The 57671-nt window shown below is 68.6% G+C and carries 50 protein-coding genes, 1 tRNA gene and 1 pseudogene (2 of these 52 cut by a window edge); 32 read left to right on the forward strand and 20 right to left on the reverse strand.

The genetic code is table 11. The features are described from left to right. From MUB46_RS10770 to MUB46_RS10790, 6 genes and pseudogenes are all read right to left on the reverse strand, one after another. Positions 1–937 carry the 5' portion of an ABC transporter permease gene (locus MUB46_RS10770; RefSeq protein ID WP_261615898.1) on the reverse strand. 14 nt of this gene lie to the left of the window's left edge, so only the first 937 of its 951 coding nucleotides appear in the window; it begins with the start codon at positions 935–937; the stop codon falls past the left edge of the window. Then, entirely contained in the window at positions 937–1878 is a 942-nt protein-coding gene (locus tag MUB46_RS10775; RefSeq protein ID WP_261615899.1) for an ABC transporter permease, read from the reverse strand. Before MUB46_RS10775 ends, MUB46_RS10770 begins: the two co-directional genes overlap by 1 nt. Further along, entirely contained in the window at positions 1875–2723 is an 849-nt protein-coding gene (locus MUB46_RS24325) for an ATP-binding cassette domain-containing protein (protein WP_425256255.1), read from the reverse strand. Before MUB46_RS24325 ends, MUB46_RS10775 begins: the two co-directional genes overlap by 4 nt. Before the next feature lie 141 nt (positions 2724–2864). Beyond that, a pseudogene (locus MUB46_RS24330) lies at positions 2865–3317 on the reverse strand (ATP-binding cassette domain-containing protein); the annotation flags it as partial. Positions 3318–3443: 126 nt separating this feature from the next. Then, entirely contained in the window at positions 3444–4457 is a 1014-nt protein-coding gene (locus MUB46_RS10785; RefSeq protein ID WP_261615901.1) for an ABC transporter substrate-binding protein, read from the reverse strand. Positions 4458–4527: 70 nt separating this feature from the next. Beyond that, positions 4528–5271 (reverse strand): FadR/GntR family transcriptional regulator, encoded by a 744-nt coding sequence (locus tag MUB46_RS10790; RefSeq protein WP_261615902.1) that lies wholly within the window; start codon positions 5269–5271, stop codon positions 4528–4530. 111 nt (positions 5272–5382) lie between these two features. Here MUB46_RS10790 and MUB46_RS10795 point away from each other — a divergent pair, with 111 nt between their 5' ends. The 8 genes from MUB46_RS10795 to MUB46_RS10830 all read left to right on the forward strand — a co-directional run bounded on the left by MUB46_RS10795 (position 5383) and on the right by MUB46_RS10830 (position 14303). Beyond that, positions 5383–6300, forward strand: coding sequence for a 2-dehydro-3-deoxygalactonokinase (locus tag MUB46_RS10795; protein WP_261615903.1), 918 nt, complete (start codon positions 5383–5385; stop codon positions 6298–6300). Positions 6301–6432: 132 nt separating this feature from the next. Then, complete coding sequence (locus MUB46_RS10800; protein WP_261615904.1) at positions 6433–8802, forward strand: bifunctional salicylyl-CoA 5-hydroxylase/oxidoreductase; 2370 nt, start codon at positions 6433–6435, stop codon at positions 8800–8802. A 7-nt stretch (positions 8803–8809) separates the two neighbouring features. Continuing rightward, complete coding sequence (locus tag MUB46_RS10805; RefSeq protein ID WP_261615905.1) at positions 8810–9574, forward strand: SDR family NAD(P)-dependent oxidoreductase; 765 nt, start codon at positions 8810–8812, stop codon at positions 9572–9574. 8 nt (positions 9575–9582) lie between these two features. Next, entirely contained in the window at positions 9583–10083 is a 501-nt protein-coding gene (locus MUB46_RS10810) for a MarR family winged helix-turn-helix transcriptional regulator (protein ID WP_261616061.1), read from the forward strand. Continuing rightward, a complete protein-coding gene (locus MUB46_RS10815) occupies positions 10080–10916 on the forward strand; it encodes an enoyl-CoA hydratase family protein (RefSeq protein ID WP_261615906.1) in 837 nt (278 codons plus the stop codon). Before MUB46_RS10810 ends, MUB46_RS10815 begins: the two co-directional genes overlap by 4 nt. Positions 10917–10919: 3 nt before the next feature. Beyond that, positions 10920–12107, forward strand: a complete 1188-nt coding sequence (locus MUB46_RS10820; RefSeq protein WP_261615907.1) for an acyl-CoA dehydrogenase family protein — start codon at positions 10920–10922, stop codon at positions 12105–12107. Positions 12108–12173: 66 nt separating this feature from the next. Next, complete coding sequence (locus tag MUB46_RS10825; protein WP_261615908.1) at positions 12174–13826, forward strand: benzoate-CoA ligase family protein; 1653 nt, start codon at positions 12174–12176, stop codon at positions 13824–13826. Between the two features lie 36 nt (positions 13827–13862). Then, positions 13863–14303: a RidA family protein gene (locus tag MUB46_RS10830; RefSeq protein WP_261615909.1), complete on the forward strand. Its 441-nt coding sequence runs from the start codon at positions 13863–13865 to the stop codon at positions 14301–14303. Position 14304: 1 nt separating this feature from the next. Here MUB46_RS10830 and MUB46_RS10835 read toward each other — a convergent pair whose 3' ends face one another. Then, positions 14305–15762 carry an SLC13 family permease gene (locus MUB46_RS10835; protein WP_261615910.1) on the reverse strand — a complete coding sequence of 486 codons (1458 nt, stop codon included), beginning with the start codon at positions 15760–15762 and terminating at the stop codon, positions 14305–14307. Positions 15763–15940: 178 nt separating this feature from the next. Here MUB46_RS10835 and MUB46_RS10840 point away from each other — a divergent pair, with 178 nt between their 5' ends. Beyond that, positions 15941–18436, forward strand: coding sequence for a cation:proton antiporter (locus MUB46_RS10840; protein ID WP_261615911.1), 2496 nt, complete (start codon positions 15941–15943; stop codon positions 18434–18436). Between the two features lie 27 nt (positions 18437–18463). On the opposite strand, the gene MUB46_RS10845 is transcribed toward MUB46_RS10840, so the two are convergent. Further along, positions 18464–20179, reverse strand: coding sequence for a thiamine pyrophosphate-dependent enzyme (locus tag MUB46_RS10845; RefSeq protein WP_261615912.1), 1716 nt, complete (start codon positions 20177–20179; stop codon positions 18464–18466). A 144-nt stretch (positions 20180–20323) separates the two neighbouring features. Then, on the reverse strand, positions 20324–21310 hold the full coding sequence (locus MUB46_RS10850) for an AraC family transcriptional regulator (RefSeq protein WP_261615913.1): 987 nt from the start codon (positions 21308–21310) through the stop codon (positions 20324–20326). 198 nt (positions 21311–21508) lie between these two features. Here MUB46_RS10850 and MUB46_RS10855 point away from each other — a divergent pair, with 198 nt between their 5' ends. After that, positions 21509–22294, forward strand: a complete 786-nt coding sequence (locus tag MUB46_RS10855; protein WP_261615914.1) for an SDR family oxidoreductase — start codon at positions 21509–21511, stop codon at positions 22292–22294. Between the two features lie 23 nt (positions 22295–22317). After that, positions 22318–23556: a styrene monooxygenase/indole monooxygenase family protein gene (locus tag MUB46_RS10860; protein WP_261615915.1), complete on the forward strand. Its 1239-nt coding sequence runs from the start codon at positions 22318–22320 to the stop codon at positions 23554–23556. Between the two features lie 116 nt (positions 23557–23672). On the opposite strand, the gene MUB46_RS10865 is transcribed toward MUB46_RS10860, so the two are convergent. Next, positions 23673–24335: a CPBP family intramembrane glutamic endopeptidase gene (locus MUB46_RS10865; RefSeq protein ID WP_261615916.1), complete on the reverse strand. Its 663-nt coding sequence runs from the start codon at positions 24333–24335 to the stop codon at positions 23673–23675. Positions 24336–24639: 304 nt separating this feature from the next. Between MUB46_RS10865 and MUB46_RS10870 the strand changes: the two genes are divergently transcribed. Beyond that, positions 24640–25305: a hypothetical protein gene (locus tag MUB46_RS10870; RefSeq protein WP_261615917.1), complete on the forward strand. Its 666-nt coding sequence runs from the start codon at positions 24640–24642 to the stop codon at positions 25303–25305. 132 nt (positions 25306–25437) lie between these two features. On the opposite strand, the gene MUB46_RS10875 is transcribed toward MUB46_RS10870, so the two are convergent. The 5 genes from MUB46_RS10875 to hemC form a co-directional block, all read right to left on the reverse strand. After that, a tRNA-Thr gene (locus MUB46_RS10875) sits at positions 25438–25513 on the reverse strand. 53 nt (positions 25514–25566) lie between these two features. After that, complete coding sequence (locus MUB46_RS10880) at positions 25567–27342, reverse strand: heme biosynthesis protein HemY (protein WP_261615918.1); 1776 nt, start codon at positions 27340–27342, stop codon at positions 25567–25569. A 21-nt stretch (positions 27343–27363) separates the two neighbouring features. Then, positions 27364–29091, reverse strand: coding sequence for a COG4223 family protein (locus tag MUB46_RS10885; protein WP_261615919.1), 1728 nt, complete (start codon positions 29089–29091; stop codon positions 27364–27366). Between the two features lie 109 nt (positions 29092–29200). Further along, positions 29201–29962: a uroporphyrinogen-III synthase gene (locus MUB46_RS10890; RefSeq protein ID WP_261615920.1), complete on the reverse strand. Its 762-nt coding sequence runs from the start codon at positions 29960–29962 to the stop codon at positions 29201–29203. Positions 29963–29972: 10 nt separating this feature from the next. After that, positions 29973–30911 (reverse strand): hydroxymethylbilane synthase, encoded by a 939-nt coding sequence (gene hemC / locus MUB46_RS10895; protein WP_261615921.1) that lies wholly within the window; start codon positions 30909–30911, stop codon positions 29973–29975. 90 nt (positions 30912–31001) lie between these two features. On the opposite strand from hemC, the gene tsaD reads away from it, so the two are divergent. The 9 genes from tsaD to MUB46_RS10940 all read left to right on the forward strand — a co-directional run bounded on the left by tsaD (position 31002) and on the right by MUB46_RS10940 (position 38866). Then, the gene (gene tsaD / locus MUB46_RS10900; protein WP_261615922.1) at positions 31002–32063 is read left to right on the forward strand and encodes a tRNA (adenosine(37)-N6)-threonylcarbamoyltransferase complex transferase subunit TsaD; all 1062 of its coding nucleotides are present in this window, start codon (positions 31002–31004) and stop codon (positions 32061–32063) included. Next, complete coding sequence (locus MUB46_RS10905) at positions 32060–33058, forward strand: NAD(P)H-dependent glycerol-3-phosphate dehydrogenase (RefSeq protein WP_261615923.1); 999 nt, start codon at positions 32060–32062, stop codon at positions 33056–33058. The genes tsaD and MUB46_RS10905 overlap by 4 nt, the downstream gene beginning before the upstream one ends. Before the next feature lie 51 nt (positions 33059–33109). Further along, on the forward strand, positions 33110–33526 hold the full coding sequence (locus MUB46_RS10910) for an EVE domain-containing protein (RefSeq protein WP_261615924.1): 417 nt from the start codon (positions 33110–33112) through the stop codon (positions 33524–33526). Then, positions 33523–34239, forward strand: coding sequence for a class I SAM-dependent methyltransferase (locus MUB46_RS10915; RefSeq protein WP_261615925.1), 717 nt, complete (start codon positions 33523–33525; stop codon positions 34237–34239). Before MUB46_RS10910 ends, MUB46_RS10915 begins: the two co-directional genes overlap by 4 nt. A gap of 145 nt (positions 34240–34384) precedes the next feature. Beyond that, positions 34385–34786, forward strand: a complete 402-nt coding sequence (locus MUB46_RS10920; RefSeq protein ID WP_261615926.1) for a DUF1761 domain-containing protein — start codon at positions 34385–34387, stop codon at positions 34784–34786. A 185-nt stretch (positions 34787–34971) separates the two neighbouring features. Further along, entirely contained in the window at positions 34972–36921 is a 1950-nt protein-coding gene (gene acs / locus MUB46_RS10925) for an acetate--CoA ligase (protein ID WP_261615927.1), read from the forward strand. A gap of 355 nt (positions 36922–37276) precedes the next feature. Then, complete coding sequence (locus MUB46_RS10930) at positions 37277–37729, forward strand: hypothetical protein (protein WP_261615928.1); 453 nt, start codon at positions 37277–37279, stop codon at positions 37727–37729. 15 nt (positions 37730–37744) lie between these two features. Further along, on the forward strand, positions 37745–38506 hold the full coding sequence (locus MUB46_RS10935; RefSeq protein WP_261615929.1) for a helix-turn-helix domain-containing protein: 762 nt from the start codon (positions 37745–37747) through the stop codon (positions 38504–38506). A gap of 27 nt (positions 38507–38533) precedes the next feature. Next, positions 38534–38866, forward strand: coding sequence for a hypothetical protein (locus tag MUB46_RS10940; RefSeq protein WP_261615930.1), 333 nt, complete (start codon positions 38534–38536; stop codon positions 38864–38866). Between the two features lie 111 nt (positions 38867–38977). Here the strand turns inward: MUB46_RS10940 and MUB46_RS10945 are convergent, their stop codons facing one another. Continuing rightward, positions 38978–39370: a thermonuclease family protein gene (locus MUB46_RS10945; RefSeq protein ID WP_261615931.1), complete on the reverse strand. Its 393-nt coding sequence runs from the start codon at positions 39368–39370 to the stop codon at positions 38978–38980. Positions 39371–39749: 379 nt separating this feature from the next. Here MUB46_RS10945 and MUB46_RS10950 point away from each other — a divergent pair, with 379 nt between their 5' ends. After that, positions 39750–40199, forward strand: a complete 450-nt coding sequence (locus tag MUB46_RS10950; RefSeq protein ID WP_261615932.1) for a hypothetical protein — start codon at positions 39750–39752, stop codon at positions 40197–40199. 18 nt (positions 40200–40217) lie between these two features. On the opposite strand, the gene MUB46_RS10955 is transcribed toward MUB46_RS10950, so the two are convergent. Further along, positions 40218–41156, reverse strand: a complete 939-nt coding sequence (locus MUB46_RS10955) for an amidohydrolase family protein (protein ID WP_261615933.1) — start codon at positions 41154–41156, stop codon at positions 40218–40220. Positions 41157–41242: 86 nt separating this feature from the next. Between MUB46_RS10955 and MUB46_RS10960 the strand changes: the two genes are divergently transcribed. Beyond that, positions 41243–42130 (forward strand): NAD(P)-dependent oxidoreductase, encoded by an 888-nt coding sequence (locus MUB46_RS10960; protein ID WP_261615934.1) that lies wholly within the window; start codon positions 41243–41245, stop codon positions 42128–42130. Between the two features lie 97 nt (positions 42131–42227). On the opposite strand, the gene MUB46_RS10965 is transcribed toward MUB46_RS10960, so the two are convergent. Next, positions 42228–42434 (reverse strand): DUF1674 domain-containing protein, encoded by a 207-nt coding sequence (locus MUB46_RS10965; RefSeq protein ID WP_261615935.1) that lies wholly within the window; start codon positions 42432–42434, stop codon positions 42228–42230. A 173-nt stretch (positions 42435–42607) separates the two neighbouring features. Between MUB46_RS10965 and htpX the strand changes: the two genes are divergently transcribed. The 7 genes from htpX (at position 42608) to MUB46_RS11000 (ending at position 51371) form a co-directional block, all read left to right on the forward strand. Further along, on the forward strand, positions 42608–43612 hold the full coding sequence (htpX, locus tag MUB46_RS10970) for a zinc metalloprotease HtpX (protein WP_261615936.1): 1005 nt from the start codon (positions 42608–42610) through the stop codon (positions 43610–43612). Positions 43613–43621: 9 nt separating this feature from the next. Beyond that, on the forward strand, positions 43622–44983 hold the full coding sequence (locus tag MUB46_RS10975) for an RsmB/NOP family class I SAM-dependent RNA methyltransferase (RefSeq protein WP_261615937.1): 1362 nt from the start codon (positions 43622–43624) through the stop codon (positions 44981–44983). Positions 44984–45139: 156 nt separating this feature from the next. Then, on the forward strand, positions 45140–47035 hold the full coding sequence (locus tag MUB46_RS10980) for a heparinase II/III family protein (protein ID WP_261615938.1): 1896 nt from the start codon (positions 45140–45142) through the stop codon (positions 47033–47035). 56 nt (positions 47036–47091) lie between these two features. Next, a complete protein-coding gene (locus MUB46_RS10985) occupies positions 47092–48057 on the forward strand; it encodes an aldo/keto reductase (protein WP_425256245.1) in 966 nt (321 codons plus the stop codon). Continuing rightward, positions 48057–48767 (forward strand): DUF6064 family protein, encoded by a 711-nt coding sequence (locus MUB46_RS10990; RefSeq protein ID WP_261615940.1) that lies wholly within the window; start codon positions 48057–48059, stop codon positions 48765–48767. Before MUB46_RS10985 ends, MUB46_RS10990 begins: the two co-directional genes overlap by 1 nt. Before the next feature lie 94 nt (positions 48768–48861). Continuing rightward, positions 48862–50463, forward strand: coding sequence for a bifunctional phosphoribosylaminoimidazolecarboxamide formyltransferase/IMP cyclohydrolase (purH, locus tag MUB46_RS10995; protein WP_261615941.1), 1602 nt, complete (start codon positions 48862–48864; stop codon positions 50461–50463). Between the two features lie 23 nt (positions 50464–50486). After that, the gene (locus MUB46_RS11000) at positions 50487–51371 is read left to right on the forward strand and encodes a dienelactone hydrolase family protein (RefSeq protein WP_261615942.1); all 885 of its coding nucleotides are present in this window, start codon (positions 50487–50489) and stop codon (positions 51369–51371) included. Here MUB46_RS11000 and MUB46_RS11005 read toward each other — a convergent pair whose 3' ends face one another. Beyond that, entirely contained in the window at positions 51372–56225 is a 4854-nt protein-coding gene (locus MUB46_RS11005; RefSeq protein ID WP_261615943.1) for an NAD-glutamate dehydrogenase, read from the reverse strand. It lies immediately after the preceding gene. Positions 56226–56395: 170 nt separating this feature from the next. Between MUB46_RS11005 and MUB46_RS11010 the strand changes: the two genes are divergently transcribed. Together MUB46_RS11010 and MUB46_RS11015 are read left to right on the forward strand one after the other, a co-directional pair. After that, positions 56396–56971 carry a peroxidase-related enzyme gene (locus MUB46_RS11010; protein ID WP_261615944.1) on the forward strand — a complete coding sequence of 192 codons (576 nt, stop codon included), beginning with the start codon at positions 56396–56398 and terminating at the stop codon, positions 56969–56971. 179 nt (positions 56972–57150) lie between these two features. Further along, complete coding sequence (locus tag MUB46_RS11015; protein ID WP_261615945.1) at positions 57151–57528, forward strand: hypothetical protein; 378 nt, start codon at positions 57151–57153, stop codon at positions 57526–57528. An 84-nt stretch (positions 57529–57612) separates the two neighbouring features. Here MUB46_RS11015 and MUB46_RS11020 read toward each other — a convergent pair whose 3' ends face one another. Continuing rightward, on the reverse strand, positions 57613–57671 hold the end of the coding sequence (locus MUB46_RS11020; protein WP_261615946.1) for a gamma-glutamylcyclotransferase. Its footprint extends 472 nt past the window's final position; only the last 59 of its 531 coding nucleotides appear in the window; its start codon lies off the right edge, out of view — the gene reads right to left on this strand; the stop codon is at positions 57613–57615.

Here is a 57671-nt window from a genome sequence, read left to right on the forward strand (position 1 = left end):
GCTGTCCGCCGGCGATGGTGATGACGCCGATGATGATGAGGCCGGTCATGACAAGCCGGACGCCGGCGCCCAGCCCGAACGTGTTCAGCATGGTGACCAGCAGGAACAGGAACAGCGCCGCCCCCCACAGCCCCGGCACGTTGGCGAAGCCGCCGGCGACCGAGGTGCCGCCGATCACCACCACGGCGATGGAGGAGAGCAGGTACTCCTGACCCATGTTGAGCGCGGCGCCGCCGGAGAAGGCGGAGAACAGGTAGCCGCATAGCGCGGCGAAGACGGCGCACATCACATAGGTCGCAAACCGCGTGGCATCGACCGAGACCCCGGCGAGCCAGGCCGCGCGCGGGTTCTGGCCGATGGCGATCACCGACCTGCCGTAGACGGTGCGGGTCAGGATCACGTGCATGACGACGGCGAGCAGCACGACGCAGATCGCCAATACGGGGATGCCCAGAACCACGGACGTCGAGAAATCGGCCAGCAGCGGCGGCGGCTTGATCCTCAGGCCCCGGTTGTACCAGATCGCCGCGGACTGGAAGACGAAGCTCGACGACAGGGTGGCGATGATCGGCGGAATGCGCAGAAGCCGGATCAAAGCGTAGTTGAAGATTCCGACGCCGATGCCGACGCCGATCGCCGCCGCCAGTCCGATCAGGATCATCGAATCCTGCGTGTCCATGATCTTGGTGGCGACGGTGCCGGCGAGTGTCATCGCCGCCGGAATCGACAGGTCGACATTGCCGGGACCGAGCGTGACGACGAACATCTGCCCGAGCGCGACGATCACGAAGAAGGTCGCGAAGGTGAAGGCCGCCGTCAGGACCTGTCCGGCGCCCTGGCCTTGGGTGAAGCCGATGGTGACGATCCACACCGCGATCGCCGCGGCGTAGGCCCAGATCCAGGGCTTCTCCAGAAAGCGTGCGATGACCGCTGGCATCAGTGTCTCGCCTCCGCCCGGTTGATGAGCGCGCGCAGCGCCAGGACGATGATCAGGATCGCGCCCTGCGCGCCGATCTGCCAGTCGGGACTGATCCTGAGGAAGGACAGGAACGAACCGGCGAGCGTCAGGGTGATGGCGCCGATCACCGCGCCGGCCGGCGAGACGCGGCCGCCGACGAACTCGCTGCCGCCGAGGATCGCGCCGGCGATGGATAACAGCGTGTAGCGCATCGCGATATTGGCGTCCGCCGAGGTGGTGAGGCCGACGAGCGCGATGCCCGAAAGCGCGCCGAAAAAGCCGGCGAACGCGAACATGGTCATCTTGACCTTGAGCATCGACCAGCCGGCGCGGGCGACCGAGCGCGGATTGCCGCCGGCGCCACGCAGGACCGCGCCATAGGCCGACCGCATCAGCCCGAAATGGACGATGAGCGCGATGGCGATCGCCGCCAGGACCGAGAACGGCACGTAGGGCGTCTTCAGCTTCATGAGCGCCTGAATCCAGTCCGGTGCCTTGCCGCCCGGCGTGGGCAGAAGCAGCACGGCAAGGCCGGCCCAGACGAAGGACATGCCGAGCGTGACGACGATGGAGGGCAGGTTGCGCAAGTGGATCAGCGCGCCCAGCGCCGCGTAGACGACGATGCAGGCGATGAGAACGGCGACACCCAGGAGCGGAACCTCGTTCAGCCAAGTCGCGGCGACGCAGGCGCAAAAGCTGACATAGGCGCCGATCGACAGGTCGAGATCGTTGACGCAGAGGATGAACATCTGCGCGATGGTCGCCAGCGCGATCGGCACCGCCAGGTTGAGCAGCAGGTTGAGCCCGAAATAGCTCATCGCGCGCGGCTGCAGATAGAAGATGGCGATCAGGATCACCGTCAGCGACATCGCCGGAAGGATCGAGCGCATCAGGCGCGGCGACATCAGGGCTGCGGTCATGCGTCCTCCGTGAACGAGGATTGCAGAACCTTCTCCTCGGTGAGCTGGTCGCGGGGCAGATCGGCGACGATGCGGCCGTTGCGGAAGACGTAGACGTGGTCGCAGTTCTTCAGTTCGTCGAGCTCGGTGGTGTACCAGACGAAGGTGCGGCCCTTGGCGGCCTCGTCGCGAATGATCCCGTAGACCTCCTGCTTGGTGCCGACGTCGACGCCGCGCATCGGATCGTCCATCAGCACGATCTCGGCATCGGAGCCGAGGGCGCGGGCGAACAGCGCCTTCTGCTGGTTGCCGCCGGACAGGGACAGGATGTTGTCGTGGATGTCTGGCGTGCGGATCTTGATGCGCGCGCGCCAGGATTCCGCCATCTCGTTTTCCTGGCGCGGGTCGATCAGCGGGCCCCGGCGCATGGCGCGGATCGAGCGGATGCCGATATTGCGGGCGATCGACCACAGGGGGAAGACGCCGTCAGTCTGGCGGTCGCCGGCGACCAGCGCCACGGGCGCGTCGACGGATGCGCCTCCGCCTGCCTGGCTGCCCGCCCGACTCCCCGCCCGCGCGCGGGTCCGGGGCTTCGCCGAATAGATCTGCAGCAGCATCGCGGTCTGTCCGTGGCCCTCGAGGCCGGCCAGTCCGACGACTTCGCCCCGGTGCGCCGAGAGCGCCATGGTGTCGGCCTGTGCCGGGGGGCGGGCGGTGACGCGCGGGGCTGCGCCGGTGCGCTTCGAGACGAAGTCGCCCGCCTTGGCGGCGTCCTCTTCCTTGGCCACCGAACCCATGGCGCCGACCAGCGAGGTGCGGGTGAAATCCCTGGCGGGGCGGGCGTCGACCACCTTGCCGTCGCGCATGACGATGACCCGGTCGCAGGTCGACAGGATCTCGCCGAGGAGATGGGAAATCAGTATGCAGGCGCCGCCGCCTTCGACGTAGCGGCGCACGAAGGAGAGCAACTGCTCGGCCACTACCGCGTCGAGCGAGGAGGTTGGCTCGTCCAGGATCACGAGCTTGACCCTGCCTTCGGTCTCGGAGAAGGCGCGGGCGATCTCGACCATCTGGCGACGGGCGATCGACAGGTCGCCGACGATGTCGTTGGCATCGACACCGTGGCCGGGAAAAATCTCGTCGAGCTTGGAGACGATCACCGCGCCCGCCCGTTTGCGCCAGCCGAAGCCGCGCAGGGCCGGGTGCATGATGCGGGCATTCTCCGCGACGGTCAGATTGGGGCAGAGCGAAAGCTCCTGGAAGACGCAGCGCAGGCCGGCGGCGTGCGCCTGGGACACGCCGTAGCGTCCCGTCACGTCGGCGGTTCCGACGCGGATCGTGCCGCGATCCGGCGAGAGCGTGCCGGACAGCACGTTCATCAGCGTCGACTTGCCGGCACCGTTGTGGCCGACGAGGCCGAGGCATTCGCCGGCGGTGATGACGAGGTCGACGCCGGCGAGCGCATGGACGGCGCCGAAATGCTTTTCGACGCCGTCCAGATGGAAGATGCGTTCAGGCCGTTCGGACATGCCCGTGCGCTTTCGATTCCCGTCGGTCAGCCGGAGCCCGTCCGAACCACCATGCTGTCATTTCGCCGCGTTGATGACCTCCTGGGCGTCCTCGAGCGTGTACTCGACATTGGCGACGCCGCCCTTCTCGGTGTTGGCCAGGTTCTCTTCCAGATTGTCCTGATCGATGCGCAGGAAGGGCACGACGAGATCCTTCGGCACGTCCTGGCCGTCGAGGATCTGCTGGGCGACCCAGAAGGCGAGGGTGGAGACGCCCGGAGCGATCGACACCGACATGGTCTCGTAGCCGTTGGCGTCCTTCTGTTCCTTCCACCACAGGAGCTCGTCCTCGCGGTTGCCCATGATGATCAGCGGGGTCGGCCGGTCCGCCGCCTTGAAGGCCTGCGCGGCACCGTATCCGTCGCCGCCCTGGGTCACGACCGCGTCGACATCGGGCAGGCTCGGCAGAATGCCGGCGACCGCCTTCTGGGAGACGTCCTGGGCCCAGTCGCCGTGCACGGAGCCGACGATCTTGAACTGCGGGTTCTCCGCGACGCCCTCGTGGATGCCCGCCGAAATCTCGTCGTCGACGAAGACGCCGGCCAGGCCGCGGATCTCGAGCAGGTTTCCGCCATCGGGCATCTTCTCGGCGAGATAGAGCACCTCGTCCTTGCCCATCTGCTTGAAGTCGACGGCGATGCGCCAGGCGCACGGTTCGGTGACGATGCCATCGAAGGAGACGACGGTGATCCCGGCGTCGCAGGCTTCTTTCACCGCGCCGTTGAGGGCGTCCGGCGAGGCCGCGTTGATGACGATCGCGTCATAGCCCTGCAGGATCAGGTTCTGGATCTGCGCGGCCTGCTCGGTCACCTGGTTCTCGGCGGTGGTGAACGGGTCGGCCGCTGCGACGGTGCCGTCCTCGACGGCCTTCTTGGTGACCTTGTCCCAGCTTCGCAGCATCGCCTGACGCCAGGAGTTGCCGGCGTAGTTGTTGGACAGGGCTATCTTCTTGTCAGAGGTGTCGGCCAGGGCACTGCCGGCCGCAAGTCCGAGTGACACCGCGGTCGCTACCATCAGGGGCTTTTTCAGCATTGGGGTTCCTCCAGTTATATTTTCGACCGCTTGCCGCGGTCCTTCAGAGCGCCGGCCAAGGCGCCGGCGATCATTCCTTCGATCCGGTTCTGCCGCCTCCCCAGATCATCTCCTCGAGGTCGACCAGCGCCTCGTCGAGCAGGTGCGTCATCGCCGCCCGGGCCGCGTCCGGCTTGCGCCTCTCGATCGCCGCGTAGACGGCGCGGTGCAGCGGCACGGAGGCCTGGCGTTTCGCAGGCTCCACGTTGACGATCGAGAAGCTGCGGGTCAGCGCCGGCTCGAGCAGATGGCCGAGCGATACGAGCAGCTCGTTGCGCGTCGCGATCAGCACGGCACGGTGAAACGCGAGATCCGGTGCAATCCAGCCTTCCAGCGACGTGGCGCTGGCCATGCCCTCGAGGCTGCGGTGCATGATGTCGAGGTCGTCCACGTCGCGGCGCGCGGCGGCCAGCGCGGCCGCGGCCGGCTCTATGATGTGGCGGAACTCGAAGAATGCCTGCGCGTAGGTGCGATCGGGCGCGGTGCCGAACGCCCAGGTGGTGACGTCGGGATCGAGCATGTTCCATTCGCTGCGCTGGCGCACGCGGGTGCCGGTCTTCGGCCGGGATTCGACCAGGCCCTTGCCGGCGAGCATCTTGATGGCTTCGCGAAAGGAGGTGCGGCTGACCGCCAGGCGGGCACTGTAGTCGCCTTCGGTCGGAAGCACGGAGCCGGGCGCGAACTCGCCGGCGACGATGCGGCGGCCGAGCTCGTCGACGATCTGGCCATGAACGCTACGCCGGGCCGTCGAAAGGGCCCGAGCCGGCTTGTTCACGTGTATCCTCCCTCGCCGCCGGTTATGACGTATCCGTTGTTCGGATTGGCGGCTTCATTTGTCGTACAATAACACCAATGACCGGGAAGACGGCAAGAGGGGAGATGTGACGTGACTCGAATCGAAGCGGTGCTGATCGACTGGGGGACGACCAACGTCCGCGCCTACGGGATCGGCGCGGATGGCGCGATTCTCGAGCGTCGTGTTTCGGCGCATGGCATCCGGAACGTTCCCGATCGGCAATTCGCCGCCGCTTTCGATGCTCTGGTCGGCGACTGGCGCGCAGGTGCGCCGGTACCCGTCCTGATGAGCGGCATGATCGGCAGCCGCCAGGGCTGGGCCGAAGCGCCCTACGTAGCCTGTCCGGCGGGCCTGGACGGTCTTGCGGACGGTCTTTTGAGCGTTCCGGACCGGTCCGGCGTGCGGATCGTGCCCGGCGTCTGTCTCGGTGCGGCGGCCACCCGTCGCGACGTCATGCGCGGCGAGGAAGTGCAGTGTTTCGGCGCGCTGGCGACCGAACGGATTGCGGACGCGATACTCTGTCTGCCCGGCACCCACAGCAAATGGGTGCGGATGGAGGGGGGCAGGCTCGTCGATTTCGCCACTGCCATGACCGGCGAGGCCTACGAGGTGCTGCGTCGCCACTCGATCCTCTCCGCCCTGATGCGGGACGAGGAGACCGGCGCGACCGGCGACAGCCGGTGGTTCGCCGCCGGCCTGGAGCGTTCGGGCGACCCGGGTGGCCTGCTGCACCATCTGTTCTCGGTTCGCGCCGACGGGCTGTTCGAGGTCGTGCCGGGCGAGGGACTTGCCGACTATCTGTCCGGAATCCTGATCGGGCACGAGATCCGGTCCATGGCCGGCCTGTTTCCGGCGCCGCGGCCCGTTCTGGTCGTCGGCGGCAGCGGACTGGCCGCCGCCTATCGTGCCGCCTTGTCCCATCTGGAGGTCGAGGCGCGTGCGATCGACGCCGAAAAAGCGACGACTTCCGGACTTTTCCGGATCCTTTCAAAGGGGCGGTCCATGTAGGATCGACCCGCGGAAATCCTGAGGCGGAGGGCAATCGCAACAGGATACTTGCACCTTAAATATTTCAAGCTTAAAGTTATTGCCTATCGAGCCGCGGACACGTGCGCCGCGAACCAAACAGGGAGGGCCGTCATGAAGGTGGCGATTGTCGGTGGTGGACCAGCTGGTCTCTATTTCGCGATCCTGTTGAAGAAGTCCCGACCCGACTCCGACATAGCCGTCTACGAGCGCAACAAGCCGGACGACACCTTCGGATTCGGCGTGGTGTTCTCCGACGAGACGCTCGATACGTTCGAGAGCTGGGACAAGGAAAGCTACGAGCGCATCACCGAGGAATTCGCCTACTGGGACGATATCGAGATCAACTACAAGGGCGAGAAGCACCGCATCGGCGGCAACGGCTTCTGCGGCTGCTCGCGTGTGGCGCTGCTCAAGATCCTCTACGAGCGTGCCCGTGATCTCGGCATTCCGCTGCATTTCGAGCACGAGGTGGAGCCGACCACCGATTTCTCCGATCACGATCTCGTGCTGCTGGCGGACGGCGTGAACAGCCGTTTCCGCGAGCACTTCGTCGACCACTTCAAGCCGCATGTCGACCTGAGGCCGAACAAGTTCGCCTGGATGGGATCGACCAAGCCGCTCGACGCCTTCACCTTCGCCTTCGAGGAGACCGAGTGGGGCATCTTCATCGCCCATGCCTACCAGTACGAGGAAGGCCGCTCGACCTGGATCTTCGAGACCGACGACGAGACCTGGGAAAAGGCCGGGCTGGCCGAGTTCGACGAGCAGCAGTCGGCCGATTTCTGCGCCAAGATCTTCGCCAAGCATCTCGATGGCTATCCGGTTCTGACCAACCGGTCGATGTGGCGCAACTTCCCGATGATCCGCAACGAGCGCTGGGTGAAGGACAACATGGTCCTGCTCGGCGACGCCAAGTCGACGGCGCATTACTCGATCGGCTCGGGCACCAAGCTCGCCATGGAAGACGCCATCGCCCTGTTCGAGGCGGTCGAGGCGACGCCGGACATCCCCGCGGCGCTGAAGCTGTTCGAATCCGGCCGCCGCGAGGGTGTTGAGAAGATCCAGCATGCCGCCGACGTGTCGCTCGTCTGGTTCGAGCATGTCGCCCGGTTCTGGGACTACGATCCGGTGCAGTTCAGCTTCGGCCTGATGACGCGCTCGAAGGCGATCACCTATGACAACCTGCGCATGCGCGCGCCGGAATTCGTCGACGCCGCCGACCGGATGTTCGCCGAGAAGGTCCGGCTGAAGGGCTTCGACGTCGACATCGACGATCCGGCGACGCCGGCGTTCCAGCCGTTCAAGCTGCGCGACATGGAGCTGAAGAACCGCCTCGTCATGTCGCCGATGTGCATGTACTCGGCCACCGACGGCGTGCCCGACGACTTTCACCTGGTTCACTACGGCACCCGCGCCATGGGCGGCGCCGGCCTGATCTTCACCGAGATGACCTGCGTCGCGCCGGACGCGCGCATCACGCCCGGCTGCACCGGGCTGTGGAACGACGACCAGGAAGCGGCCTGGAAGCGTATCGTCGAATTCGTTCGCGGCCACTCCAACGCCAAGTTCTGCCTGCAGCTCGGCCATGCCGGGCGCAAGGGCGCGACCAAGCTGATGTGGGAAGGCATGGACCGGCCGCTCGACGAGGACGCCTGGCCGGTCGTGTCGGCGTCGCCGATCGCCTACTATCCCGAGAGCCAGGTCCCGCAGGAGCTCACGCGCGCCGACATGGACCGGATCCGGGATCAGTTCGTCGCCGCGGTCGAGCGGGCGGAACGGCTCGGCTTCGACATGATCGAGCTGCACTGTGCCCACGGCTATCTCCTGGCGAGCTTCCTGTCGCCGCTGACCAATACCCGCACCGACGAGTTCGGCGGGTCGGTCGAGAACCGGCTGCGCTTCCCGCTGGAGGTGTTCTCGGCGATGCGCGCGGCGTGGCCCAAGCACAAGCCGATGTCGGTGCGCGTTTCCGCCACCGACTGGGCCGAGGGCGGCCTGTCGGACGAGGATTCGGTGGCGATCGCCGAGGCCTTCGGCCAGGCCGGCGTCGATCTCGTCGACGTGTCGACGGGGCAGACGGTCAACTGGTCGTCTCCGATCTACGGGCGCATGTTCCAGACGCCGTATTCCGACCAGATCCGCAACGAGGCCCAGGTGTCGACCATGTGCGTCGGCAACATCACCTCGGCCGATCAGGCCAACACGATCCTGGTCGCCGGTCGCGCCGATCTCGTCGCCATCGGCCGTCCGCACCTGGTCGATCCGTTCTTCGCCGCGAACGCGGCGGCGTGGTACGGCGAGCCCTATCTGCAGACGGTGCCGCAGTACGAACCCGGCTTCGACCAGCTCGCCCGCAACAGCGCGCGCGACCGGATGGATCTGGAAGAGCTGCGGATCAAGGCCCGCCCGAAGACCCGGGCGCCCTCCGTCGAGGAGAAGCGGGTTCAGCAGAAGCCGTCGTTCATCCAGGCGGCGGAATGAGCCGGCCATGAAGGGACTGAGCGGACGGCATGCCCTGGTCACCGGCGGTGGACGCGGTATCGGGGCGGCGGTCGCCTCGGCGCTGACGGCCGCCGGCGCGCGGGTCACCGTCACCGGCCGCAAGGACGCTCCGCTCAAGGAGCTAGTCGAGGCCGGCGGCGCGGCGGGCTATGCGATCGCGGACGTGACCGACCCGCTGGCGCTCGGGGAGGCCGTTAAGGAGGCCGTCGCCGAGCGCGGCCCGGTCGAGGTTCTCGTCGCCAATGCGGGCGCGGCCGAAACGGCCCTGTTCAGCCGGGCCGACCCGGCCGTCTTCCAGCGCATGTTCGACGTCAACACGATGGGTGTCGTCCATTCGGTGCAGTCCGTGCTGGGTCCGATGACCGAGGCCGGTTTCGGTCGCATCGTCGCCGTCGCGTCCACCGCCGGGCTGAAGGGCTACCGCTACACGTCGGCCTACTGCGCGGCGAAGCACGCGGTGATCGGGCTGGTGCGGTCGCTGGCGCTGGAGACGGCGCGCAGCGGCATCACCGTGAACGCGGTCTGCCCGGGCTTCACCGATACCGACATGGTCGCGGAGTCGGTCTCACGGATCGTCGCCAAGACAGGCATGACCGCCGAGCAGGCCGAGGCGGAACTCGTCCGCGACAATCCGCAGGGGCGTCTCGTGACGCCCGAGGAAGTCGCCGACGCCGTGCTGTGGTTGTGCGGGGCCGATGCCGCATCCATAACCGGTCAGGCGATCGCGGTCGCCGGCGGGGAGGTGATGTGATGAACGACATACCGCTCGATGCGGAAACCATGGCGCTGGAGGCGCCGGGCGACCACAAGTCCGACATCCGGCTGTGGCTGCGCCTACTGACCTGCACGACGCTGATCGAGGGCGAGATCCGCCGGCGGCTGCGCGAGCAGTTCGACGTGACGCTGCCGCGTTTCGACCTGATGGCGCAGCTCGACAAGGCGCCGGAAGGCATGACGCTCGGCGAGGTTTCCAAGCGCATGATGGTCTCCAATGGCAACGTCACCCACGTGGTGGAGAAGCTGGTCGCTTCCGGTCACATCGACCGGCGGCCGGCGACGCATGACCGGCGCGTGCAGATCATCTCGCTGACGCCGACCGGAGCGGCCGAGTTCCGGGCGATGGCAAAGATTCACGAAGACTGGGTCGCCGACATGTTCGCCGACCTCGACGAACAGGAGGAAGCCGCACTCATGGCGCTGCTGGGCAAGACGAAAATATCGGTGAGGACGGCTCTCGAAGCCCGGGAGGAGCGCTCGTGACCTGGCAGACCGCCAACGTTCCGGTGCCGCTTTCCAAGTACGAGGCGAAGCACTTCAAGCTCGAGATCGACGGCAAGGTCGCGACCATCACGCTGAACCGGCCCGAGCGCAAGAACCCGCTCACCTTCGATTCCTATTCCGAACTGGGTCACTTCTTCCGCGCGGCCGCGGACGACGAGGACATCAAGGCCTTCGTCGTCACCGGTGCGGGCGGCAATTTCTCGTCGGGCGGCGACGTGTTCGAGATCATCGGCCCGCTCGTCGAAATGGATACCGCAGGGCTGATGCGCTTCACCCGGATGACCGGTGAACTGGTCAAGGCGATGCGGGCCTGCCCGCAGCCGATCATCGCCGCGGTCGACGGCATCTGCGCCGGCGCCGGCGCGATCGTGGCCATGTCCTCCGACATCCGCTACGGCACGCCGGAATCCAAGGTCCTGTTCCTGTTCAACAAGGTCGGCCTTGCCGGCTGCGACATGGGCGCCTGTGCGATCCTGCCGCGAATTATCGGTCAGGGGCGTGCCTCCGAGCTGCTCTTCACCGGCCGGCCGCTACGCGGCGAGGAGGCCGAGCGCTGGGGCTTCTACAACCGGCTTGTCCCGGGCGACGCGGTGCTGGCCGAGGCGCAGGCCTTCGCCAGAGATCTGGCCGACGGGCCGACCTTCGGCAACGCCATGACCAAGCGCATGCTGCAGATGGAATGGGCCATGTCCGTCGAGGAGGCCGTCGAGGCCGAGGCGGTCGCCCAGGCGCTGTGCATGACGACGGAAGACTTCGCCCGGGCCTATCGCGCATTCGCGGCCAAGGAAACGCCGAAGTTCGAGGGGAACTAGGGGATGGCCGACAAAACCTTCCTCGACTGGCCGTTCTTCGAAGAGAAGCACCGCCGCTTCGCCGCCGAGATCGGCGCCTGGGCGGAGGCGACGCTGGCGCCCCTGATCGATCATCATGACGTCGACGCCTCGTGCCGCAAAATCGTCGCGGCGCTTGGCGAGGGTGGCTTCCTCGACGCGGCGGCGCCGACCGAGGAAGGCGACCGGCACGACGTGCGCACGCTGTGCATCGCGCGCGAGACCCTCGGCTATCAGTCCGGCCTCGCCGACTTCGCCTTCGCGATGCAGGGGCTCGGCTCCGGGCCGGTGGTCGTTGCCGGCAGCGCCGAGCAGAAGGCTAAGTGGCTGCCGGGCGTCGCGGCGGGCACCGCGATCCCCGCCTTCGCCCTTTCGGAGCCCGACGCAGGGTCCGACGTGGCCGCGATGTCGACGACGGCGACGCCCGACGGCAACGATCACGTCCGTCTCGACGGCTGCAAGACCTGGATTTCCAACGGCGGCATCGCCGACTGGTACGTGGTTTTCGCCCGTTCCGGCGAGGCACCCGGCGCCAGGGGACTGTCGGCCTATATCGTCGAGGCCGGCACCCCGGGCTTCGAGATCGCGGAACGCATCGACGTGATCGCGCCGCATCCGCTGGCGACGCTGTCCTTCGAGGGCTGCCGCGTGCCGGTCGCCAACCGCATCGGCAATGGTGGCGATGGCTTCAAGGTCGCGATGTCGACGCTCGATATCTTCCGCTCTACCGTTGGGGCGGCGGCGTTGGGATTTGCCCGCCGGGCCCTTGATGAGGGCGTGAACCGGGCGCGCGAGCGCTCGATGTTCGGTGCGCCGCTCGCGGACCTGCAGCTCACCCAGGCCGGCCTCGCCGACATGGCGACGGGCGTCGATGCCGCCGCGCTGCTGATCTACCGGTCCGCGTGGACCAAGGACAACGGCGCGCCGCGCGTCACCCGCGAGGCCTCGATGGCGAAGATGTTCGCCACCGAGACGGCGCAACAGGTGATCGACCGGGCCGTGCAGATCTTCGGCGGGCTTGGCGTCAAGAGCGGCGTCAAGGTCGAGGAGCTCTACCGCGAGATCCGGGCATTGCGGATCTACGAGGGCGCCACCGAGGTACAGAAGATCGTCATCGCGCGCGAACTGCTCAAGGCCGCCGAGGTCAAGGCCGACGGCGCGGCGGCGCGGTGAAGACAGAACAATAGGCAAAACCGCGGGTCGGGATAAACCGGCCCCGTATTGGCCGGAGGAGAAAGCATGCTGAGAAGCGGACACGTGGATTCGTTCGCGCGGGACAATCTGCCCCCGCAGGAACAGTGGCCGGAATTCAAGTTCACCCTGCCGGAGCTGCAGTATCCGGAACGGCTCAACTGCGCTGTCGAACTGCTCGACAAGTGGGTGGACGAGGGCAAGGGTGACCGGACCTGCCTGATCTCGCCGACCGAGACACTGACCTATGCCGAGCTGCAGGCGCGGGTGAACCGCATCGCCAACGTGCTGACCAGGCGGCTCGGCATGGTGCCCGGCGGGCGGGTGCTTCTGCGGTCGGCCAACACCCCGATGATGGTCGCCGCCTATTTTGCGGTGCTGAAGGCCGGCGGCGTCGTCGTCGCCACCATGCCGCTTCTGCGGGCCAAGGAACTCGCCTATCCGATCCAGAAGGCGAAGATCGATCTCGCGCTCTGCGACGTCCGTCTCGCCGAGGAGATGGAGAAGGCCAAGACGCAGGCGCCGGAACTGCAACGCATCGTCTACTGGGGCGGCGGCGACGACACGCTCGAGGCGATGATGGCCGACGAGCCGGACACGTTCGAGGCCTGCGACACGGCGAGCGACGACGTCTGCCTGATCGGCTTCACCTCGGGCACCACCGGCGTGCCGAAGGGCACGATGCATTTCCATCGCGACATGATGGCGATCTGCGACGCCTACGCGATGAATGTGCTCAGGCCCATCGAGAGCGACCGCTTCATCGGCTCGCCGCCGCTGGCCTTCACCTTCGGCCTCGGCGGCCTGGTGCTGTTCCCGATGCGGGTCGGGGCCTCTACGGTGCTGCTCGAAGCGGCCCCGCCGGACAAGCTGCTGGCAGCGATCCGGGAGTTCAAGGCGACCGTGTCGTTCACCGCGCCGACCGCCTACCGCGCCATGGTCGACATGCTGCAGCCCGGCGACGTCGACAGCCTGCGCAAATGCGTGTCGGCCGGCGAGGCGTTGCCGAAGGCAACCTGGGATGCCTGGCACGAGGCGACCGGGATGACGCTTCTCGACGGCATCGGCGCGACCGAGCTTCTGCACATCTTCATCGGCTCGCCGGAAGAAGAGGTGCGGCCCGGCGCGACCGGCAAGCCGGTGCCGGGCTACGAGGCCAAGGTCATCGGCGACGACGGCAACACGCTGCCGGCGGGCCAGATCGGGCGTCTCGCGGTGCGCGGTCCCACGGGCTGCCGCTATATCGCCGACGAGCGCCAGACCGACTACGTCGTCGACGGCTGGAACGTCACCGGCGACACCTACCTGATGGATGAGGACGGCTACTTCTGGTACCAGGCGCGCTCCGACGACATGATCGTATCGTCGGGCTATAACATCGCCGGACCGGAAGTGGAAGGCGCGCTGCTGACCCACCCGGCCGTCGCCTTCTGCGGCGTCGTCGGGTCGCCCGACCGCGAGCGCGGCCAGATCGTCAAGGCCTACATCCAGCTCAAGGACGGCTATACCGGTTCCCCCGAACTCGCAGTCGAACTTCAGACACATGTGAAGAACGAGGTCGCGCCGTACAAGTATCCGCGCGCGATCGCCTTCGTCGACGCCTTGCCGCGCACCGAGACCGGCAAGTTGAAACGCGTCACCCTGCGCGAGATCGCCAGGGCGGAGGCCGCCGAGAGCGTATCGCAATCCAAGGCCGGTTGAGGCCAAGTGCACGATGATATCAAGGAGGTATCCCCTGTGTCTGTGACGAGCCTGCCCGCGGCAGCGGATGAGAACGATCGGCCGGAAACCCTGCTGCCCGCCGGTTGGCCGCGGCCAAAGGGCTATTCCAACGGCATGAAGGCGACCGGTACGGTCGTCGTCACCGGCGGCGTCGTCGGCTGGGACGCGAACGAGCAGTTCCCCGACACCTTCGGCGCGCAGATTCGCCAGACCCTGTCGAACATCCGGGAAATCCTGGCGGCCGGCGGTGCGCATCCGCGCCATCTCGTCCGGCTCACCTGGTATGTCACAGACCTCGACGCCTACCGCGCCAATCTCAAGGAGGTCGGTCGCGCCTATCGCGACGAGATCGGGCCGTATTTCCCGGCGATGGCGGTGGTGCAGGTCGTCGGCCTCGTCGAGCCGAAGGCGATGATCGAGATCGAGGCCACCGCGGTCGTCCCGACGGACGCCTGATTCAGAGCCGGAAGACCAGCGGTGCGAGCGTCAGGGCGATGATGGCGACAATCAGAATCGCCACGACGTCGAGCACCGCCCCTACCCTCAGCATCTGACGCGCATCGAGCGCGCCCGACCCGAACACGATGGCGTTCGGCGGCGTGGCGACCGGCAACATGAACCCGAGCGAGGCGGCGAGCGCCACGGGCAGTGCGAGCGTCAGCGCGCTCTCGCCCATGCCGATCGCCGCTGCCCCGGCCACCGGCAGGAAGACCGCCGCCATCGCGGTGTTGCTGGCCAGTTCGCCGAGGTAGACGATCACGGTCATCACGATCAGGATCATCAGCCAGCCGGGCAGCGCCTCCAGGTCGGCGACGTGCGCGCCGATCCAGTCCGACAGGCCGGAGGTCCCGATGGCGGCGGCAAGTGCCAGGCCGCCGCCGAACAGAATCAGCACGTCCCAGCGAAGGTCCTTCAGATCGGACCAGTCGAGCAGGCGGCCACCGGTCTCCGGCCGCGCCGGGATGAAGAACAGCGCCAGTGCGCCGATGATGGCAATGCCGGTGTCGCCGAGCGGCAGGCCGGGAAACAGATGCTCGATCAGCGGCCGGGTCAGCCAGGCCAGCGCGACCAGGACCATGATCGCCGCGACCAGTTTTTCCTCCCGCATCATCGGCCCCGGCGCGGGGAGCTCGTGGGCCGGCCCCGCGTGGACGGCGCGCCAGGGCACGTCGAAGGCGATCTTCGTCAGCAGCACCCAGGTGACCGGCAACAGGACGATCACGGCCGGAACGCCGACCAGCATCCAGTCGGCGAAACCGATTTCGATGCCCTGCAGGTCCTGCATATAGCCGGCGAGTAGGGCATTCGGCGGCGTGCCGATCAGGGTCCCCATGCCGCCGATCGTCGCCGAATAGGCGATGCCCAGCATCAGGGCGGCCGAGAATCCCCGGGCCACGGCCGGATCGTCGCCGTGCTCGCTCATGGTGGCCGCGATCGACTGGCCGATCGGCAGCATCACCATCGCGGTCGCGGTATTGCTGATCCACATCGACAGGAACGCCGTCGTCGCCATGATCCCGGCGATGATCGCCGCGGGACCCGACCCGACGTAGTGCAGGACCCACCAGGCAAGCCGCCTGTGCAGCTGCCAGCGCGCCATGGCGCGGGCGATGATGAACCCGCCCAGGAACAGGAAAATCAGCGGGTGGGCGTAGGACGATGCCGCCTTTTCGATCGTCGCGATGCCGGCAAGCGGGAAAAGCGCCAGCGGCACCATCGCGGTGGCGGCCAGCGGCAACGCCTCGCTCATCCACCAGAGGGCCATCAGGATCGCGATCGCCGCGGTATGCCAGGCAACGGGATCGAGACCCTCCGGCGCGCCCCACAGGCTCATGGCCAGCGCGATGGCCGGGCCGGCGAAGAGGCCGGCAAGGCGCGATCGCGGTGCAGCGCCGGTCGTCGAATCAACAGACATTCAATTCTCCCGGCATTTCTCCCGGCGACAGACTAAGGGACCGGATTGCGACGATGCCAGCCGTATGACCCCGTATATCATCGTCCTGTGAAACCCCGACCGGGCGATATGCCCGGGTACTTGAGCAGGGGCGCGGTGGCGCGGTACGAATCGTGTTCCATTTTCACAGGCCGGCTAAATGCTGACTCTCGCCGACACGATCCTCATCATCGCCGGCCTTCTGGTGGTGGTCAGCCTGCTGCAACCGCTGGCGCGGCGCTTCGGCCTGCCGAACGCGGTGGTGCTCGCGTTCGTCGGTGTGCTGATCGGTTTTGCCGCCACGACCCTGGTCCAGTTCGGGCGCACGCCTGGGCTCGACACCATGGCGGAGATGGTGCTCGGTGTCCCGATCACCTCGGCGGGCTTCATCCATATCTTCCTGCCCGTGCTGCTGTTCCAGGCGGCCCTCGACGTCGATGTCCGACGGATGATGGACGACGCGGCACCGATCTTCGCGCTCGCCGTGCTCGCCGTCGTCGTGTCGACCGGGGTGATCGGCGTATCGCTGTGGTGGGCCTCGGACGTCTCGATCGTCGCCTGCCTGCTGGTCGGTGCGATCGTGGCGACCACCGATCCGGCCGCCGTGGTGGCGATCTTCCGCGAACTCGGCGCGCCGAGCCGGCTGACGCGGCTGGTGGAAGGCGAGAGCCTGCTCAACGACGCGACGGCCATCGTGCTCTACACCGTGCTGCTGGCCATGCTGCTGACGGGCGCCGAACCGAGCCTGACGGACGCGACGCGGATGTTCCTCGTATCGCTGCTCGGCGGCGCCGCGGCGGGCTTCGTGGGGGCCCGGCTGGCCACGGCGGTGCTGCCCTACATGCGCGGGTCGCAGGCCGCCGAGCTGACCTTGTCGCTCGGAGTTCCCTATCTGCTCTTCATCGTCTGCGAGCGGTACCTGGAGGTATCCGGCGTCGTCGCGGTGGTCGTCGCCGGGCTTGTCGTCGGCGCCGTCGCGCGCAACCGGATGGCGCCGGCCTCCTGGGCGTTCCTGTCGCGGGTCTGGGAGCAGCTCGCTTTCCTCGCGGGGTCGCTGGTCTTCATCCTCGCCGCGATCGTGGTGCCGCATCTGCTGGTCGGATTCGACCTGGTCGACGTGATGCTGGTCGCCGTCGTCGTCGTCGCCGCCCTCGCAGCCCGGGCGATCGTGCTGTTCGCCGTCATGCCGGCGATGGCAGTGGTGCGGCTCGGCGAACATATCAGCGGACCGTACAAGTTCGTAATCCTGTGGGGCGGCCTGCGCGGCGCGGTGACGCTGGCGCTGGCGATGTCGATCACGGAGAACAGCCTGATCTCGCCCGAGATCCAACGTTTCGTGGCGATCGTCGCGACCGGCTTCGTCCTGTTCAGCCTGCTGGTCGGCGGCACGACCCTGAGACCGCTGATCCGGCTGATGCGGATCGACCGGCTGTCGCCGATCGATCAGGCGATGCGGGCGCAAATCCTCTCGCTGTCGCTCGATTCGGTGCGCGAAACCGTCGAAGAGACGGCGAAACGCTACAAGATCGATCCGAAGCCCGCTCGCGACGCGTTGCGGCCCTACCGTCGGCATGTCGAGGATCTGGCCGGCACGGGAATCGCGCTTGAGACGATTCCCGACCGCGACCGGATCACCATCGGTCTGATCGCCCTCGTCAATCGCGAACGGGAGGTGATCGCCGAGCATGGCGCCGGCAGGGCGATTTCCCTGGCGATCATGGAGCGGCTGCTGGCCAACACCGAACGCATGGCGGACGCGACCCGGTCCGACGGTCGGCTCGGCTACACCCATTCCGCGCAGGCCCGCCTCGGATTCGGCCGGCGGTTTCGCTTCGCTCACCTGCTACACCGCAGGTTCATGATCGAAGGGCCGCTGGAACACTGCATCGCCGACCGCTTCGAGGTGCTGATGGTGACGCGGATCGTGCTCGAGGAGCTCGATCGTTTCGCGCGGAGCAAGCTGAAGCGGGTGCTCGGCGTGCGCGTGGCCGACCTGTTGAGCGAAATCCTGGCACAGCGGATGGAGGCTGCCGTCTCGGCGCTCGATGCGCTCAGGCTGCAATATCCCGAATACGCGCAGACCATCGAACAGCGTTTTCTCGGTCAGCTCGCGGTCAGGCTCGAATCGGCCGAATACAACGCCCTGCGCGAAGAGGCGCTGATCGGACCTGAACTCTATGGCGACCTGAAACGTGAGTTGCAGGCGGTTCATGCCGCCCTGGAGCGGCGGCCGCGGCTCGATCTCGGGCTCGATACCGCGACCCTCGTCAACAAGTTTCCGATGTTTTCGGCGCTTGAAGAGAAGGAACGCCGCGAAATCCGGCTGCTGCTGCGGCCGCGGCTGGCGGTTCCGGGCGAGCGGCTCATCTCCAAGGGCGAGCGCGGCACGTCGGCCTATTTCATTTCCTCCGGGGCCGTCGAGGTCGCCGCGCCGCAAGGCAAGATCCGGCTCGGGCGAGGCGATTTCTTCGGCGAGATGGCGCTGATCATGAACCAGCCCCGCCAAGCCGACGTCGTGGCACTCGGCTATTGCCAGTTGCTGGTTCTCGAGGAGAGCGCGTTCCGCCGGTTGCTCGACACCAATCCGGCGATCAAGGCGCATATGGACACGGTCGCGCACGCACGCCAGCGCATGAACGTGGCGAACGGCGCGTGACGAACGGAGCGTGACCGGGCGTGATCCCTACTTCACCGTGTTGTTGACCGCGAGCGCCCAGACGTCGTTCAAGCGCCCGTCGAGGACCGCCTTCACGCCATACATCGCCGTGGAGACGGCCTGTCCCACCTCGACGGTGGGCGGCATCACCAGCTCCATGCGGTTGACGACGACGTCGAGCAGGGCCGGGCCGTCTTGGCTCAGCCACTCGGTCATTGCCGGCTCCAGGTCGTCCGCGTTCTCGACGCGCCGGCCGTAGAAGCCGCAGGCCTTGGCGAGAGCGGAGAAATCCGGGTTGTGCAGGTCGGTGAAGGCGTCGAGCATGCCCTCGACCTTCATCTCCATCTCGACAAAGCCGAGAGAGCCGTTGTTGAAGACCACCAGCTTCACCGGCAGTTTCTCCTGGACGAGCGTCAGGAGGTCGCCCATCAGCATGGTCATGCCGCCGTCGCCGCACATGGCCACGACCTGGCGGCCGGGATGCGATTTCTGACAGCCGATCGCCATCGGATAGGAGTTCGCCATGGTGCCGTGCAGCAGGCTCGTCAGGAAACGGCGTTTTCCGTTGGCGTGCAGGTAGCGCAGCATCCACACGAAGGTGGTGCCGCCTTCGGAGGTGAAGATCGCGTCGTCGTCGGCGAGCTCGTTCAGCTTGGTGGCGACATATTGCGGGTGGATGAGACCGGGCGAGCGCTCTCTGGCCTGCTCCTCGAGTGTCTTCTGGCTCTTCTCGTGTTCCTTCAGGCTCGCCGCGAGGAAGGCGTCGTCGGAGCGCTCGTCGAGAAGTGGCAGCAGCGCCGCTATGGTGGCGTTCACGTCGCCAACGAGGCCGAGCGTCACGGGCGTCCGCCGGCCGATATGGGCGGGATCGATGTCGATCTGCACGATCTTGGCGCGTCTCGGATAGAACTGGGGCCAGGCGAAATCGGTGCCCAGGCACAGAAGCAGGTCGCAATGCTCGACGGCCTCGAAACCGGATTTCGTGCCGATCAGCCCTGTCATCGAGACGTTGTAGGGATTGTCGTGCTCGAGGAATTCCTTGGCGCGCGAGGTGTGGGCGACCGGCGCCTTCAGCTTGGCCGCCAGCGCCACGACCGCGTCGTGGGCGTGCCGGCACCCGATGCCGCCATAGATCGTAATCTTGTTCGCCGTGTTGACGAGATCAGCAAGCTGCGCCAGCTCGTCGTCGTTCGGGCGGATGACGGGGCTGGGCCGGGACACCGTCCAGTGGGTCTCGTCCTTGGTCCGCTCCTTGGTCATGTCGCCGTTGACGATGATGACCGCGACGCCGCGCTTGGTCAGTGCGGCCTGGGCGGCCTGCACCGTGATCCGGCGGGCCTGGTCGGGGTGGGAGATGTATTCGCAGAACACCGAATACTGCTCGTAGATCTTCTTCTGGTCGACGTCCTGCGGGAAGGCCAGACCGGACTGGATGCGGTCGATCTGCGAGGCGATCATCACCACCGGCGCCCCGTTGCGGTGGCTTTCGAACAGGCCGTTGACGAAATGCAGGCTGCCCGGCCCGGCGGAACCGGCGCAGACCGCGAGTTCGTCGGTCATGAAGGCGTCGGCACCGGCGGCGAAGCCCGCGACCTCCTCATGGCGGACGTGGATCCATTCCATGCCCTTGCGACGGATCGCGTCGGTGACGAAATTGAGCGTGTCGCCGACGATGCCGTAGCAGCGCTTGGCGCCGGCTTCCATCAGGGCTTCGACGATGACATCGGCTACGAGCTTGGACATGGCGCCGGGTCTCCTTGCTGGCTCGGGGCGGGTTCGGGGCCTTCGCGTATCGGTCGTGGTCGGTGGCCACTATGCCGCAGCCGCAGCATCATTTTATTAACGTAGCGTCGGTTTCGCGTCTGGACCGCGCGAACAGGGCCGGGCTCAGGAACTCCGGGCGGTCCGACGCGGAGACTCGCCAAAGCGCTGGCGGTAGTATTGCGCGAACCGGCCGAGATGGGCAAAGCCCCATCGCGCGGCGACGGCCGAAACGCTCGCCTCGTCCTCGGCAAGCCGGAGGGCGAGGCGGCAGCGATCGAGCCGCTCGTCGCGAAGGACCTGTATCGGCGTCATGCCGAGGAACTGCTTGAAGCCGTATTGCAGGGTGCGGCCGGCGACGCCGCTGGCGCGCGCGATCTCGGCGCTGGTCAGCGGCCTGTCGGCATTGGCCCGGATATACTCGAGCGCCGTCTTCACGTAGCGCGGCAACGGCCCCGATCCGCAGGCCTCGGCGAAATGCGAGTGGGAGTTCGCCTGGACCTCGACCAGTTCGCGCAGCAGCTCGGCGCCGTAGAAATCGACGCGGTCCTTCGCGTCGACGTCCGAGCCGCTTTTCTCGACGCAGCGCATGAAGGCGACGACGTGGCGCAGCCATGCGGCGGCTTCGGGGCGCGTCAGCGCCATCGCCGCGTCGAAGGTCAGGGGCGTGTCGATGCCGCGGCCGAAATAGTCGGCCGCGACGGACTCCAGGACCGAGCGGGCGACCTGGACCTGCAGCTTCCGGCAGCCGGCCCACCAGCGCATCGCGGTATAGCGGTTCGGGTTGAGGATCGACGCTTGGCGGGAATCGGCGATGAACGCCCGGCGGCCGGTCTGGATCGAAGCCGCGCCGGCCAGCGGGATCTGGATCAGGTAGAAGGTGTCGAGCTCGCCGGGCTCGATCTCCACGTCTGCGCCGTAGCCGATGTAGCTGAGCGACAGAAGGCCGGTGTCCACGTGGTTCTGAACCGTGCGGAAGCGGCCGCGCTCGCCGGTGATCTTCAGCCGATGCGGACAGAACACGCGCGCGACCTGCTCGCGGGCCTCGTCGAGATCCGCGGTTCGGAACAGATTGTAGCGGGCCAGCGGCTCGGGCACTGCCTGTAGGGCCACGTACGTCCTCCCGACGACGCGGTGTTGCCGGTGGTTTCCTTCGAGGGCGGCGGCTCTATTGCGGACCGGGCCGGCGGTCAATGGCCGGCCGATCGGTTTGTTGCGTTTTCTGGATAGTCGCCGCGCCTGCCGGCTTTCCTTCGTCGCCTTTCCAATGATTGTTTTATTTCAAGCATAAAGTAACGGGAAGGACAACGCATGCCGGATTTCAACGGTAAGGTGGCGATCGTCACCGGCGGCGCGACGCTGATCGGCGAGGCCGTGGCAAAGGCGTTCGCCGACAAGGGCGCCAAGGTCGTGATCGCAGATATCAACGAAGAGGGCGGCAAGGCGGTCGCCGATCGCGTCGGCGCCAATGCCGGCTTCCACAAGACCGATCTGCGCCAGGACGCCGACATCCGGGACCTGGTCGACACCACCGCCAAGACGCACGGTCGCATCGACTTTCTGGTCAACGTCGCCTGCACCTATCTGGACAACGGCGCCGATTCGACCCGGGCCGAGTGGCTCGAGGCCTTCGACACCAACGTCGTCGGCTCGGTGATGCTGATGCAGGCGGCGCGCCCGCACCTGGCCAAGACCAGGGGGGCGATCGTCAACTTCGGCTCGATCTCCTCGCGCGTGGCCCAGACCGGGCGCTGGCTCTATCCGGTCTCCAAGGCGGCGATTCTGCAGCTCACCCGCAACCAGGCGATGGATCTCGCCCCGGACGGCATTCGCGTCAATGCGGTGTCGCCGGGCTGGACCTGGAGCGCGCTCATGGTCGAGCTCACCAAGAACAACCGGGAGAAGACGGACTCGGTGGCCGCGCCCTTCCATCTCGCCGGCCGTGTCGGCGACGCGGAGGAGGTGGCGAACGCGGTCGTGTTCCTGTGCTCCGACGAGGCGTCCTTCATCAACGGCACGGATATCCGCGTCGACGGCGGCTACACGGCGATGGGGCCGGAGCGGGCCGATGCGGCGATTCCGCTGCTGATGGACTGAGACAAGAACCAGGAGGAAAAAAGATGGCAAAACGCAGTGTGACCATCGTCGGTGGCGGCCAGTCCGGCCTGCAGCTGGCGCTCGGACTTCTGAAGGACGGCGGCTACGACGTGCGTGTGGTGCAGAACCGCACCGCCGAGGAGATCGCCACAGGCCGGGTGACGTCGAGCCAGTGCATGTTCGACCAGGCGCTGCAGAACGAGCGCGACATCGGCATCAATTTCTGGGAAGGCGAATGCCCGACGGTCGATTCGATCAACTTCACCGTGCCGGCGCCGGATGCGCCGGGCGTCAAGGCGATCGACTGGAACGGCAAGCTCGACCGCTACGCCCAGAGCGTCGACCAGCGGGTGAAGTTCCCCGGCTGGATGAAGGCGTTCGAGGAGCGTGGCGGCACGCTGGACATCCACGACGCGACCGTCCAGGACCTCGAGCGCTATGCGAACGAGAGCGACCTGGTTGTGGTCGCCGCCGGCAAGGGCGAGATCGCCGGAATGTTCCAGCGCGATGACGAAAAGTCTGTGTTCGACAAGCCGCAGCGCGCGCTGGCGCTGACCTATGTCACCGGCATGGTGCCGCGCTCGCCGCACTCGGGGGTGTGCTTCAACCTGATCCCGACCGTCGGCGAGTATTTCGTGTTCCCGGCGCTGACGACGACGGGGCCGTGCGAGATCATGGTGTTCGAGGGCATTCCCGGCGGACCGATGGACTGCTGGGGCGAGGTCAAGACACCCGAGCAACATCTCGAGAAATCGAAATGGATTCTCGACACCTTCCTGCCGTGGGAGGCGGAGCGCTGCCGCGATATCGCGCTGACCGACGACAACGGCGTGCTCGCCGGCCGCTTCCCGCCGACCGTGCGCCATCCCAACGGCCGGCTGCCGTCGGGCAAGGCGGTGCTCGGCATGGGCGACGTCGTGGTCCTCAACGACCCGGTTACCGGCCAGGGCTCCAACAATGCGTCGAAGTGCGCGAGGGTCTACATGGATTCGATCCTGGCGCGCGGCGGCGAGGCGTTCGACGAGGCCTGGATGCAGGGGACCTTCGATGCCTACTGGAACTACGCCCAGTATGTCGCCGGCTGGACCAATGCGCTCCTGCGGCCGCCGCCGCCGCACGTGCTGAACATCATGGGCGCGGCGCAGCAGTTCCCGGTGCTCGCCAAGCGGATCGCCAATGGCTTCGATGATCCGACGGACTTCTTCCCCTGGTTCGCCGTTCCGGAGGAAGCCGACGCCTATCTGAAGCAGCTGGCGGCCTAGCAGCCCACGTTGCCGATCCGGGAAACGGGTCCCCTCGCGCCGTTGCTGTCCCACGGGACGGCGCGGGGGAGCGGCGAACCGTCCGATTGTCCGACGGATCTCGCTTCGCGCAGCCGCTACCGCACCATGCCGTGGAAGAAGAAGACGCCGAGGCCGGTCGTGAACACGATCTGGCCGGCGAGCGCATGCATGAGCCAGGCGAACAGGAACGAGCCCTTCTCGCGATAGGCCCAGGCGAAGACCACGCCGCCGAACAGGGTCAGGATGACCGCCGGCCAGTTCCAGTAGAACAGGTGGGCAAGCGAGAACACGCCGGCATTGGCCGCGATCGCCACGTGCCGTCCCGGGAACAGGGCTCCGTACCGGCCGAAGAACAGCGCCCGGAACACGATTTCCTGCGGCAGCGCCGAGACGAACGGATAGAAGATCAGGATCAGGATCCACAGCCGCTCGTTGTGAAGTGGCAGCATGAACAGCGCGTTGGGTCTCAGCCACAGGACGAGGGCGAGGGCGACCGCGACCGTCAGCACGACGAAACCCGCCAGGACGGTCCAATCGGTAACGACCGGCCGCGCCAGCAGCGACCGCCACGAGAACCCGATCGATCGCGACAGCAGGATCACCGCGAGGATCAGCATGCCCGCCAATCCCGTCCAGATCACGCTTGGGGGCAGGCCGAGCGCCATGATCAGGGGCGTGGCCACGAAGATGAGACCGAATTCGGCCCACAGGCGCGGAAGAGACGCCGCCGTTGCGGCCGATGATCGGGAAATGCTCATGCAGTGCTTCGCGCGCGCGTTTCAGTGCCTACCGCCGATATGGTGATCGAAACGGACGGCCGTTTCCGACGATTGCCGTGGCGGTGCCGGTCATCCGGATACCGTCGGAGCCTTATTGAAACCGGAATGCGTCTTTTTCGCGCCTGCCCGCGGGAGGCGAAACGACGAAATCGGGTGGGGACCTGCCCCTGTCTTTGCGGTCGATGCCCTCGCCAGTATTCCCTAAGGGAATTTCGTTCACTTCTGCCCTCTACATTGGTCTCGGACACGACTCGTTTGTGAGACGCCGGATTGGAGGGATTTGATGATGGCAACAGGTTGGAAAGCAAAGATTTCAGGTACTGCGCTGGCAATGGTCATGGGCGGTGTCGTCCTCTCGTCGACGGCGGCGGCCCAGTCCTTCCCACCTGGCAATCGAACCGCGACTAATCTGGACTGCCGCGGCTGCGTGAACGTGCGGGAAATCGGCAAGAAGGCGGTCACGGCCGCCAAGATCCGCAGCGGCGCCGTCGGCACCAACAAGATCAAGAAGAACTCCGTCACGTCCGGCCGGATCAAGAACGGAACGATTCGGCCCAAAGACCTGTCGGCATCCGCGAAGCCCGCGGGGATCGCGTTCTCGAGCGGCGACCAGGACGTGGCGATCGGCGGCGCGCACGCGGTCTACCGGACGGTCACGCTCGATGCACCGGCGGACGGCTACGCCATGGTCAATGCGAGCTGGGTCATCTACGGGATCAACATCACCGCACGCTGCTCCATCACCACGGGATCGACCGTCGACACCGACCATGAGGTGGTCATCGAGGAGTCGGCGGGCAGCCTGATCAATCTTTCGGGATCGGCGGTCCGCGCCTATCCGGTCACGGCCGGCGCGAACACGTTCAATCTCGTGTGCTACGCGACCATCGGCACCCCCAACATCCGCGACAGCAGCCTGGTCGCGCTATATGCGCCGGCCAGCTACTGAGCACCGGAACGGGGCCGTATATCGATCTCCAAGGCCGAGTCGAGAGACCCGGTCTTTTCGCATGGCGATGCGCGCGCCTGTAGACGAGGCGACACTACGCGCGGCGACGTTGGCGAATTGTGTGGGGGGAAGTGGTGCCGCCAGGGTGACTCGAACACCCGACCTACGCATTACGAATGCGCCGCTCTACCAACTGAGCTATGGCGGCCCCGTGCGGCGCATGAATAAGCGTGCCGGCGCGACATTTCAAGCGTCACGATGTCAGAACAGTCCGAAGCGCTTTTTCGGCCTGTCCTCGTCGGGCGGCATCGGACCCGGATCGTCCGGGGCGCGGTCCAGCGCGAAGGGATGCTCGTCGGCGTCCGGCTCGGCGGAGCGGTCTCCGGCCGTCGCGGCCATTGCCGCCGCGGTCGCCGGTTCGGGGGCGGGCGTGGCCGCCTTTTTCCCGGGTTTTCTGTCCGTGGCCTCTTCCTTGGCGGTAGTGGGACGCTTTTCGCCGGTCTCCGGGGGTTGCGCTTCCTCGGCTTCCACGGCTGGCGTGGCGGCGGCCGTGGTTTCTTCCGGTGCCTCCGGTTGCGGCGTCACGTCGATCGGTTCGGCGGTCTCCGGTTGGGCGGTCCCCGGCTGGGCGGCCGCCGGCTCTACGGTCGGGGCTGTTTCCGGGGACTCTGTATCAGGCGCGCCCGGCTGGGCTTCGATCATTGGCGCCGATTCGGTGGCAGGCTCCGGCTCGGGGGTCTCCAGCGGCGCCGACAGGGCCTCGACCGGCACCTTCCATTCGAAGGCGTCGAGGTGGCCGGAGATCGGCGAGACCGGCGCCCAGGTCTCCGAGACATAGCCGTCCGCCGTCCAGGCGGGATCGCGCGGAGCGCGGACGGCGCGGGCGAGCCATTCGCGCACCTTGCCGGCGTCGCCGGTCTCGCCCTCGGCGATATCGGCCATCAGCAGGCAGACGCGCTGGGTCGGCTGCGCGGCGGCGAGCGGCTTCAGCGCGGCGCGCGCCTCGGCCCAGTCGCGGGCGTCGATGGCGGTAACCGCGACGCCGATGCGGCCCTCGACATTGTTCGGCATCTTGTCGAGCAGCGCCTTGGCGCGCTTCAGCCGGTCGCGGCCGGAATCGCCCGGACGGGCATGGGCGTAGATCGTGGCGAGATCGGGATGCGGCGACAGCCGCCAGGTCTTCTCGACGATCCGGGTCGCCTGGCGGGTGTTGCCGGTCGCCGAGGACTGGCGCGCGGCGATGACGGCGGCGGGCACCAGTTCCGGCGCGAGCTTGTGCGCCTCCAGCGCAAGCGCCAGCGCGCGCTCGGGATCGGCGTCCTCGCGCGCTATCGCCTGGGCGGTGAGCAGAACGGCGCGCAGCCGCTTGGCCGCCTTCTTGTCGATCAGCCGGTGTTCGGCATTGCGCTCGACCGTCGCCAGCGCGGCTTCCCAGTCGCCCTCGCGGGTCTGGATTTCCAGCAGGGCGCCGGCGGCCCAGGCAAGGCCCGGCGCGCGGGCGGCGGCGCGCTCTATGCAGGCGCGCGCGGTCTCCTCGTCGCCGGCCCGCTGGGCCTCGATATAGAGGCCGCGCAGGCCGAGCAGCTCGGTGTCCGGCCGCTCGGTCATGGTCTCGAACGCCCTGGTCGCGGCCTTGCGGTCGCCCGAAAGCTGGGCGGCCTGGGCGTCCAGAAGCAGGGCCAGGGGCTCGTCCCTGAGCAGCTTGTGCGCTTCCTTGGAGGCGTGCCGGGCGAGGCGGGCATCGCCGGCGCCGGCGGCGATCATGCCCCGCGACAGCGCCTTGTAACCGCGCGTCTGCCGACGCCCCTTGAAGAAGCCGGTGACGGCGGAGGGGCCGTGCGCCAGCCAGCGGACCAGCGTCCACAGGATCATCAGCGCGACGACGACGGCGATGACGCCGACGGCGGCCACCATGACGCTGGTCTCGATGTGCCAGCCCTGCCAGTCGACGACGAGATCGCCGGGGCGGTCGGCGAGCCAGGCCGCGCCGAACGCGATCGCACCGACAAGAAGAATATAGAGGGCTACCCGGATCATGCGCGCTCAAGCCTCATCGGATCAGTTGCTCGCGGCCGCGCCCGATAGCGAGGCGGTCAGCGCCGACGACAGGTCGGCAAGGGCCGAATTCACCGCGATCCGCGCCTTCAGGGCGTCCGCCCAATCCTTGGACGCCGCCTTGGCGCTGTCATCCAGCGTGTCCCATTCGCTCGCGGCGGTCTTCAGGTCGCCGGCGTTCAGCGCCGCCTCGATGCGCGCGACGGTGGCGCCGCGGCCCGATCCCTCGACCTTGCCGGTCGGGCGGACGCGGACGAGCGTGCGGGCGCTGTCCAGCAGCGAGCCGACGATGCCGCTGTCGTCCGGGCCGCCGTCCGCCGGCGCGCCGGCGGACAGGATGGCGTTGGCGGTGGTCGCGAACTCAGCCTGGAGGGTCGCAAGATCGCCGACGCCGGTCCCGGCATGGGCGTCGAGAACGGAAAGATCGGCCTTGTCGCCGACGAGCGGGCGCAGCACGTCGAGCTCGGCGGTATAGGGCTTTCCTTCGTCGACGGTGCGCTCCAGCGCGGTGACGGCCAGCGCGCCGGCGGTGGTGCGGGCCATCTGGCGGGCCTCGCCGGGACCGGCTTCGGCCACGGTTTTCTTGAGCGTGGCGAGCTTGGCGTCGACGTCGCCGCTCAATTTGCCGAGTTCGCCTTGCAGGGCGGACAGCGTCTTATCGATCTCGTCCAGGCGGCCGGTCGGCTGGGCGGAAACGGTCTTGCCGAGCGCGGCGACGGTATCGGACATCTCCGTCATCTGCGTATTCAGCGCGGCGATCCGGTCGGACAGGGCCTTCACGGCTGCATCATCGACCGGCTTGCCGTCCGGCGTCACAACGGCCGGGCGGGCCTCGACGCCGCCGAGCCGCGTCTCGAGATCGGCGAGGCGCTGTTCGATGTCGCCGCCGATTTCGCCGGTCGCCGAGGCCGCGCCGGTGCCGATGTCGGCGAGCTTGTCCTCGACATAGGTCAGGCGCTCGTCCAGATCCTTGGCGGCCGGGGAGGCCGCCGCACTCTCGGCCATCGCATCGATCTTGGTTTCGGCGTCGTTCATGCGGCGGACCAGCGAATTGCGCGGATCGGCGCCGATTTCCTTCAGCGAGCTCTCCAGATCGGCGATCTTGCCGGCGATGACCTTGGAGTTGTCGCGCTTCGCGGCGCGGGCGATGCTCGTCTCGATGCCGGTCAGCCGGCGGTCCATCTCATTGACGATGTTCGTCAATTCGGCGTTGCTGGCGCCGGCGCGCGGCAGGATCCGAAGATAATCGAGGCCCAGATAGACGCCGAGCGCCAGGACGGCGCCGACGATGCCGGCGGCGATGACGCTGGCGCGCCGGGCGGTGGGAAGCGGGGCGGTTCGCGCCGGTTCGGCCTGGTCCGGGGCGGTTTCCTCACTGGAAAACGCGCCTTCCCGCGTCTCCTCGTCGCCCTCTGCGGGTGCGTCCGGGGGCGCGTCCGGGGGCGTCTCTTCGGTCCCGCTTTCGTCCGCGGCAGCCGTCGTCTCGGGCGTCATCTCGGGCGTCGTTTCGGTCGGGCCAACGTCGGCGGCCGTCGTCTCTGCCTCCGCCTCCACCGTCGCTTCGGAGGTTTCGTCGCCCGGCGCAGCGGTTTCCTCGGCGGTTTCCTCGGCGATCTCGCGGGCCTCGCCCTCGATCACCGCCGGGCGCACCGCCCGCCGGCGCCGGTCCGCGCGGTCACCCGTTTCGCCGCGTTCGGTCTTGTTGCGATCTTGTTTTTCGCCGTTGGTCATGATTCCGGTCCCGTCGTTGCGAGCCGACCCGGACGCGCCACCCCGGGCGCTCGGCCTTTGCCGGTTTATACACGCTTTGGCTCCGCTGTCGCGAGGCCCAGCGTCCCGGTTATCGGATCGATTGCTTTAAGAAACGCTCAAGTGCGGCAATAAGTGCCGATTCGTCGGGCCGCTCGGCGACGAAAATATGGCCGAAACCGAAAGCGCGGGCCTTCTCGGCGACATTCTCCGATATCACCACGGCGGCAACGCGCGCCAGATAATCGCCGAGGCCGGCGTTGCGGGCGAGCGCGCCGAAGGTCTCCGCGCTTCTCGGCGAATAGAGCAGGACCGCCGTGATCTCCGCTCCCTCCAGCGCATCGCGCGCGGCGGCGGGCAGCGCATCGGCGGCAACCGTCTCGTAGACGATGCGCCGCTCGGTCTCATAGCCGGCGGCGGCGAGCTCGCCGGCCAGGTCGCCGGCCACCTCGCGGCCGCTCAGATGAACCAGACGCCCTTCCCCGGGCCTGATCTCGGCGCGCAGGAGGCGGGCAAGATCGTGGACGTCGCCGGCGGCCGAGCGCACGTCGGTGAAGCCCGCCTGCCGGGCGGTCTCGGCGGTGTGGTCGCCGACAGCGTAGAGCGGAACGGCCGCAAGCGCCGCCAGCTCGGGCCGGCCGGCGAGCGTGCGGATGGCGTTGGCGCTGGTGACGATCAGCGCGCGGCAGGTTGCGGGGTCTGCCTTCTCGGGCAGCGCGATTTCGGCGAGCGCGATATCGGGGAGCGGGCGGATCGCCATGACCGGGGCGGCGATCGCGGCGATGCCGCGTTCGGCCAGACGGGCAACGGTTTTCTCGCTGTCGCCGGCCGGCCGCGTCACCAGAACCGTCATGCCGGAACTCTCACGACAGCGCCTTGAGCGCCGCCAGGAACTCCGTACCGGCGCGGGCGACGATATCCTCGCCGGCGGTGCGGCCGATCGCCTCGGCGTCCCCGGCCGCGCCCGCCGCGATCGCCTCGAATTCCTGCGTGCCGTCGGGGCTGAGGACGAGGCCGCGGAACCGCAGCCGGTCGCCGTCGATCACCGCATGGCCGGCGATCGGGGTGCGGCAGGACCCGTCGAGGACGGCGAGGAAGGCCCGCTCGCAGGTCAGCGCCGCCGCCGTCGGGGCGTGGTCGATCGCGGCGATAAGCGGAATGACGCGGGCGTCGTCGGCGCGCGTCTCCACCGTGATCGCGCCCTGGCCGAGCGCCGGCGGGAAGTCGTCGAGGCCGAGCACGCCGGTCGCCTCGTGCTCGGCGCCGAGGCGCTTCAGCCCGGCGAGCGCCAGCAGCGTTGCCTGCACCTCGCCTTCCTCGAGCTTGCGCAGCCTGGTCTGCACGTTGCCGCGGAAGGTGACGACCTTCAGGTCCGGGCGCAGGCGGCGCACCAGCGCCTGGCGGCGCAGCGAGGCGGTGCCGACCACGGCGCCGGCGTCCAGCTCGGCGAGCGATCCGGCGACGCGGCTCAGGAACGCGTCGCGCACATCCTCGCGCTCGAGATAGGCTGTCAGCACCAGCCCGTCGGGCAGCACCGTCGGCATGTCCTTGGCCGAATGCACGGCGATATCGGCGCGGCCGTCGAGCAGCGCCTCCTCGAGCTCCTTGGTGAAAAGGCCCTTGCCGCCGGCCTCGGCGAGCGCGCGATCCTGGATCCGGTCGCCACTGGTCTGGAACACGACGACCTCGGTCATCTCCTCGGGCAGGCCGTGGGCGGACCGCAGCCGGGCGGCGACTTCTTCGGCCTGGGCGCGGGCCAGCGGGCTGCCGCGCGTGGCGATACGAATGGGCGTGTCGGACAAGTCTGGCTCTTACGGGTGACAGTCGGGGTCGGCGGCGACTATAGAGACGGGCGAAGTGGAATGAAATCCGCCAATCGACCGGAACCAGAGATGCGCGTCCTCGGTATTGAAACGAGTTGCGACGAAACCGCCGCGGCGGTCGTCGCCCGCACGGGCGACGGCGACGGCTTTTCGGGCCGCATCCTGTCGAACGTGGTCCTGAGCCAGCTTGCCGAGCATACGCCCTATGGCGGCGTCGTGCCGGAAATCGCCGCGCGCGCCCATGTGGAGACGTTGGACGGCCTGATCGCGCAGGCGCTGGCTGAAGCCGGCTGCGGTCTCGACGACCTCGACGGCATCGCGGCGACGGCCGGGCCGGGTCTGATCGGCGGGCTGCTGGTTGGGCTGATGACCGGCAAGGCGATCGCGGCGGCGGCGAACAAGCCCTTCGTGGCGGTCAACCATCTGGAGGCCCACGCCCTGACCGCGCGGCTGACCGACGGCCTTGCCTTTCCCTATCTGTTGCTGCTCGTCACCGGCGGCCACACCCAGATCGTCAAGGTCGAGGATGTCGGCCGCTACCGGCGCTGGGGTACGACGGTCGACGACGCCGCCGGCGAGGCCTTCGACAAGGTCGCCAAGATGCTGGGCCTCGGCTGGCCGGGCGGGCCGGCGGTCGAGGCGCAGGCGCTGAAGGGCGATGCCGCGCGGTTCGCCTTCCCCCGGCCGATGACCGGCCGGGCGGGCTGCGACTTCTCGTTTTCCGGGCTGAAGACGGCGGTCCGGATCGAGGCGCAGCGGATCGCGCCGCTGTCGGAAACCGACGTCGCCGACCTGTGCGCCGCGTTCCAGGCGGCGGTCGTCGACAGCCTCGCCGACCGCACCGGGAATGCGCTTTTGCGGTTTACCGAGGAGACCGGCGCCGCGCCGGTGCTGGTGGTGGCCGGCGGCGTCGCCGCCAACCAGGCCGTGCGGGCGCGGCTCGAGGCGCTTGCTGCCGCGCACGGGGCAACGCACGGGGCCGGGCTGGTGGCGCCGCCCCTGAAGCTGTGCGGCGACAATGCCGCCATGGTCGCCTGGGCCGGCTGCGAGCGGCTGGCGCGCGGAGCGACCGACACGCTCGACGCGCCTGCCCGGGCGCGCTGGAGCCTGGAAGACGTGGAGGCGGCATGAGCGCTGTCGGAACGGTCGGGGTCATCGGTGGCGGCGCCTGGGGAACGGCGCTCGCCAGCGTCGCGGCGCGGGCCGGACGCCCGGTCCGCCTCTGGGCGCGCGACGTCAAGACCGTCGAGGACATCAACCGGCACCACGAGAACCGGATGCGGCTGCCCGGCGTCGCGCTCGACGCGGGGATCGTCGCGACCCGGTCGCTCGAGGAGACCTGCGCCGCCGACGTGCTGATCCTGGCGGTGCCGGCCCAGGCGGTGCGCGGCGTGGCGCAGGAGATGGCCGGCGTGCTGCCGGCCGGCCGCCCCGTCGTCATCGCCGCCAAGGGCATCGAGCGCGGCACAGAGGCCTTCATGTCCGACGTCGTCGCCGAGGCGCTGCCCCAGGCGGTGCCGGCGGTGCTGTCGGGGCCGAGCTTCGCCGACGACGTGGCGCACGGCCTGCCGACCGCGGTGACGCTTGCCTGCGCCGACGAGGCGGTCGGCAGGACGCTGGTCGAGGCGATCGGCTACAGCGCCTTCCGCCCCTACCGGTCGAGCGACCTGACCGGCGTCCAGGTCGGCGGGGCGGTGAAGAACGTTCTCGCGATCGCCTGCGGCGTCGTCGTCGGCAAGGCGCTGGGGGCGAGCGCGCACGCGGCGCTGGTGGCGCGCGGCTTCGCCGAGCTGACGCGGTTCGGCCGTGCGCTTGGGGCGCGGCCCGAGACCCTGTCCGGCCTGTCGGGCCTCGGCGACCTGGTGCTGACGGCGACCAGCCCGCAATCGCGCAACTATTCCTTCGGCGTCTCCCTGGGACGGGGCGACACGGTCGACACCATCCTCGGCGGCCGCAAGGCGGTCACCGAAGGCGTGTGGACGGCACCGGCGGTCGTCGACCGGGCGGCGAAGCTGGACGTCGAGATGCCGATCTGCGCGGCGGTCGCCGCCGTCGTCGCCGGACGCGCCAGCGTCGATACGGCGATAGAGGCGCTGCTGTCGCGTCCGTTCCGCGAGGAACACTGACGGCGCCGGAGGCAACCCGGTTCGACCAAACGAAACAAACGGAGAGGCGGCATGGCCTATTGGCTGTTCAAGTCGGAGCCCAACACCTGGTCCTGGGACGATCAGGTGAAGAAGGGCAAGAAGGGCGAGGAGTGGGACGGGGTGCGCAACTATCAGGCGCGCAACACCATGCGCGCCATGAAGAAGGGCGACCTCGGCTTCTTCTACCACTCGGTGAACGAGAAGCGGATCGTCGGCATCGTCGAGGTGGTCGTCGAGGCGCATCCCGATTCGACCGACGGCTCGGGCACCTGGGAGTGCGTCGACATCGCCGCCGTGGAGGCGGTGCCGAACCCGGTGACGCTGGACGCCATCAAGGCCGAACCGACGCTGGCCGAGATGGTGCTGGTCAACAATTCGCGGCTGTCGGTGCAGCCGGTCACGGCGCAGGAATGGAAGATCATCCGCAAGATGGGCGGCCTGACGTGAGCCTGCCGGCTCCTGACGGAGCCGTGCGGGACACCGACGACCGGGCCGCCTTTATTTGCGACAACACGCGGCCGCGGCCGGTGCCGCTGTGCCCGGAGATCACGGTGCGCGTGGCCGACGAGGCGCTGCCGCTGTGGCGCAAGACCGAGGAGGAGCTCGGCGAGATGGGCCTGCCGCCGCCGTTCTGGGCGTTCGCCTGGGCCGGCGGGCAGGCGTTGGCCCGGTACGTGCTGGATCACCCCGAAACCGTGCGGGGCCGTCGCGTGCTCGATCTCGGCGCCGGGTCCGGGCTGGTGGCGATCGCCGCGATGCGCGCCGGCGCGGCCGGCGCGACCGCCGCCGACCCCGACCGCTGGGCGGCCGCCGCGATCGGCCTCAACGCCGCGCTGAACGGCGTTCGCGTCGACGTGGCCGCGGCGGATCTGCTCGACGGACCGCTCGATATCCCCGGTGGCACGCCCGAGGGTGCCGTCCCGGAGACTGTCCTGGTCGGCGACCTGTTCTACGAAAAGCCGCTTGCCGGCCGGGTGCTGCGGTTTCTCGACCGCTGCCGCGATGCCGGCGCCACCGTCCTGATCGGCGATCCGGGGCGCAGCTACCTGCCGCGGGCGCGGCTCGAGAAACTCGCCGAGCACGGCGTGCCGACGACGCGGGCGCTGGAGGACGCGGAGATCAAGCGCACGGCGGTATGGCGGCTCGTCGCCCGGGCGTGACCGACCAAAGGCCGAGGGCCCGGGTGTTCAAGCGCCAGGTGTTCAAGCGCCGGACGTTGGGGGAAATGCGCCGAGGCGCTTTCGCTCGGGCGCCGGCCTGGGCTACACATCGACGGGAATCTCGTTCCGAGGGGAGACACCGGACATGGTATTCGACGGCATCAACTATCTCGCCGTGGTCATCGCGGCGGTCGTCGGCTTCGTCGCCAGCGCGCTGTGGTACAAGGCGTTCGGCAATGCCTGGCTGATGGCGCAGGGGCGCGCGCCCGGAGACACGACCCCGAAGCCGGGGCCCTTCGTCGTCGCCGGCGTGGCGCAGCTGCTGATGGCCTTCATGCTTGCCGGTGTGCTCGGCCATCTCGGCCAGATCAACCTGCAGAACGGCATCATCGGCGCGGCCTTCCTCTGGCTCGGCTTCGTCGCCACGACGATCGCCGTCAACGATTCGTTCCAGGGCTCCAAGGTGACGCTGACGCTGATCGACGCCGGTCACTGGCTGGTGGTTCTGGTGCTGATGGGCGCGATTATCGGCCTGTTCGGAGTCTGAAATCCCGCGGGTCCGGCCGAAAGCGGGGCGAATCGTCGCCGTCGACCAAAGTTCGACGGTTCCGACATTGCCCGCCCCACGGCCGATCCGCATAATGCGCGCGATACGCGGCGCCGCCGGATAACGGCGAGCGCGACGATGGAATACCAGGGGAATACCAGGGAAATACCAGGGAGGTCTGGCCAATGGATCAATCGCTCTTTCCGGTGCCCGAGGCTTGGGCAAAGCGCGCCTACGTGGACGACGCGAAATACCAGGAGATGTACAAGCACTCGGTCGACGACCCGGACGGATTCTGGGGCGAGCACGGCAAGCGCGTCGACTGGATCAAGCCGTACACGAAGGTCAAGAACACCTCCTACGACCCGCACAACGTCTCGATCAAATGGTTCGAGGACGGCACGCTCAACGTCACGGCGAGCTGCATCGACCGGCATCTGGAGACGCGCGGCGACCAGGTGGCGATCCTGTGGGAGGGCGACGACCCCGCCGACGACGCCAAGATCACCTACCGCGAGCTCTACGACAACGTCTGCCGCTTCGCCAACGTCTTGAAGAAGCTCGGCGCCAAGAAGGGCGACCGCATCACCATCTACATGCCGATGATCCCGGAGGCCGCCTACGCGATGCTGGCCTGCGCGCGCATCGGCGCGGTGCACTCGGTGGTGTTCGGCGGGTTCTCGCCGGATTCGCTGGCCGGGCGCATCCAGGACTGCGATTCCAACATCGTCATCACCGCCGACGAGGGCCTGCGCGGCGGCCGCAAGATCCCGCTGAAGGCCAATACCGACACGGCGCTGGAGAAGTGCCCGAGCGTGACCGGCGTCGTCGTGGTGCGGCGCACCGGCGGCGTCATCGGCTGGAAGGACGGCCGCGACGTCTGGCTGCACGAGGAGATGGAAGACGTGGCGGGCGACTGCCCGGCCGAGGAGATGAACGCCGAGGACCCGCTGTTCATCCTCTACACCTCGGGTTCGACCGGCCAGCCGAAGGGCGTGCTGCACACCACCGGCGGCTATCTCGTGTTCGCCGCGATGACCCACCAGTACGTCTTCGACTACCATGACGGGGACATCTACTGGTGCACCGCCGACGTCGGCTGGGTGACCGGCCACAGCTACATCGTCTACGGGCCGCTGGCCAACGGCGCCACCACGCTGATGTTCGAGGGCGTGCCCAACTACCCGACCGCGGCGCGGTTCTGGGAGGTGTGCGACAAGCACCAGGTCAACATCCTCTACACCGCGCCGACGGCGATCCGCGCGCTGATGGGCGCCGGCGAGGAGCTGGTCAAGAAGACCAGCCGCGCCTCGCTGCGGCTGCTCGGCTCGGTCGGCGAGCCGATCAACCCGGAAGCCTGGCTGTGGTACTACAACGTGGTCGGCGACGGCCGCTGCCCGATCGTCGACACCTGGTGGCAGACGGAGACCGGCGGCATCCTGATCTCGCCGCTGCCCGGCGCCACCGGGCTGAAGCCCGGCTCGGCGACGCGGCCGTTCTTCGGCGTGCAGCCGGGCCTCGTCGACGGCGACGGCACGCTGCTCGAGGGCGCGGCCGAGGGCAACCTGGTGATGCTCGACTCCTGGCCCGGCCAGATGCGCACCGTCTACGGCGACCACGAGCGCTTCGTGCAGACCTACTTCTCCGCCTACAAGGGCCTGTACTTCTCCGGCGACGGCTGCCGCCGCGACGAGGACGGCTTCTACTGGATCACCGGCCGCGTCGACGACGTCATCAACGTCTCCGGCCACCGCATGGGCACGGCCGAGGTCGAATCCTCGCTGGTCGCCCATCCGAAGGTCTCGGAGGCCGCCGTCGTCGGCTACCCGCACGACATCAAGGGCCAGGGCATCTACGCCTATGTCACCCTGATGGCGGGCGAGGTGCCGAACGAGGACCTGCGCAAGGAACTCGTCCAGTGGGTGCGCAAGGACATCGGCCCGATCGCCTCGCCGGACCTGATCCAGTTCTCGCCGGGCCTGCCGAAGACCCGCTCGGGCAAGATCATGCGCCGCATCCTGCGCAAGATCGCCGAGGACGAGTTCTCCAATCTCGGCGACACCTCGACGCTCGCCGACCCGGCCGTCGTCGACGACCTGATCGACAACCGGCAGAACCGCGCGAAGACGGCGTAGGCCGGCGCAGCTCCCCGCCCGGTCATCCCTGCGGAAGCGGGGATCGCGCCGGCACCGCTGAGACGTCGTCGCTCAGACGTCGCCACTCGCTCCGGACACCTGCTTCAGCGCCCGGCCCCGTGATGGGGCCGGGCGTTGCCGTTTGCGCGCCCCACCGCCGCCAGGTCGCGGCCGTTCGGGGATCGCCCGCGCGCGATAGCCGAATTGCGTATTCGAAATTGCAGCCGGCCCTTGATACAAACACCGGGATACAAACACCGGTTGTGGCGGGTGCGCCGCTATCGCTGGACTTTCGATCGTGGTCCGGGACTTGATAAAAATACCAATAACCCCATAATATGGGCTTTGTGATATAATGCCTTCGAAGCGTCGGACGGACCCGCTGTTCCTGGATGACGTCAAGACCATTCTGGGCGATCCGGCCGGCATCCTGCGAAAACCGCCGACCAGGGCCGAGCTGGAGGAAGAGCGGCAGCTATGCGGTCTGCTTTGGGGCTATGCCGATGCGGGCGACGCCGAATGGGGCCCCGACAGCGATCGCGCCGGCCTGCTGCACACCGCCGCCGGAGAGACGATCGAGGTTCGGTACATCAATTGGGGCGGCCAGATACTCGACCTGTTTCCGGTCCCCAAGCGGGTGCCGCGATGCCGGATCTGGTTCCTGCGCCACCCGGATGGAACCGAGTACCTGATCGCGATGACGAACGTAACGGAGATCGCGGAGGGGCATTTCCCGGATCTGAACGGGATCGTGAGCCCGCGCGTCGCCGCGCTGCTGCCGGGCAGCTACATCGAGCAAGTGTCGTAAGCGTACGAGGCCGCCATGCGTGAGACGAAACAGTACAAGTCCTTCGACAGCCTGATCGCGGATCGCGGCCAGGCCTTCGAAAGCGCGGCCGACGCGTACCGGTTGCTCACCGACACCGCCATGTCCGATGCCGAGTTCGCGGACGCCTTCTGGTACGAGCACCTGCGCCGCCGCATGGTCGCCGCGCGAAAGGCAAACCATACGCAGGCCGATCAGGCGCGCGCAATGAAGACCAGCCAGAGCGAGGTCTCGCGCCTCGAGAACAGCCTCGGGCCGGGGACGCGGCTGGGCACGCTGAGAAGCTATCTGGCGGCGTGCGGCACGTCCCTCGAGGCCATGCTGGCGGTACCGGCCGCGGCGCCGGACCCGGGGCGCGAGCCCGGCGAAGTGGCCGGCGAAGAGGCTGGCGGCCCGGCCGGCGAGAACGTCACGCTCGTCATCGAGGGCGCCAAATTCGCCGGCCGCGAGGCCATCGGCGTGCTGGAGGCGATCCGGACCGTCATGAAGACGGTTCAGGAGACCCCGATGAGCGCCGCCGACCGGACGGCGTTCTTCCGGGCCTTCATCACGAATCTCGTCGACGCCAGGCTTCCGGCGCGGCTGTACGGCGACCATCCGGTCAAGCTGAACATGTCCGTTCCCGGCGACCAGACCGCGCCGGTGACGGGGGCCGGCGATCTGCAGGTGGTCACCGGAGACGGGCAGCCGTCGGATGACCTGATCACCGTGGCCGGCGCCAGACCGGCGGGCTCCGAAACCGCAGGCTCCGGAATCTGATCCTTGATGGACAAGGCGTAATCCGACATGGCCGTGCTCCACGCAGTGATAACCCTGATCTTCTGGGCTCTCTGGGTGCCGCTGGTGTACCTCGTCTCCAGCTGGCTGGTCGCGCGGTGGCCGTGGTCGGGCGACGTGCTCGGCGTGATCGGAACCCTGATGCTGTTCTTCCCGACGGCCTCCGGCCTCGCCTGGGACGTCATCTCGCGGACGGGGCGGCCGCCCCTCGACCACACCGGCAATCCCGTCCCGCCGATCCAGGGCTATGCTGGCTTTTCCTGGGTGCGCATCTGCATCAACGCCATCGGCATTTCGCTGATCGGGGTCGGCTTCTTCGTCAATTACCTGGCACGATCGTAGATCCTGGCACCATCCTAGCCGCCCGGACACCGCCGATGCGGGGGGTGCCAGGTGCGGGCATCCTGATACGGCGACCCGGATGCGGGCATTCTGATAGGGGCCGGCCGGCCCTCACCCCGAACACCAGCCCTTGCGCCCGGCCCCGCCATAGGGACGGGCATCGCCGCTCGCGAGCATGACCGCCGCCAGGTCGCGGCCGTCGCCCAGGCGCACGTCGGCGAGCACGCGGCCATGGTACTTGTCGCCCGAAATGCGCCACAGCGTGACCGGTCCCGCCGCCACCGCGGCGGCGGCGCGGCGCGTGGCCGCCCGGGCGCGGCGCGTCTCCTCGGCGCAGCGGCCGCGCAGCTCCGGCGCGTCGATGCCGCGCACCCGCACCAGCACATGCACGTCCTGGCCAAGCCAGACCCGGGCCGTGACCGCGATGGTGTCGCCGTCGACGACCCGCTCCACCCGCGCCGCCACCGGCCCCGGCAACGTCTCGGCGGCGGTGGCGGTCGCCACCCACCTCGGGGGTACCCAGGCGGGGGTCACCCCAGCGGGGGCCAGCCAAGCGGCTACCGCCCATGTGACGGCCAACCACAGGGCCGCCATCGCGACGGCAACGGGGAGCGACAGGACAAGGCGCGCGACTCGGTGCATGTCTCACGCATAGGAACAAAACCGGAACATGTCCAGATTTTATTCCTATCGTGGTTGGCGCGCGCGCCGGCGGCCGGCACCGCCTCGATGGTGATCGCGGAATAGATCGCGCCGTCCCGGTGTTATCCGCCCCGATGGTATCGGCTCTCGCGACAAGCACAGGTGACATGCGCAGGTGTCACCTTCCCTGGGGGCCGACCCGACCGGTTTCGCGTGGGGCCTGCGACACGATGGAGACGGCATGAAACGGCAGATCATCCGGAATTCGACGACCACAGCGTTCGTCCTGCTGGCGACGCTCGCCATGTCCGCGACCGCGGAGGCCAGGGACACGCGGTCGCGCGTCGAATGCACGGCCACGGGACAGACGGACATCTCGATGCGTGCCCGCTACGAGGTCCGTACCGGCGGGCGCAACCGCGAAAAGTTCACCACCGAGTTCGAGGCCGGTCCGACCGCCGGCTTCCGGGCCGGCAACAGGCTCAAGGTGAAGGTCAAGCGCGCGACGGTCGGCCGGATGAGGCTGGAAAGACTCGTCGACGGCGACCTGGTCGCCGACCTCAATTTCGATACGAGGCGCCAGGCCGATGCGCGGCCGTTCCCGTCGAACTGGCCGGAAGGCGTCGGGCGCGGCACCAAGATCAGGATCCTGCGCGGCCGCACGCGCGTGCTGGGCTGCACCTTGTCCTGAGGCCGCTACCACCCTCGGCTACAGCCGATAGATCCGCAGCGCGTTGTCGTGGAACAGCTTGCGCTGCTCCGCGAGGGGGAGATCGGAAACGACGGCGCGAAAGCCATCGAAGATGGTGGTGAAGGGGCCGGCGAGGCGGTCGACGGGGTAGTTGCTGGCGAACAGGCAGCGGTCGGTGCCGAAGATCGCGATGGCGTCGCGGATGACCGGGCCGTTGGCCGCCACCGTCCAGGGCCGGCCCGGCAGGCCGAGGCCGGAAATCTTCAGCGCCACATTGGGCCGGGCGGCGACCGTCTCCAGCGCCGCGCGCCAGCCGGCGAGCGCCTCGGCGGAGCGGTCGGCGGGCAGGCCGGTGTGGTTGACGATGACGGGGATCGCGGGAAAGTCGGCGGCAAGCTCCGCGGCGGCGTCGAGATGCCACCACGGCGTCTGCAGGTCGTAGGAAAAGCCGTGCCATTCGAGCAGGGCGTAGCCCGCGCGCCATCGCGGATCGTCCATCGAGCCCCGGGCGCCGCGTATGGCGTCGCGCGGGCGGGCGGCGGCGGCGGGCTTGTGGCGGATGCCGCGCGCCAGAGGGCTTCGCGCGTGGCCGGCCAGCACGTCGGCGATATCGGCGCGGTCCGGCTCGGCATGGCCGATCAGCGCGCTCGGCAACCCGTGCGCGGCTGCGACGCCCTCGAGCCAGCGCGTCTCGGCGACCGGGTCTGCGCGGTCCCACTCCGCCTCCATGTGCACCGTCCCGACGACCCGGTTCGGCCCGATATCGCAGCGGTAGTCCGGCGGCAGGTAATTCCGCTTCAGCGCAGAATAGTCGCCGTAGCGGAACGGGATCGGCTCGGGATCGCAGAGCCAGGGATAGTAGTTCGTCTCCAGGTCCCAGAAATGCTGGTGGGCGTCGATGATCGGCAGGTCGGCGGCCGTCTCCTCTTTCATCGTCATCGTCTCGACCGTTCCCATCCCCGTTTCCATGGCCCTGTTGCCATCGGGCGTACGATGCACCGTAATGCATACATTGTACGGCTGCACGCCAAGAGGGAATGGCCATGAGCGAAACGGTGGGATTCATCGGGCTGGGCCTGATGGGGGAAGGGTTCACGCGCCGGCTGATCGACACCGGGCGCCGGGTGGTCGGCTACGATATCGACGCGCGCCGGACCGAGGCGGCCGCCGGCTGGGGCGTCGAGGCGGCGGCGTCGCCGGCCGATGTCGCGGCGCGGGCCGACACGGTGCTCGTCTGCGTGCTCAACACGGCGGCCGTCGCCGACGTCATCGTCGGCGACAATGGCATTGCCGCCGCCAATGGCGGCCTCGAGGGCAAGGTGCTGGTCGATCATTCGACCACCGAGATCGCGGCAACGCTGGACCTCGCGGCCGTGCTCGCCGAGCGCACCGGCATGGCCTTCGTCGACGCGCCGGTCTCGGGCGGCCCCGACGCCGCGCGCGCCGGCACGCTGGCGATCATGGCGGGCGGGGACCTGCACGCGATCAGCCGGATCGACCCGCTGATGACCGATCTCGGCACGCTGACGCATATGGGCCCGGTCAGCGCCGGCCAGGCGACCAAGCTGGTCAACCAGACCATCGTGCTGACCAACTATTGCGTGCTGGCCGAGGCGCTGCGGCTGGCCGAGGCGCACGGCGTCGACACGGCGAAGATCCCCCAGGCGCTCGCCACCGGCTATGCCGGCTCCAACCTGCTGCCGGTCGCCTTCGAGCGGATGGTCGCCAGGGACTTCGTGCCGCGCGGCTATGCCCGGCAGGTGCTGAAGGATCTGGAGATGGTCAACGAGGACGCCCGCCATCACCACGTGGCGATGCCGATGGTGGCGCAGGCGCTGACGCTCTACCGGATGATGATTGCCGCGGGAAAGGCGGATCTCGACGGCACGGCCATCGTGACGCAGCTGCCGGAGATTCTGCCGGGCCACTAGTGGCGGGCCACTCGTGGCAGGCCACCAGGCGCGCAGATAGCGGGCGCCGAAATGGTGCCGAATCGGTGCCGTAACGCTTCCGAGACGGGGGGCGTCGTCAGAAATCGCTGGCGATTCCCTTCTTTTCCCAGTCGCCGTAGCGGGTCGGCTCGGGGCCCCGCGGCCCGTTATATTCCGTCGGCCGGTCCTGCGCCTTTTGCGCGGCGCGGCGCGCCTCGGCCTCGGCCAGCGCGCGTTCGGCGGCCTCCTGGCGCCGTTTTTCCTTTATTTCTTCGCGGGTTTCGGTAGGCGTGGCGTCGTTCATCGCGATTCGGTCTCGTCTTGTCGCCAGAGGGGATCGAACCAACATATAGGACGCAGATCGCCTGCGGAGGCAAACCGGGGAGGCAAACCGGGGAGGAAAACCCGGGACACAAATCCGTAGGGATCAATCCGCGGCAGCGCGCAGACACCGGACCAACACAGGCCAGGGAACCCATGTCGGGCTATTTCAGGACAGCCATTCTTCTCGCCGCGATGACGGCGCTGTTCATGGGCGTCGGCTACCTCCTCGGCGGCAGCGGCGGCATGATCATCGCCTTCGTGGTGGCGCTGGGCATGAACGCGTTCAGCTACTGGAACGCCGACAAGGTCGTCTTGAAGATGTACAAGGCGCACGAGGTCGACGAGGCCACCGCGCCCGAGTTCCACGCGATGGTGCGCGACCTGGCGCGGAACGCCGACCTGCCGATGCCGAAGGTCTACATCATCGACGATCCGCAGCCGAACGCGTTCGCCACCGGGCGCAACCCCAGCAACGCCGCCGTCGCCGCGACCACCGGCATCCTGCAGACGCTGTCGTACGAGGAGCTGGCCGGCGTGATGGCGCACGAACTGGCGCACGTGAAGCACCACGACACGCTGATCATGACGGTGACGGCGACGATCGCCGGTGCGATCTCGATGCTCGCCAACTTCGCGCTGTTCTTCGGCGGCAACCGCAACAGCAACATGGGCTTCATCGGCACGCTGGCGCTGATGATCCTGGCGCCGCTGGCGGCCGCGCTGGTGCAGATGGCGATCTCGCGCTCGCGCGAATACGAGGCCGACCGGATGGGCGCGGAGATCTGCGGCCAGCCGCTGTGGCTCGCCTCGGCGCTGGGCAAGATCGCCGGCGGCGTCCGGCGCGTGCCCAACGAGGCCGCCGAGCGCAATCCGGCGACCGCGCACATGTTCATCATCAACCCGCTGCACGGCGAGCGCATGGACAACCTGTTCTCCACCCACCCGGCGACGGAAAACCGCATCGCCAAGCTGCAGGAGATGGCAGCCGGGATGGGAAGCGGCATGGGTGGGGGCTACACGCAGCCTTATGGCGATGCCGGGTCCTCGGGCGGTCCCTGGGGCGGCGCGTCCGGCGGAGATGCGGGCGGTTCCGGTCGCGGGACGGGGGGCAGCGTGCCCAATGCCGGGTCGCGGCCCGGCGCCGGACCGTGGGGCTGATCGCAAACCGTGAGCACTCCCCGTAGAAGACAGAAACCGGCGCGCGAGCCGGCCGGGCTCGCCGCACGGCGGATCGCCGTCGAGATCGTCGACGACGCGCTCCACCGGCGCCAGACACTGGATGCCGCCCTCGACGTCGAGCACGGCCAGGCCGGCCTCGCCGCGCTGGAGCCGCGCGACCGCGCCTTCGTCAAGGTGCTGGCGACCGAGACGATCCGCCGACACGGCCAGATCCGCGCCCTCCTGAGCGCCTATCTCGACAAGCCGCTGCCGAAATCGGCCGGCCGGACGATGGCGATCCTCGAGGTCGGCGCCTGCCAGATCCTGTTCCTCGACGTGCCCGCGCACGCCGTCGTCGATACCGCCGTGGGCCTTGCCGCGGCCGACCGGGCGGGGCGGCACTTCCGCGGCCTCGTCAACGCGGTGCTGCGCCGGGTCGCGGGCGATCGCGAGGCGCTGCTGGCCCGCCCCGACGGCGTCCGCGCGACCGCGCCGGACTGGCTGGCGCAGCGCTGGATCGCGGCCTATGGCGCCGAGACCGCGCAGGCGATCATGGCCGCGCATCTGGCCGAGCCGCCGCTCGACCTGACGGTGAAATCCGATCCGCAGGGCTGGGCCGACCAGCTCGGCGGCGCGGCGCTGCCGACCGGCACGGTGCGCATTCCCAAGGCCGGCGACATCGCCGCGCTGCCGGGATTCGCCGACGGCGCGTGGTGGGTGCAGGACGTCGCCGCGGCGCTGCCGGCGCGGCTGCTCGGCGACGTCGCCGGGCTGCGGGTCGCCGATATCTGCGCCGCGCCGGGCGGCAAGACGGCGCAGCTGGCCGCCGCCGGGGCATCGGTGACCGCGGTCGACCGGTCGGCCTCGCGCATGGCCCGGCTGGAGGCCAATCTCGCCCGGCTCGGCCTTGCCGCCGAACCCGTCGTCGCCGACGCCGCGGCCTGGGAGCCGGGAACCCGCTTCGACGCGATCCTGCTCGACGCGCCCTGCTCGGCGACCGGAACGCTGCGGCGCCATCCCGATATCGCCTGGATCCGCCGCGAGGCGGAGATCGCCCGCCTCGCCGACCTGCAGGGCCGGCTGCTGCGACGGGCGTTCGACCTGGTGACCCCCGGCGGAACGCTGCTCTACGCCACCTGTTCGCTCGAGCCGCAGGAGTGCGAGGCGCAGATTTCCAAGATTCTGGGCAGCGGCCTGGCGATCGAGCGCAAGCCGATCGCGGCGTCGGAAATCGCCGGCCTTGGCCAGTGCATCACGCCCGACGGCGACCTGCGCACGCTGCCCTGCCACGCGCCCTGGCCCGAGGGCGCAGCCCCGGGCGACGGCGGTATGGACGGATTTTTCGCCGCCCGGCTTGTCCGCACCGCCTGAGGCGGGGCAGCCTGTCTGCGGGATTTTGAGCGGTATGCTTGTTTAAACTTCAATTATATTAAACTTTTAAGGACAGTATGGAGCTCGCGGGGGCTGGGCGGCACCGTGTCGCGCGCCCGGCGATCCCCCGCGATCGAGGAAGAGTAGGCGGCGCGTATGGCCGGAATTGCAATCGGCGATCGTTTGCGGATCGGCGCGATCATGGCCGGGCATCAGGTTCGCTCGATGCTCATGGCCTATGCGAGCCCGTTCTATCGCTGGCGTTTTTCCGCCGGCGCGCCGGAGCGTCTCATCGTCGCCCCACAGGACCTGCGCACCGCCGACCCGATCATCGCCGCCGATTTCTATACCGGCCATTTCGCCCTGGCCGGCGCAGCCATCGACGTGGGCGGCAAATCGCCGTTCTCGGCGCCGCCGCCGTCGCCGGACTGGCAGCGGGCGCTGCACGGGTTCGGCTGGCTGCGCCACCTGCGCGCCTCCGACACCGACCTGACGCGGCTGCACGCGCGCGCGCTGATCACCGACTGGATCGAGGACTACGGCGGCTGGGACCCGGTCGCCTGGGCGCCGGAGGTGGTGGCGCGGCGGCTGATCTCGTGGTTCAGCCATTCGCCGCTGATCCTGCGCGGCGCCGATATCGGCTTCTACCGCCGCTTCATGCGCTCGCTGGCGCGGCAGGTGCGCTATCTCATCCGCACCGCCGATGACGCGCCGGACGGGGTCGGCCGCTTGATCGCCGTCATCGCGCTCTGCCACGCCGGCCTGTGCATGACCGGGCGGCAGCGGCTGATGCGCCAGGCGGCGCGCTGGCTCGACGACGAGCTCGTGCGCCAGGTGCTGCCCGACGGCGGGCACATCTCGCGCAATCCCGAGGCGGTGGTGCTGCTGCTCCTGGAACTGCTGCCGCTGCGCCAGACCTTCGCGGCGTGCGACGTCGCCCCCTCGAGCGCGCTGATGTCGGCGATCGACCGGATGATGCCGATGCTGCGCTTCTTCCGGCACGACGACGGCGCGCTGGCGCATTTCAACGGCATGGGCCCGACCTATCCCGACATCCTCGCGACCCTGCTTGCCTATGACGAGACGCGCGGCGCGCCGGTGCTGAACGCGTCGTATTCCGGCTACCAGCGGCTCGAGGCCGGCGACACCGTCGTTATCGTCGATACCGGCGCGCCGCCGCCGCCGACGGTGAGCCGCGAGGCGCATGCCGGCTGCCTGTCCTTCGAGATGTCGGCGGCGGGGCAGCGCCTCATCGTCAATTGCGGCGTTCCCGCCTTCGGCTCGGCCCAGTGGCGGGCGGTGTCGCGGGCGACCGCCGCCCATTCGACGGCGACGCTGAACGACACCTCGTCGTGCCGATTCGCCACCAACGCGTACGTCCTGAAGACCCTCGGTCCGGTGATGCTGTCGGGGCCGCGCACCGTCACGGTGGAGCGGCAGGACGCCGACGTCGTCTCGCTGGCGGCGAGCCATGACGGCTATCGCAGCGATTTCGGCATCATCCACGAGCGGCGCATGGCGGTCAGTCCCGACGGCCGCCGGGTGGAGGGCGAGGACGTCTTCTCCAGCGTCGGCGGCGGTGGCGGCAACGCGCCCTACGCGGTGCGGTTCCACCTGCACCCCTCTGTGCGGGCAAGCCGGACCCGCGACCACAACCGCGTCATCCTGGCCCCGCTGCACGGCGCGTCCTGGGAGTTCTACGCCGGCGGCGCCGACATCGCCATCGAGGAAAGCGTCTATCTGGGCGGCCTCGACGGGCCGCGCCGCAGCGAGCAGATCGTGCTGCACGGGCGTTGCCGCCACGCCCCGCGCGTCAACTGGCGCCTGCAGCGGATCGACCCGAAGCGCCAGGCCGCCGGGTCGGCCGGTGCGGTGGAGGAACTGCCGCTCGACGCGGACGAACTGGCGCTCGACGCGGAGGCGTCCGAGCCGGCGGACATGCCCGCTCCCGACGGCAATGCAAGCAATGGCGGTAATGATGGCCCCGGTAATGGCGGGCCCGGAGATGGCGGGCCCGGAAATGGTGGGCCGGGCGGGCGCACCACCGGGTAGGCCCCGGCCACCGCGCCGCCCTTGCCAGGCCGCGCGCCTGTGCCAGATTCCGCGTCATGCGACGGCGATCCCCGTCTTTTCCCGCGGCGCCCGGCGAAACGACCCGGCGGGCCTTCGTGGCGTCCGCGGCCGCGCTCGCCGCTTCGGCGGCGCTGCCCTCGCGCGTGTTCGCGGCTGGCGAGTCCGGCGTGGCGGGCCCGCTGACGCGGCCCATCCCCGCGAGCGGAGAGCGGATCCCGGCGGTCGGACTGGGCACCTGGATCACCTTCAACGTCGGCGCTGATCCGGTGCTGCTGGAAGCCAGCGCGACCGTCATGGCGGCGTTCTTCGCGGCCGGTGGCCGGGTGATCGATTCCTCGCCGATGTACGGGTCGTCGCAGGCCACCCTCGGATACGGCTTCGGCAGGCTCGGCCGCCCCGACGGCCTGTTCGCCGCCGACAAGGTGTGGACCTCCGACGGCGCCAGCGGGCGCGCCCAGATCGCGGACTCTCGGGGCAAGTGGACAGTGCCCCGGTTCTCGCTGGTGCAGGTGCACAACCTGGTCGCCTGGCAGGCGCACCTGCCGACCCTGCAGGCGATCAAGGCGGCCGGCGAGATCGGCTATGTCGGGATCACCACGTCGGAGGGGCGCCGGCACCGCCAGTTCGAGCAGGTCATGCGCCGCGAACCGCTTGATTTCGTGCAGATCACCTACAACGTGCTGGATCGCGCGGCGGAGGAGCGGATATTGCCGATCGCCCGCGAGCGCGGCATCGGCGTCATCGTCAACCGGCCGTTCCGCCAGGGCGCGCTGACGCGCCGGCTGGCGCGCGAGCCGCTGCCGGACTGGGCCGCCGAGATCGGCGCGACGAACTGGGCGCAGGTCCTCCTGAAGTTCATCCTGGCGCATCCCGTCGTGACCGTGGCCATTCCCGCCACCACGCGCCCCGATCACGCCCGCGAAAACGTGGCCGCCGCCGCCGACCCGCTGCCGGATGCCCGCCTGCGCGAGCGCATCGCCGATCACGTCCGCTCCCTGTGATGAGAGAGTGGTGGACCTATCGTCCCGAGGACTTCCTGCTGTTTGCCGACCGCGTCTACTGGCGGCTGTTCGAGCTGCATAATGCGGCGGTCTGGCCGGCGCAGATCGCGGCGTTGCTCCTCGGCGCGGCGATCCTTGTCCTGACCGTTCGGCCGCGGCCATGGTCGGGCCGGGTCATCGCGCTCGCCCTTGCCGCGGCCTGGCTGTTCGTCGCCTGGACGTTCCTGTGGCTGCGGTTCCGCCCGATCAACTGGGCGGCCGGCTATGCCGTCGCGCCGTTCGTCGCCGAGGCGCTGCTGCTCGTCTGGCTGGGCGGGGTCCGGGGCCGGCTGCGTTTTGGCGCGCGCGGCGGCCCCGGCGGCCGGCTCGGCCTGGCCGTCTTCGCCTATGCGCTGCTGGCGCATCCGTTCGTGGCGGTGCTCGCCGGCCGGCCCCTCGCCGGCGCCGAGATCTTCGCGATCGCGCCGGATCCGCTGGCGATCGGCACGCTCGGCCTTCTCGCCACGGCCAAGGTAAGTGGGGCCCATATAAGTCGGTCAGGGGGGAGATTGACGGTGGCGGCGCTCTTCTTGGTGCCGCTATTGTGGTGCGGCGCGAGCGCGGCGACGCTTGCGACGATGGGAACCTGGGAGGCGTGGATACCGCTGGCGGCGGCGGTTGCGGCGGTGGCGGCCAGGGCGTGGCCGCACGGCCGAAAGCCGCCGACCTGACTTTTCCCCCGGCGGGGCGGTTCGAAAAGTGACCTTTTCCGCGCATCGTGCTAAGCGGCGGGCCACACGCTTTCTTCCGCTTCAGGATCTTCCGATGACGAACACGCCGACGCCCGTTCGCCGGGCCCTCATCTCCGTTTCCGACAAGACCGGAATCGTCGACTTCGCCAAGGCCCTCGCCGACAAGGGCGTGGAGCTCCTGTCGACGGGCGGCACCGCCCGCGCGCTGAAGGAGGCGGGGCTCCAGGTCACCGACGTCGCCTCGGTCACCGGGTTCCCGGAAATGCTCGACGGACGGGTCAAGACGCTGCATCCGAAGGTGCATGGCGGCCTGCTCGCCGACCGTTCCAAGCCGGAGCATGTCGCGGCGCTGAGCCAGCACGGCATTCCGGAAATCGACCTGCTGGCGATCAATCTCTATCCCTTCGAGGAGACGCTGCTGCGCGGCGCCGGCTTCGAGGCGTGCATCGAGAACATCGATATCGGCGGCCCGGCGATGATCCGCGCGGCGGCCAAGAACCACGGCTCGGTGACGGTGCTGGTCGATCCGGCCGACTATGCGGGCGTGCTCGAGGAACTCGGCACGGGCGGCGTCAGCGCCGGCACGCGCCAGCGGCTGGCGGCCAAGGCGTTCTCGCGCACCGCGGCCTACGACGCGGCGATCTCGCGCTGGTTCACCGACGCGGTGGGCGACGGCGAACCGACCTGGGTCAGCTTCGGCGGCACGCTTGGGGAATCGCTGCGCTACGGCGAGAACCCGCACCAGCGCGCCGGCTTCTACCGCACGCCCGAATCCCGGCCCGGTCCGGCGCGGCCGGGCGTTGCCACCGCCCGCCAGCTCCAGGGCAAGGCGCTGTCCTACAACAACATCAACGACACCGACGCGGCCTTCGAACTCGTCGCCGAGTTCGATCCGAACGACGCGGCGGCGGTGGCCATCATCAAGCACGCCAATCCCTGCGGCGTGGCGACCGGGGCGAGCCTGCGCGAGGCCTACGAGCTGGCGCTGCGCTGCGACCCGGTGTCCGCCTTCGGCGGCATCGTCGCGCTCAACCAGACCCTCGACGCGGAGGCCGCGGAGAAGATCGTCGAGATCTTCACCGAGGTGATCGTCGCCCCGGCGGCGAGCCCGGAGGCGATCGAGATCGTGGCGGCGAAGAAGAACCTGCGCCTGCTGGTGACCGGCGGCCTGCCGGATCCCGCCGCGCCCGGCCTGACCGTGCGCTCGGTCGCCGGCGGCCTGCTGGTGCAGTCGCGCGACAACGGCCGGCTCGGCGCGACCGATCTGAGGGTCGTGACCAGGCGGGCGCCGAGCGAGCAGGAACTGCACGACCTGCTGTTCGCCTGGCGGGTGGCCAAGCACGTGAAGTCGAACGCCATCGTCTACGCCAGGGACGGCGCCACCGCCGGCATCGGCGCGGGCCAGATGAGCCGGGTGGATTCGGCCCGCATCGCCGCGCACAAGTCCGAGGAGGCGGCGAAGGCGGCGGGGATCGCCCGGCCGCTCGCCGAGGGCTCGGTGGTCGCATCGGACGCCTTCTTCCCGTTCCCGGACGGGCTGCTGGCGGCGGCGGCGGCGGGCGCGACGGCGGTGATCCAGCCGGGCGGCTCGATGCGCGACGAGGACGTGATCGCGGCCGCCGACGAGAAGGGGCTGGCCATGGTGTTCACCGGAATGCGTCACTTCCGGCATTAGCCTCCGGGTGATACAATCTATAGATGCGGCGTATACTCGTATCCATCCTGATCGCGGTCATCGTCGTCCTGGCCGGCGGCGGCGCGTATGTATGGCTGTCGCTGACCGGGGCCTTCACCGACAAGCGAACCCCGGCACGGCTTCTGGCGCTGCTGGAGCCGGATATCGTGATCGTCAAGCCGGACGGCGACGGGCCGTTTCCGGCGGTGCTGCTGTTTCACGGCTGCGAGGGCCTGTGGAACGGCGACAAGCGCCGGCCGCTGATGGGCATATACGCCGATATCGCCAAATCCGAGGGGGTGGTGGCGATCATCGTCGACAGCCTGAAGCCGCGTAACATCAATTCCGAGGAAGCCTATGCCGACGTCTGCCCCGGCTGGGTGCTGCGCGGCTCGGAGCGGGCCGGCGACGTGGCGGTGACGGTGCCGTTCGCCCGTGGCCTTCCCTATGTCGACCCGGACCGGATCGCGATCGCCGGCTGGAGCCACGGCGGCTGGACGGTGATGGACTTCCTGGCGATGCCGCCGCAGGAGATGGTGCCCTACAGCCTGACACGGTGGCCGGAGGCCGCGTTCGCCGGCCTGACCGCGGTCTACCTGACCTATCCCTATTGCGGCTTCCCGGCGCTGGCGCCGGCGGCCGGCGAGATCGAGCCCCGTCCGACCTGGGCGATCCACGGCACCGCCGACGTCACCGCCGACCCGGCGCCGTGCGACGAGGCCTACGCGCTGGCGATCGAGGAGGGCGCGCCGGTCGACGTCGCGATCCTCGACGGCGCGACGCATGCCTTCGACCGTCCCGACGTGCTGCCGGATTCCACCTCCGTCTACGATCCGGCCTTCGCGCAGATCGCCTACGACCGCTTCCGCAGCTTCCTGCGCGAGGTGCTGATCCCCTCTGGACGGTGACTATCCGCCCGCCAGGTCGTTGAACAGGCTGGCCGCCACCGCCAGCCGGGACAGGCTCATGGGACCGCGCTCGATATCGGCGATGGCGCCGGCGGTGCGCCTGACACTGTCGCCGCGCGTGGCGATCCAGGCGTCCAGCGCCGGCTTGCCCTTCTTGTCCGTCGCCAGCACCTCGGCCACCAGCTTGCGCTGGGCCTCGTGGATCAGGTCGAGGGTGCGGTTGAGCGCCAGCCGGTCATAGTAGTCGACGGCGGCGAGCGACCGGGTCGTCTCGCTGAGCTCGTCGACGCGGAAATGCGCCGAGAAGGCGAAGAAGGTCTCGGCGACGGCGCTGAGCGACTTGCCGGTGCGGTCCGAGACCAGAACGATATCGGGCACGCGCGACAGCCATTGCGCGCCGGCGGCACGAGTCGCCAGGCTTTCCGGCAGCCCGGCCCCGACCAGCTCGTCGCGGCGCGCGGCGATGCGCTCGGCGGCCTCGCCCGGCACGATCCTGGCGAGGTCCTTGGCGAGCTTCGCAGTCGCCTTGCGGTAGTGGTCGATGACCTCGGCGAGGCCCTGTTCGATGTCGATGTTGCGCAGGAACCAGGCGGTGGCGCGCAAGAGCAGGTCCTGGAGGCCGGCGTAGAGCTCGAGCTGCAGCGCGCCGGATATCCTGCTGTCGAGCGCGTCGATCTCGCCGTTGACCTCGGTGAGGCCGAAGGCGTTGCGGGCGGCGGCGAAGGCGGCGGCGATCTCCGGCACGTCGGCGCCGGTCTCGTCGGCGAGCCGGACGATCATTGTCGGGCCGCAGCGGTTGATCATCGAGTTCGCCAGCATGGTGGAGATGATCTCGCGGCGCAGCCGATGGTCGGCGATCGCCCCGGGGAAGCGCGCCTGCAGGGCTTCGGGGAAGTAGCGCATCAGCTCGCGGCCGAGATAGGAATCGTCGGGCACGGCGCAGTCCAGCAGCCGCGAATACAGGTCGATCTTGGCGTAGGCGAGCAGCACCGCGAGCTCTGGGCGCGTCAGCGGCTCGCAGCGCGTCTCGCGGGCCTGCAGTTCGGCGTCGTCGGGCAGGTCCTCGACCGCGCGGTCGAGGTCGCCGTGCGTTTCCAGATTGCGCATCAGCCGCTGCTGGAAGCCCAGGTCCTCGAGCCCGCGACGCTCGGTCAGCGACAGCGCCAGGGTCTGCAGATAGTTGTTGCGCAGCACCAGGCCGGCGACCTCCTCGGTCATCTCGACGAGCAGGTCGTTGCGCTGGGCCAGCGTCAGCGATCCCTTCCGCATCTCGCTGCCGAGCGCGATCTTGATGTTGACCTCCATGTCGGAGGAGTTGACGCCGGCGGAGTTGTCGATGGCGTCGGAGTTGATCCGGCCGCCGGCGAGCGCGAACTCGATGCGGGCGCGCTGCGTCATGCCGAGATTGGCGCCTTCGCCGACGACCTTCACCCGCATCTGCGCCGCGGTGATGCGGATTGAATCGTTGGCGCGGTCGCCGACGTGGTCGTCGGTCTCCTCGCTGGCGCGCACATAGGTGCCGATGCCGCCGAACCAGAGCAGGTCCGCCTCGAGCCTGAGGATCGCCGAGATCAGCTCGGATGGCGTCGCCGTCTTGCGGTGGATGCCGAGCAGGTCCTGCATCTGCGGCGACAGCGGGATCGCCTTCATCTGGCGCGAGAACACGCCGCCGCCCCTGGAGATCAGGCTGGCGTCGTAGTCCTGCCAGCTCGAGCGCGGCAGCGCGAACAGGCGCGTGCGCTCGGCGTAGCCGATGGCCGGGTCCGGATCGGGGTCGATGAAGATGTCGCGGTGGTCGAACGCGGCGACGAGGCGGATCTGCTCGGACAGCAGCATGCCGTTGCCGAACACGTCGCCGGACATGTCGCCGACGCCGATCACCGAGAACGGCGTCGTCTGGATGTCGACTTCCATCTCGCGGAAGTGGCGCTTGACGGCCTCCCAGGCGCCGCGCGCGGTGATGCCCATCTTCTTGTGGTCGTAGCCGGCCGAGCCGCCGGAGGCGAAGGCGTCGTCGAGCCAGAAGTCGTGCGCCTGCGACAGGCCGTTGGCGATGTCGGAGAAGGTCGCCGTGCCCTTGTCGGCGGCGACGACGAGATAGGGGTCGTCGCCGTCGTGGCGCACGGTCAGCGCGGGCGCGACGATGGCACCCTCGACCAGGTTGTCGGTGATGTCGAGCAGGCTGCCGACGAAGATCTTGTAGCAGGCGATGCCCTCGGCCAGCATCGCCTCGCGGTTGCCGACCGGCAGGTGCTTGGGCACGAAGCCGCCCTTGGCGCCGACCGGCACGATGACGGCGTTCTTGACCTGCTGCGCCTTGACGAGGCCGAGCACCTCGGTGCGGAAGTCCTGCGGCCGGTCGGACCAGCGCAGGCCGCCGCGGGCGATCTCGCCGAAGCGCAGGTGCACGCCTTCGACGCGCGGACTGTAGACGAAGATCTCCATGTGCGGGCGTGGCTCGGGCAGATCGTCGATCTGCCGGCTCGACAGCTTGATGGAGAAGGCCTCGCGCGGCTCGCCGTGGGTGTCGGTCTGGTAGAAGTTGGTGCGCAGCGTCGCGCGGATGAGGTTGACGAAGCAGCGCACGATGCGGTCCTCGTCGAGACTGGGAACGGCCTCGAGCGCGGCCTCGATCCGGTCGACGACCGCCTGTTCGCCGGCCAGTCTTTCCGCCCGGTCGGTGACCTGCGGCGAGAAGCGGGCATGGAATACGTCGACCAGCAATCCGGCGATGTCGGCGTGATGCTGCAGCGTCTGCCACATGTAGTCCTGGGAGTAGGGGATGCGGGCCTGGCGCAGATAGCGCGAATAGGCCCGCAGCGTGGCGATGTCGCGCCAGGCCAGCCCGGCCTTGACGATGAGGGCGTTGTAGCCGTCGTTCTCGGCCTGGCCGAGGGCCACGGCGAGGAAGCCGTCGGCGAGCCGCCCGTTCAGGCGGTCGAGGTCGATCGCCGCGCCGTCGGCGCGTTCCAGCACCATGTCGTGCATCCAGATGTCGGCGACGGCGTCGGCATCCGGCCGGGCGATGCGGTAGGTGCGCTCGCTGATGACCTTGAAGCCCATGTTCTCCAGGATCGGCACGCGCTCCGACAGCGGTACCGGGCTGTCGAGCCGGAACAGCTTGAGGCCGAGCCGGTCGGGACGGTCCGCGTCCGGTCGGTGGAAGTCGATCAGAAGGCGGCGCTCGCCGACCAGCCGCTCGACGACGGAGATGTCGTGCACCGCCACCTCGGCGGGGTAGGCGGCCTGGTAGCCGCCGGTGAAGGCGTCCTTGTAGCGGTGGTACAGCTCGGCGGCATGGAAGACGTCGTGGGCGTCGTCGAGCGCCTCCTTCAGGTTGTCCGACCAGATGCGGATCAGGCCGGCGATCTGCGCCTCCAGCCCGGCCTGGTCCGGCGTCGGGGCGGTGCCCTCGTAGCGGCCGATGATGAAATGGACGCGGGTCAGCACGCCTTCGGGATAGAAGGGATAGAAGGCCGACACGCGGCCCTCGAAGGCGCGCGCCAGCAGGTCGCCGATCGCCAGGCGGACGTGGGTGTTGTAGCGGTCGCGCGGGACGTAGACGAGCGCGGAGACGAACCGGTCGAACTTGTCGGCCCGGTAGAGGACGCGGATGCGCGGGCGCTCGCCGAGCTGGAGGATCGCCAGCGACCATTCGTAGAGCGTCTCGATGTCGATCTGGAACAGCTCGTCGCGCGGGAACGTCTCCAGCACGTTCATCAGCGCCTTGCCGTTGTGGCTCTGCGGCTCGAATCCGGTCTTGCGCATGACCAGATCGACCTTGTGCCGCAGATAGGGAATGGAGCGGATACCGCGGTTGTAGGCGGTCGAGGTGAACAGGCCGATGAGGCGCAGCTCGCCGGTCAGGGCGCCCTCGTCGTCGAAGGTCTTCACGCCGACATAGTCCATGTGGACGCGGCGATGGACGAGCGACTTGACGTTGGCCTTCGTCACGATCAGCGGCACCGGCTGCATCAGGAAGTCGCGCAGCTCCGGCGTGTAGGTGACCCATTCGCGGCCGCGCCGCAGGACCATCACGCCGGGATCGCGCAGGATGCCGAAGCCGGCGCCCTCGTCGCGCGAGACGCGCTCGAGCCGGCCCTCCTCGACGCCGCCGACGAAGGCGTACTCGCGCAGGCCCAGGAGCGTGAAGTTGTTGTCGGCGATCCAGTCGAGGAACTGCACGGCCTCGGCGATCTCGTCGGCGGGGATCGGCGGCGGGTTGGAGCGGTAGACCTCGATCTCCTGCTTGAGCCGGGCGAGCATCGGCTGCCAGTCCTGGACGACGATGCGCACGGCGTCGTCGACGCGGCCCAGAGCGGCGGCCAGCTCGCGCCGCTCGAGATCGGAATCGATGCGATCGACATGGATCTGGATGACGCTCTCGCGCAGCACCTCGGCCCGGGAGGACGGTCGCTCGATTCCGTGGAATTTCCGGCGCCTGCCCCTGGAATCGCGCTCGACGCCCATGATCGGGTGCAGTACGAGGCGGACCTCGTAGTTGCGGTCCTGCAGCTCGGCCATCGCCGAATCGAGCAGGAACGGCATGTTGTCGTTGACGATCTCGACGACGGTGACCGAGTTGAGCGGCGACTCCGGCGCGGGGTCGAGCGGATCGGGATCGAAGACGCGGATCTTGTGCTTGCCGGGCAGCCGTGTCGCGGTGAAGTTCCAGGTGCCTTCGGCCAGCAGCGCCAGTTCGCCGGGCGCGTAGATCGCCAGATCCTCGTAGGCGGCCTCGGAATACAGGCAGTCCGTGAACCCGCCGAGCGCCGACTTGCGGGCACCGCCCGGAAGCGCCTTCAGGGTCGCCTCGATCAGCGCGCGCCTTCTGTCCTGGTCGCGTTGGAGCATAGCGTTTCCTCGTGTTCCGTTTTCCGTTCTTGCGACTCACGGCTTGCCGGGAAGTGTTCGACAGATTGACGACGCTGTCGAGACGTGGGGTGTGGCGCCGCGGATTCCGCGCGCGGCTGTGCTAGCGTGGTGTCCTGGACCCAGAAACCCGCAACAGCCGGAGGACATGGATGTCGGAAGACCGCGTGATCGCGCTCGATCTCGAACCGGAAGACGATCTCACCGATCGCCAGAAGGCCTATTTCGACAAATGCGTGGAAAAGCTTGGCATGGTGCCGAACGTGTTGAAGGCCTACGCGTTCAATCCGGTCAAGCTCGACGCCTTCACGGCGATGTACAACGATTTGATGCTCGGCGAGTCCGGCCTGTCGAAGCTGGAACGCGAGATGATCGCCGTCGTCTGTTCCAGCGTGAACCACTGTTTCTACTGCCTGACCGCCCACGGGCAGGCGGTGCGCCAGTATTCCGGCGACCCGGCGCTCGGCGAGATGATGGTGATGAACTACCGCGTCGCCGATCTGACGGACAAGCAGCGGGCGATGCTCGATTTCGCCTGGAAACTGACCGAGATGCCGTGGGCGATCGACGAGCCGGACCGCCAGGCGTTGCGCGATGTCGGCTTCAGCGACCGGGACATCTGGGACATCGCCTCGGTGGCGGCGTTCTTCAACATGACCAACCGGGTGGCGACGGCGACCGACATGCGGCCCAACCCCGAGTATCACGGCCAGAACCGGCAATCGTGAAACAAATGAATCGACGACGCGCGGCCGTGGTAACGGCATCGCAATGAAATGTCCGTATGAAACCTTCCACAGTGAGGTGCGTTAGACCAGATATCTCATGTGGATTGACGCGCGATGTCGGATGTTCCATCTTTGTTCCTATGACTGCGCCCTTTAACGTCGTCGATTGCGAACCTGCCGTGCCGAGCGTGCTCGACGGGATTCCGTTCGCCTCCGAGTTCCGTCACTGGACGGGGGAAAGCGGGCGCCGGTATCTGACGCGCGCCTTCCCGCTCGACATGGCGGCGGAGTTTCCCGGCGCGCCGGTGATCCTCGCCGCGGTACATCCCGACGGCCGCCGGGAAGCGGTGTGGATCGGCTTCTCGGTGGGACGGCGCTTCGACGAGGCGCTGGCGGCGGCGCGTGCCGCCGGGGCGAGCGAGGCGCACGTGCATCTGGTGACGATCGGCGCGGTGGAGCGGGTCAAGGCGCTGCGCGACCTGCGTGCGGCAATCGGGCCGCGGCCGGCGGACCGCGACGGCGCGCGCGACCGCGCCCGCCAGGGTGTCGCCGCCTGATTTCCCCAACAGATTGATTTTCCGAACAGGTCGATTTCCCGAGCAGGCCGATTTTCCGATCGGGTCGGGGGACGGCTCCGCCGGCTAGGCTTGGTCCGTCAGGGCCCGGCCGAGGACGGCGAGCCGCTTGTCGACCACGCCGA

Origin of the sequence: Microbaculum marinisediminis (assembly GCF_025397915.1) — a bacterium.
Classification (GTDB): Bacteria; Pseudomonadota; Alphaproteobacteria; order Rhizobiales; family Tepidamorphaceae; genus Microbaculum; species Microbaculum marinisediminis.

What these genes read in the sequence shown, in the direction of transcription:
- MUB46_RS10775 (WP_261615899.1), bottom strand. Translation starts at nt 1,878, where the DNA reads ATGACCGCAGCCCTGATGTCGCCGCGCCTGATGCGCTCGATCCTTCCG.
- MUB46_RS24325 (WP_425256255.1), bottom strand. Translation starts at nt 2,723, where the DNA reads ATGCGCGACGGCAAGGTGGTCGACGCCCGCCCCGCCAGGGATTTCACC.
- MUB46_RS10785 (WP_261615901.1), bottom strand. Translation starts at nt 4,457, where the DNA reads ATGCTGAAAAAGCCCCTGATGGTAGCGACCGCGGTGTCACTCGGACTT.
- MUB46_RS10800 (WP_261615904.1), top strand. Translation starts at nt 6,433, where the DNA reads ATGAAGGTGGCGATTGTCGGTGGTGGACCAGCTGGTCTCTATTTCGCG.
- MUB46_RS10805 (WP_261615905.1), top strand. Translation starts at nt 8,810, where the DNA reads ATGAAGGGACTGAGCGGACGGCATGCCCTGGTCACCGGCGGTGGACGC.
- MUB46_RS10820 (WP_261615907.1), top strand. Translation starts at nt 10,920, where the DNA reads ATGGCCGACAAAACCTTCCTCGACTGGCCGTTCTTCGAAGAGAAGCAC.
- MUB46_RS10825 (WP_261615908.1), top strand. Translation starts at nt 12,174, where the DNA reads ATGCTGAGAAGCGGACACGTGGATTCGTTCGCGCGGGACAATCTGCCC.
- MUB46_RS10835 (WP_261615910.1), bottom strand. Translation starts at nt 15,762, where the DNA reads ATGTCTGTTGATTCGACGACCGGCGCTGCACCGCGATCGCGCCTTGCC.
- MUB46_RS10840 (WP_261615911.1), top strand. Translation starts at nt 15,941, where the DNA reads ATGCTGACTCTCGCCGACACGATCCTCATCATCGCCGGCCTTCTGGTG.
- MUB46_RS10845 (WP_261615912.1), bottom strand. Translation starts at nt 20,179, where the DNA reads ATGTCCAAGCTCGTAGCCGATGTCATCGTCGAAGCCCTGATGGAAGCC.
- MUB46_RS10855 (WP_261615914.1), top strand. Translation starts at nt 21,509, where the DNA reads ATGCCGGATTTCAACGGTAAGGTGGCGATCGTCACCGGCGGCGCGACG.
- MUB46_RS10860 (WP_261615915.1), top strand. Translation starts at nt 22,318, where the DNA reads ATGGCAAAACGCAGTGTGACCATCGTCGGTGGCGGCCAGTCCGGCCTG.
- MUB46_RS10865 (WP_261615916.1), bottom strand. Translation starts at nt 24,335, where the DNA reads ATGAGCATTTCCCGATCATCGGCCGCAACGGCGGCGTCTCTTCCGCGC.
- MUB46_RS10870 (WP_261615917.1), top strand. Translation starts at nt 24,640, where the DNA reads ATGATGGCAACAGGTTGGAAAGCAAAGATTTCAGGTACTGCGCTGGCA.
- MUB46_RS10880 (WP_261615918.1), bottom strand. Translation starts at nt 27,342, where the DNA reads ATGATCCGGGTAGCCCTCTATATTCTTCTTGTCGGTGCGATCGCGTTC.
- MUB46_RS10885 (WP_261615919.1), bottom strand. Translation starts at nt 29,091, where the DNA reads ATGACCAACGGCGAAAAACAAGATCGCAACAAGACCGAACGCGGCGAA.
- MUB46_RS10890 (WP_261615920.1), bottom strand. Translation starts at nt 29,962, where the DNA reads ATGACGGTTCTGGTGACGCGGCCGGCCGGCGACAGCGAGAAAACCGTT.
- tsaD (WP_261615922.1), top strand. Translation starts at nt 31,002, where the DNA reads ATGCGCGTCCTCGGTATTGAAACGAGTTGCGACGAAACCGCCGCGGCG.
- MUB46_RS10905 (WP_261615923.1), top strand. Translation starts at nt 32,060, where the DNA reads ATGAGCGCTGTCGGAACGGTCGGGGTCATCGGTGGCGGCGCCTGGGGA.
- MUB46_RS10910 (WP_261615924.1), top strand. Translation starts at nt 33,110, where the DNA reads ATGGCCTATTGGCTGTTCAAGTCGGAGCCCAACACCTGGTCCTGGGAC.
- MUB46_RS10920 (WP_261615926.1), top strand. Translation starts at nt 34,385, where the DNA reads ATGGTATTCGACGGCATCAACTATCTCGCCGTGGTCATCGCGGCGGTC.
- acs (WP_261615927.1), top strand. Translation starts at nt 34,972, where the DNA reads ATGGATCAATCGCTCTTTCCGGTGCCCGAGGCTTGGGCAAAGCGCGCC.
- MUB46_RS10930 (WP_261615928.1), top strand. Translation starts at nt 37,277, where the DNA reads ATGCCTTCGAAGCGTCGGACGGACCCGCTGTTCCTGGATGACGTCAAG.
- MUB46_RS10935 (WP_261615929.1), top strand. Translation starts at nt 37,745, where the DNA reads ATGCGTGAGACGAAACAGTACAAGTCCTTCGACAGCCTGATCGCGGAT.
- MUB46_RS10940 (WP_261615930.1), top strand. Translation starts at nt 38,534, where the DNA reads ATGGCCGTGCTCCACGCAGTGATAACCCTGATCTTCTGGGCTCTCTGG.
- MUB46_RS10950 (WP_261615932.1), top strand. Translation starts at nt 39,750, where the DNA reads ATGAAACGGCAGATCATCCGGAATTCGACGACCACAGCGTTCGTCCTG.
- MUB46_RS10955 (WP_261615933.1), bottom strand. Translation starts at nt 41,156, where the DNA reads ATGGGAACGGTCGAGACGATGACGATGAAAGAGGAGACGGCCGCCGAC.
- MUB46_RS10960 (WP_261615934.1), top strand. Translation starts at nt 41,243, where the DNA reads ATGAGCGAAACGGTGGGATTCATCGGGCTGGGCCTGATGGGGGAAGGG.
- MUB46_RS10965 (WP_261615935.1), bottom strand. Translation starts at nt 42,434, where the DNA reads ATGAACGACGCCACGCCTACCGAAACCCGCGAAGAAATAAAGGAAAAA.
- htpX (WP_261615936.1), top strand. Translation starts at nt 42,608, where the DNA reads ATGTCGGGCTATTTCAGGACAGCCATTCTTCTCGCCGCGATGACGGCG.
- MUB46_RS10980 (WP_261615938.1), top strand. Translation starts at nt 45,140, where the DNA reads ATGGCCGGAATTGCAATCGGCGATCGTTTGCGGATCGGCGCGATCATG.
- MUB46_RS10985 (WP_425256245.1), top strand. Translation starts at nt 47,092, where the DNA reads ATGCGACGGCGATCCCCGTCTTTTCCCGCGGCGCCCGGCGAAACGACC.
- MUB46_RS10990 (WP_261615940.1), top strand. Translation starts at nt 48,057, where the DNA reads ATGAGAGAGTGGTGGACCTATCGTCCCGAGGACTTCCTGCTGTTTGCC.
- purH (WP_261615941.1), top strand. Translation starts at nt 48,862, where the DNA reads ATGACGAACACGCCGACGCCCGTTCGCCGGGCCCTCATCTCCGTTTCC.
- MUB46_RS11000 (WP_261615942.1), top strand. Translation starts at nt 50,487, where the DNA reads ATGCGGCGTATACTCGTATCCATCCTGATCGCGGTCATCGTCGTCCTG.
- MUB46_RS11005 (WP_261615943.1), bottom strand. Translation starts at nt 56,225, where the DNA reads ATGCTCCAACGCGACCAGGACAGAAGGCGCGCGCTGATCGAGGCGACC.
- MUB46_RS11010 (WP_261615944.1), top strand. Translation starts at nt 56,396, where the DNA reads ATGTCGGAAGACCGCGTGATCGCGCTCGATCTCGAACCGGAAGACGAT.